General features: G+C 43.4%; 55 protein-coding genes, 6 tRNA genes and 1 other RNA gene (2 of these 62 running past the window's edge). 36 read left to right on the forward strand and 26 right to left on the reverse strand.

What is annotated here, in order from left to right; all coding sequences use genetic code 11:
- Positions 1-975, reverse strand: the 5' portion of a protein-coding gene (locus vsple_RS04425) for an anti-phage deoxyguanosine triphosphatase (RefSeq protein ID WP_261882769.1). 369 nt of this gene lie to the left of the window's left edge; the window shows 975 of its 1344 coding nt (coding positions 1-975); the start codon lies at positions 973-975; its stop codon lies off the left edge, out of view.
- 339 nt (positions 976-1314) lie between these two features.
- Between vsple_RS04425 and rimK the strand changes: the two genes are divergently transcribed.
- From rimK to vsple_RS04490, 13 genes are all read left to right on the forward strand, one after another.
- Positions 1315-2220, forward strand: coding sequence for a 30S ribosomal protein S6--L-glutamate ligase (gene rimK / locus vsple_RS04430; protein ID WP_255231121.1), 906 nt, complete (start codon positions 1315-1317; stop codon positions 2218-2220).
- Positions 2220-3242, forward strand: a complete 1023-nt coding sequence (locus vsple_RS04435) for a succinylglutamate desuccinylase/aspartoacylase family protein (RefSeq protein WP_261882770.1) — start codon at positions 2220-2222, stop codon at positions 3240-3242. Before rimK ends, vsple_RS04435 begins: the two co-directional genes overlap by 1 nt.
- A gap of 47 nt (positions 3243-3289) precedes the next feature.
- Positions 3290-3430, forward strand: a complete 141-nt coding sequence (locus vsple_RS04440; RefSeq protein WP_261882771.1) for a hypothetical protein — start codon at positions 3290-3292, stop codon at positions 3428-3430.
- Complete coding sequence (locus tag vsple_RS04445; RefSeq protein ID WP_261882772.1) at positions 3423-4766, forward strand: magnesium transporter; 1344 nt, start codon at positions 3423-3425, stop codon at positions 4764-4766. Before vsple_RS04440 ends, vsple_RS04445 begins: the two co-directional genes overlap by 8 nt.
- Positions 4767-4840: 74 nt before the next feature.
- A complete protein-coding gene (locus tag vsple_RS04450) occupies positions 4841-5776 on the forward strand; it encodes a CorA family divalent cation transporter (RefSeq protein WP_255231117.1) in 936 nt (311 codons plus the stop codon).
- Positions 5776-6339 (forward strand): mechanosensitive ion channel family protein, encoded by a 564-nt coding sequence (locus vsple_RS04455; RefSeq protein WP_261882773.1) that lies wholly within the window; start codon positions 5776-5778, stop codon positions 6337-6339. The genes vsple_RS04450 and vsple_RS04455 overlap by 1 nt, the downstream gene beginning before the upstream one ends.
- 169 nt (positions 6340-6508) lie before the next feature.
- Complete coding sequence (locus vsple_RS04460) at positions 6509-7384, forward strand: universal stress protein (RefSeq protein WP_261882774.1); 876 nt, start codon at positions 6509-6511, stop codon at positions 7382-7384.
- Between the two features lie 466 nt (positions 7385-7850).
- Positions 7851-8108: a hypothetical protein gene (locus tag vsple_RS04465; RefSeq protein ID WP_261882775.1), complete on the forward strand. Its 258-nt coding sequence runs from the start codon at positions 7851-7853 to the stop codon at positions 8106-8108.
- A gap of 31 nt (positions 8109-8139) precedes the next feature.
- Positions 8140-8655, forward strand: coding sequence for a DUF2975 domain-containing protein (locus vsple_RS04470; RefSeq protein ID WP_261882776.1), 516 nt, complete (start codon positions 8140-8142; stop codon positions 8653-8655).
- Between the two features lie 9 nt (positions 8656-8664).
- Positions 8665-8874 (forward strand): helix-turn-helix domain-containing protein, encoded by a 210-nt coding sequence (locus vsple_RS04475; RefSeq protein WP_255231112.1) that lies wholly within the window; start codon positions 8665-8667, stop codon positions 8872-8874.
- Between the two features lie 453 nt (positions 8875-9327).
- A complete protein-coding gene (locus vsple_RS04480; protein ID WP_255231111.1) occupies positions 9328-9618 on the forward strand; it encodes a co-chaperone GroES in 291 nt (96 codons plus the stop codon).
- Between the two features lie 32 nt (positions 9619-9650).
- The gene (gene groL, locus vsple_RS04485) at positions 9651-11255 is read left to right on the forward strand and encodes a chaperonin GroEL (protein ID WP_261882777.1); all 1605 of its coding nucleotides are present in this window, start codon (positions 9651-9653) and stop codon (positions 11253-11255) included.
- Positions 11256-11487: 232 nt separating this feature from the next.
- Positions 11488-11967, forward strand: a complete 480-nt coding sequence (locus tag vsple_RS04490; RefSeq protein WP_261882778.1) for an Hsp20 family protein — start codon at positions 11488-11490, stop codon at positions 11965-11967.
- A gap of 241 nt (positions 11968-12208) precedes the next feature.
- On the opposite strand, the gene yfbR is transcribed toward vsple_RS04490, so the two are convergent.
- Both yfbR and vsple_RS04500 read right to left on the reverse strand, forming a co-directional pair.
- Positions 12209-12805, reverse strand: coding sequence for a 5'-deoxynucleotidase (yfbR, locus tag vsple_RS04495; protein ID WP_255231106.1), 597 nt, complete (start codon positions 12803-12805; stop codon positions 12209-12211).
- A 175-nt stretch (positions 12806-12980) separates the two neighbouring features.
- On the reverse strand, positions 12981-14198 hold the full coding sequence (locus tag vsple_RS04500; protein WP_150871535.1) for a pyridoxal phosphate-dependent aminotransferase: 1218 nt from the start codon (positions 14196-14198) through the stop codon (positions 12981-12983).
- A 291-nt stretch (positions 14199-14489) separates the two neighbouring features.
- Between vsple_RS04500 and vsple_RS04505 the strand changes: the two genes are divergently transcribed.
- The 7 genes from vsple_RS04505 (at position 14490) to vsple_RS04535 (ending at position 22173) form a co-directional block, all read left to right on the forward strand.
- A complete protein-coding gene (locus tag vsple_RS04505; RefSeq protein ID WP_261882779.1) occupies positions 14490-15797 on the forward strand; it encodes an isochorismate synthase in 1308 nt (435 codons plus the stop codon).
- A gap of 11 nt (positions 15798-15808) precedes the next feature.
- Positions 15809-17533, forward strand: coding sequence for a 2-succinyl-5-enolpyruvyl-6-hydroxy-3-cyclohexene-1-carboxylic-acid synthase (gene menD / locus vsple_RS04510; RefSeq protein WP_261883119.1), 1725 nt, complete (start codon positions 15809-15811; stop codon positions 17531-17533).
- A 9-nt stretch (positions 17534-17542) separates the two neighbouring features.
- Entirely contained in the window at positions 17543-18343 is an 801-nt protein-coding gene (menH, locus tag vsple_RS04515; protein WP_261882780.1) for a 2-succinyl-6-hydroxy-2,4-cyclohexadiene-1-carboxylate synthase, read from the forward strand.
- A gap of 130 nt (positions 18344-18473) precedes the next feature.
- Entirely contained in the window at positions 18474-19340 is an 867-nt protein-coding gene (gene menB, locus vsple_RS04520) for a 1,4-dihydroxy-2-naphthoyl-CoA synthase (protein WP_032549592.1), read from the forward strand.
- Positions 19341-19414: 74 nt separating this feature from the next.
- A complete protein-coding gene (gene menC, locus vsple_RS04525; RefSeq protein WP_261882781.1) occupies positions 19415-20422 on the forward strand; it encodes an o-succinylbenzoate synthase in 1008 nt (335 codons plus the stop codon).
- A gap of 74 nt (positions 20423-20496) precedes the next feature.
- Positions 20497-21894 (forward strand): o-succinylbenzoate--CoA ligase, encoded by a 1398-nt coding sequence (gene menE / locus vsple_RS04530; RefSeq protein WP_261882782.1) that lies wholly within the window; start codon positions 20497-20499, stop codon positions 21892-21894.
- Positions 21895-22005: 111 nt separating this feature from the next.
- A complete protein-coding gene (locus vsple_RS04535; protein WP_255231100.1) occupies positions 22006-22173 on the forward strand; it encodes a hypothetical protein in 168 nt (55 codons plus the stop codon).
- A gap of 104 nt (positions 22174-22277) precedes the next feature.
- On the opposite strand, the gene vsple_RS04540 is transcribed toward vsple_RS04535, so the two are convergent.
- The 3 genes from vsple_RS04540 to vsple_RS04550 all read right to left on the reverse strand — a co-directional run bounded on the left by vsple_RS04540 (position 22278) and on the right by vsple_RS04550 (position 25861).
- Positions 22278-23198, reverse strand: a complete 921-nt coding sequence (locus vsple_RS04540) for a YeiH family protein (RefSeq protein ID WP_255231099.1) — start codon at positions 23196-23198, stop codon at positions 22278-22280.
- 148 nt (positions 23199-23346) lie between these two features.
- Positions 23347-25221, reverse strand: a complete 1875-nt coding sequence (locus tag vsple_RS04545; protein WP_261882783.1) for an MFS transporter — start codon at positions 25219-25221, stop codon at positions 23347-23349.
- A 49-nt stretch (positions 25222-25270) separates the two neighbouring features.
- Positions 25271-25861, reverse strand: a complete 591-nt coding sequence (locus vsple_RS04550) for a TetR/AcrR family transcriptional regulator (protein WP_255231097.1) — start codon at positions 25859-25861, stop codon at positions 25271-25273.
- Positions 25862-26070: 209 nt separating this feature from the next.
- Between vsple_RS04550 and vsple_RS04555 the strand changes: the two genes are divergently transcribed.
- The gene (locus vsple_RS04555; RefSeq protein WP_261882784.1) at positions 26071-26979 is read left to right on the forward strand and encodes a Tim44 domain-containing protein; all 909 of its coding nucleotides are present in this window, start codon (positions 26071-26073) and stop codon (positions 26977-26979) included.
- Positions 26980-27302: 323 nt separating this feature from the next.
- Here vsple_RS04555 and vsple_RS04560 read toward each other — a convergent pair.
- The 6 genes from vsple_RS04560 to vsple_RS04585 form a co-directional block, all read right to left on the reverse strand.
- Positions 27303-27387: transfer RNA gene (locus tag vsple_RS04560), tRNA-Tyr, on the reverse strand.
- Between the two features lie 114 nt (positions 27388-27501).
- Positions 27502-27586, reverse strand: a tRNA-Tyr gene (locus tag vsple_RS04565).
- 114 nt (positions 27587-27700) lie between these two features.
- Positions 27701-27785, reverse strand: a tRNA-Tyr gene (locus vsple_RS04570).
- 89 nt (positions 27786-27874) lie between these two features.
- A tRNA-Tyr gene (locus tag vsple_RS04575) sits at positions 27875-27959 on the reverse strand.
- 90 nt (positions 27960-28049) lie between these two features.
- Positions 28050-28134 (reverse strand) — tRNA-Tyr (locus vsple_RS04580).
- 89 nt (positions 28135-28223) lie between these two features.
- Positions 28224-28308 (reverse strand) — tRNA-Tyr (locus vsple_RS04585).
- 422 nt (positions 28309-28730) lie between these two features.
- Between vsple_RS04585 and vsple_RS04590 the strand changes: the two genes are divergently transcribed.
- The 3 genes from vsple_RS04590 (at position 28731) to vsple_RS04600 (ending at position 33345) form a co-directional block, all read left to right on the forward strand.
- On the forward strand, positions 28731-29798 hold the full coding sequence (locus vsple_RS04590; RefSeq protein ID WP_255231095.1) for an efflux RND transporter periplasmic adaptor subunit: 1068 nt from the start codon (positions 28731-28733) through the stop codon (positions 29796-29798).
- Positions 29798-32911, forward strand: a complete 3114-nt coding sequence (gene vexH / locus vsple_RS04595; protein ID WP_261882785.1) for a vibriobactin export RND transporter permease subunit VexH — start codon at positions 29798-29800, stop codon at positions 32909-32911. Before vsple_RS04590 ends, vexH begins: the two co-directional genes overlap by 1 nt.
- Before the next feature lie 113 nt (positions 32912-33024).
- Positions 33025-33345 (forward strand): DUF1244 domain-containing protein, encoded by a 321-nt coding sequence (locus tag vsple_RS04600; protein WP_032549579.1) that lies wholly within the window; start codon positions 33025-33027, stop codon positions 33343-33345.
- Positions 33346-33433: 88 nt separating this feature from the next.
- Here vsple_RS04600 and vsple_RS04605 read toward each other — a convergent pair whose 3' ends face one another.
- Entirely contained in the window at positions 33434-34498 is a 1065-nt protein-coding gene (locus tag vsple_RS04605; RefSeq protein WP_261882786.1) for a PLP-dependent cysteine synthase family protein, read from the reverse strand.
- 147 nt (positions 34499-34645) lie between these two features.
- On the opposite strand from vsple_RS04605, the gene vsple_RS04610 reads away from it, so the two are divergent.
- Complete coding sequence (locus vsple_RS04610) at positions 34646-35101, forward strand: Lrp/AsnC family transcriptional regulator (protein ID WP_261882787.1); 456 nt, start codon at positions 34646-34648, stop codon at positions 35099-35101.
- A gap of 116 nt (positions 35102-35217) precedes the next feature.
- On the opposite strand, the gene tesB is transcribed toward vsple_RS04610, so the two are convergent.
- A complete protein-coding gene (gene tesB / locus vsple_RS04615) occupies positions 35218-36078 on the reverse strand; it encodes an acyl-CoA thioesterase II (RefSeq protein WP_255231091.1) in 861 nt (286 codons plus the stop codon).
- Between the two features lie 167 nt (positions 36079-36245).
- On the opposite strand from tesB, the gene vsple_RS04620 reads away from it, so the two are divergent.
- On the forward strand, positions 36246-36686 hold the full coding sequence (locus vsple_RS04620) for a YbaY family lipoprotein (RefSeq protein WP_261882788.1): 441 nt from the start codon (positions 36246-36248) through the stop codon (positions 36684-36686).
- Positions 36687-36729: 43 nt separating this feature from the next.
- On the opposite strand, the gene vsple_RS04625 is transcribed toward vsple_RS04620, so the two are convergent.
- Entirely contained in the window at positions 36730-37032 is a 303-nt protein-coding gene (locus tag vsple_RS04625; RefSeq protein WP_261882789.1) for an MGMT family protein, read from the reverse strand.
- Positions 37033-37083: 51 nt separating this feature from the next.
- On the opposite strand from vsple_RS04625, the gene vsple_RS04630 reads away from it, so the two are divergent.
- The 5 genes from vsple_RS04630 (at position 37084) to vsple_RS04650 (ending at position 41790) form a co-directional block, all read left to right on the forward strand.
- Positions 37084-37827 carry a VP0952 family biofilm-associated protein gene (locus tag vsple_RS04630; protein ID WP_261882790.1) on the forward strand — a complete coding sequence of 248 codons (744 nt, stop codon included), beginning with the start codon at positions 37084-37086 and terminating at the stop codon, positions 37825-37827.
- 214 nt (positions 37828-38041) lie between these two features.
- Positions 38042-38138, forward strand: an RNA gene (gene ffs / locus vsple_RS04635) — signal recognition particle sRNA small type.
- 121 nt (positions 38139-38259) lie between these two features.
- Positions 38260-38886, forward strand: a complete 627-nt coding sequence (locus tag vsple_RS04640; RefSeq protein WP_239842463.1) for a TnsA endonuclease N-terminal domain-containing protein — start codon at positions 38260-38262, stop codon at positions 38884-38886.
- A gap of 1 nt (position 38887) precedes the next feature.
- Positions 38888-40804 carry an integrase catalytic domain-containing protein gene (locus vsple_RS04645; protein WP_261882791.1) on the forward strand — a complete coding sequence of 639 codons (1917 nt, stop codon included), beginning with the start codon at positions 38888-38890 and terminating at the stop codon, positions 40802-40804.
- Entirely contained in the window at positions 40774-41790 is a 1017-nt protein-coding gene (locus vsple_RS04650; RefSeq protein WP_261882792.1) for a TniB family NTP-binding protein, read from the forward strand. Before vsple_RS04645 ends, vsple_RS04650 begins: the two co-directional genes overlap by 31 nt.
- A 19-nt stretch (positions 41791-41809) precedes the next feature.
- Here vsple_RS04650 and vsple_RS04655 read toward each other — a convergent pair whose 3' ends face one another.
- A complete protein-coding gene (locus vsple_RS04655; RefSeq protein WP_252011408.1) occupies positions 41810-42118 on the reverse strand; it encodes a helix-turn-helix domain-containing protein in 309 nt (102 codons plus the stop codon).
- A 101-nt stretch (positions 42119-42219) separates the two neighbouring features.
- On the opposite strand from vsple_RS04655, the gene vsple_RS04660 reads away from it, so the two are divergent.
- Complete coding sequence (locus vsple_RS04660; protein ID WP_261882793.1) at positions 42220-42765, forward strand: hypothetical protein; 546 nt, start codon at positions 42220-42222, stop codon at positions 42763-42765.
- Positions 42759-44141 carry a DEAD/DEAH box helicase gene (locus vsple_RS04665; RefSeq protein WP_261882794.1) on the forward strand — a complete coding sequence of 461 codons (1383 nt, stop codon included), beginning with the start codon at positions 42759-42761 and terminating at the stop codon, positions 44139-44141. The genes vsple_RS04660 and vsple_RS04665 overlap by 7 nt, the downstream gene beginning before the upstream one ends.
- Positions 44142-44456: 315 nt before the next feature.
- Here the strand turns inward: vsple_RS04665 and vsple_RS04670 are convergent, their stop codons facing one another.
- The 5 genes from vsple_RS04670 to vsple_RS04690 all read right to left on the reverse strand — a co-directional run bounded on the left by vsple_RS04670 (position 44457) and on the right by vsple_RS04690 (position 49217).
- Complete coding sequence (locus tag vsple_RS04670; protein ID WP_261882795.1) at positions 44457-45215, reverse strand: sensor histidine kinase; 759 nt, start codon at positions 45213-45215, stop codon at positions 44457-44459.
- Complete coding sequence (locus vsple_RS04675) at positions 45215-45859, reverse strand: hypothetical protein (RefSeq protein WP_261882796.1); 645 nt, start codon at positions 45857-45859, stop codon at positions 45215-45217. Before vsple_RS04675 ends, vsple_RS04670 begins: the two co-directional genes overlap by 1 nt.
- Before the next feature lie 625 nt (positions 45860-46484).
- Positions 46485-47414, reverse strand: coding sequence for an SDR family NAD(P)-dependent oxidoreductase (locus vsple_RS04680; protein ID WP_261882797.1), 930 nt, complete (start codon positions 47412-47414; stop codon positions 46485-46487).
- A gap of 76 nt (positions 47415-47490) precedes the next feature.
- Positions 47491-48189: a fibrobacter succinogenes major paralogous domain-containing protein gene (locus vsple_RS04685; protein WP_261882798.1), complete on the reverse strand. Its 699-nt coding sequence runs from the start codon at positions 48187-48189 to the stop codon at positions 47491-47493.
- Between the two features lie 137 nt (positions 48190-48326).
- On the reverse strand, positions 48327-49217 hold the full coding sequence (locus vsple_RS04690; protein ID WP_261882799.1) for an AraC family transcriptional regulator: 891 nt from the start codon (positions 49215-49217) through the stop codon (positions 48327-48329).
- 169 nt (positions 49218-49386) lie between these two features.
- On the opposite strand from vsple_RS04690, the gene vsple_RS04695 reads away from it, so the two are divergent.
- Entirely contained in the window at positions 49387-50286 is a 900-nt protein-coding gene (locus vsple_RS04695; RefSeq protein ID WP_261882800.1) for a patatin-like phospholipase family protein, read from the forward strand.
- A 125-nt stretch (positions 50287-50411) separates the two neighbouring features.
- Here vsple_RS04695 and vsple_RS04700 read toward each other — a convergent pair whose 3' ends face one another.
- From vsple_RS04700 to vsple_RS04715, 4 genes are all read right to left on the reverse strand, one after another.
- A complete protein-coding gene (locus vsple_RS04700) occupies positions 50412-51239 on the reverse strand; it encodes an MBL fold metallo-hydrolase (protein ID WP_261882801.1) in 828 nt (275 codons plus the stop codon).
- A 981-nt stretch (positions 51240-52220) separates the two neighbouring features.
- On the reverse strand, positions 52221-52367 hold the full coding sequence (locus vsple_RS04705; RefSeq protein ID WP_261882802.1) for a hypothetical protein: 147 nt from the start codon (positions 52365-52367) through the stop codon (positions 52221-52223).
- A gap of 377 nt (positions 52368-52744) precedes the next feature.
- Positions 52745-53992: an HAD family hydrolase gene (locus tag vsple_RS04710; protein WP_261882803.1), complete on the reverse strand. Its 1248-nt coding sequence runs from the start codon at positions 53990-53992 to the stop codon at positions 52745-52747.
- A 10-nt stretch (positions 53993-54002) separates the two neighbouring features.
- The gene (locus vsple_RS04715) at positions 54003-55019 is read right to left on the reverse strand and encodes a DNA-processing protein DprA (protein WP_261882804.1); all 1017 of its coding nucleotides are present in this window, start codon (positions 55017-55019) and stop codon (positions 54003-54005) included.
- 273 nt (positions 55020-55292) lie between these two features.
- On the opposite strand from vsple_RS04715, the gene vsple_RS04720 reads away from it, so the two are divergent.
- Complete coding sequence (locus vsple_RS04720; RefSeq protein WP_261882805.1) at positions 55293-55952, forward strand: DASH complex subunit DAD2; 660 nt, start codon at positions 55293-55295, stop codon at positions 55950-55952.
- 561 nt (positions 55953-56513) lie between these two features.
- On the opposite strand, the gene vsple_RS04725 is transcribed toward vsple_RS04720, so the two are convergent.
- Entirely contained in the window at positions 56514-57467 is a 954-nt protein-coding gene (locus tag vsple_RS04725; protein WP_261881584.1) for a LysR family transcriptional regulator, read from the reverse strand.
- A 144-nt stretch (positions 57468-57611) separates the two neighbouring features.
- Between vsple_RS04725 and vsple_RS04730 the strand changes: the two genes are divergently transcribed.
- Positions 57612-57671, forward strand: the 5' end (the start) of a protein-coding gene (locus vsple_RS04730) for a DUF4437 domain-containing protein (protein ID WP_261881585.1). The gene runs 762 nt beyond the window's last position; the window shows 60 of its 822 coding nt (coding positions 1-60); it begins with the start codon at positions 57612-57614; its stop codon lies beyond the right edge, outside the window.

Below are 57671 nucleotides of genomic sequence, written 5' to 3' on the forward strand. Positions count from 1 at the left end.
TAATGCGTTAACAATGCCACCAATGGCATCTTTGCGACGGTATTGTTCTCCTGAGAACAACATTTCAGTAATTGAATCGAGGTGACCTACGATCCAAGGATCGTTAGCTTCCAACAATTGCGGGTAAGCTGATTCCATCCACTGCGCTTTGGTCACTGAGCCAAGCACAATCGCATCTTCCAAATCATGTACACCATAGGCGATGTCATCTGCCAACTCCATGATGGAGCAGTCGAGTGATTTGAACTTGGTTTTATTGTGTTCAAATGGCTCGACGTGCGCTTTTCTTGGTTGTTGAAAAAGAGCTTGGTCGTGTTCAGATAAGGGTGAAAGTACCCACTCAAACAGCGCTTTATCGTGGTCGTAGATCCCTTTAGCGGGCATCCAGTCTCGGGCTCGCAGTTGCCTTTGATGTTTTACTGGTTTTGGCATTGATGCCGCTCTGATTTTGCTGATTGGCGACGGGTACTTGATCAAACCAAGGAGAGTGCGTCTTGATAGGTTCATGCCGTGGTGCTCTGTATAAGGCTCCAGCTGAGTCACAATGCGAAACGTTTGGGCATTGCCCTCAAAGCCTCCATGATCTCGCATCATATAGTTCAGTGCGACTTCACCGCCGTGGCCATAGGGTGGATGACCGATATCGTGGGCAAGACAAAGAGAGTCAATTAAGCTGTCTGATGGCAGCAGTTCTCGGAACTCAGGTTGCTTCTTTTTCAGCTGAGCAACGATCCCAGTTCCCAGTTGTGCGGCTTCTAGAGAGTGAGTCAGACGTGTCCGGTGGAAGTCGTTGATTGCGGTTCCATGAACTTGGGTCTTGGCTTGTAATCGTCTAAATGCCGCAGAGTGAAGTACGCGAGCACGATCGCGTTGAAACGGACTTCTGTGGTCATCACGGCGAATTTTGTGTTCATCGTCGTTACGAGCTTTCCATTGCTCGGCAAGCAATAGATTAGGTGAGTTTGAAAGCGTCAAATGAGCACCTACATTGGTTGAAAGTAAATATCACAACTTATACCCGGCTAACTGATTTCGTCTAGCAATAATTTGAAGCTTCGGGAGAAAGTTGTTAAAAAACAGTTCATTTCTAGCCTGACGCTCTGAGAACGAGATAGTTTAAATGGCGTTTGGCCGCTGCAAATTCGTGATTTCTTGTCCTCGCTTGAAAAATAACCAACCCAACCGTCGGTAGATGTCTGTCCTTTCAATGATTGCAAGTGGATAGTGCTCTATATTTATCTAAAGAGACAGATCGCAATCAAATATCGACCATTACTGAGCTTTAACGCCTAAGTCATGATTGGAGGAGGTACTATGCGTATCGCAATTTTATCTAGAAATGAAAACCTGTACTCGACCCGACGTCTAAAAGAAGCTGGTGAGATGAAAGGCCATGAGGTAGATATCATCGACACTCTACACTGCTACATGGATATTACTAGCAGTCACCCTAAAGTAAGATATCAAGGCCGAGATTTACCTTTGTATGACGCTGTTATCCCAAGAATTGGTTCGTCAATTACTTTCTATGGAACTGCAGTCGTTAGACAGTTTGAGATGATGGGAACCTTTTGTGTCAATGAATCCATTGCTATCAGCCGTTCGCGGGATAAGTTACGCTCGTTACAGCTACTGTCGCGCAAAGGTGTTGGGCTTCCGAGAACTGGATTTGCTAGTAAACCCGATAAAATCCAAGATCTGATTAAGAATGTCGGTGGTGCCCCGCTCGTTATTAAGCTCCTTGAAGGCACACAAGGTATTGGTGTTGTCCTAGCAGAGACAAACAAAGCGGCTGAGAGCGTATTAGAGGCTTTTATGGGCCTAAAAGCTAACATTCTTGTTCAGGAGTTTATTAAAGAAGCGGGTGGGGCTGATATACGCTGTTTTGTTGTGGGCGGCAAAGTGATCGCCGCGATGAAGCGTCAAGCTGAAGAGGGCGAATTTCGCTCTAACTTACACCGTGGAGGAACCGCTCAACTGGTGAGACTCTCTAAGGAAGAACGCTTAACTGCCGTCAACGCTGCCAAAGTTATGGGGTTAAATTTATGTGGCGTTGACATACTGCAATCAAACAACGGACCTGTGGTGATGGAGGTTAACTCTTCTCCCGGTTTAGAAGGTATTGAAAATGCTACAGGTAAAGATGTAGCAGGGATGATTTTCGACTTTATTGAGAAAAACGCAAAACCTAATGCAACTAAAACGCGTGGGAAAGGCTAATGACAGACGATACCATCCTCATAGCGGGTCAAACTATTGTTAGAGGGCAAAGTTGCCAAATTAATATTCCAGTCGCAAAGCTTTATACTGACACAGAACTCTTCATTCCTGTTCATATCCAAAGAGCTAATAAAGCTGGGCCTACGGTTTTTGTCAGTGCTGCAATTCATGGTGATGAACTCAATGGGGTCGAAATAATTCGCCGCCTTATCGCATCAAAGCTCAATATCATAAAAGGAACCCTGGTTTTGGTGCCTATGGTTAACGTTTATGGTGTTTTGAACCAAAGTCGCTATTTGCCGGATCGACGGGACTTGAATCGCTGTTTTCCCGGCTCAGTGAAAGGCTCTTTGGCCTCTCGACTCGCCCATACTTTTATGACCAATATCGTTCAACACTGTGATTATGGTATCGACTTACATACTGGTGCCATTCATCGTTCCAACTTGCCTCAAATCAGAGCTAATCTAGCTGATGAAGAAACCTTGTCTTTGGCGAAAGCGTTCGGCGTTCCTGTTTTGATAAATGCCAATCTGCGTGATGGATCACTAAGAGAAGCGGCGACCTCCAATAACACGCGAATTTTACTCTATGAAGCCGGAGAAGCGCTGCGCTTTGACCCTCTATCCATACAGGCGGGTGTAAAAGGGGTTAAGAATGTACTAATGAGCTTAGGGTTGTTAAGAAAGTCTCGACGTAAAAAGCACCCTATTGAGCCTTTTGTATCGAACAAGAGTGAATGGATTCGAGCCGCGGGTAGTGGGTTTGTCAATGAAGCGGTCAAGTTAGGAGAAAGAGTAGAAAAAGGTCAGGTTCTCGCGGAAATCAACTCACCTTTAGGTGCGCCAATACAGAAAGTAACCTCAACACGATCAGGAATCATTATTGGCAAACAAAATATCCCACTGGTTCAAGAAGGTGATGCCATGTTTCACGTTGCTTATTTTGGCAAAGATGAAGATGATGTAGCAGAGCACATCGAGTTATTGCATGACTTAGTAGAGAGTGATCGAGGTGTGTGAAATGGACAGATTGGTTATCGGTAAGCATACTTAACCAATGAATAACAATGACTAACCGTATGGAGACGAGTCATATGATGCTGCTTGGCCGTGAGGGAATGGGCGAACGTATCTACATAGAACCTAGCCGTTTATTTATCGTTAAAGGTGACCCAGTACAAAATGATAAGGGGTCAGGAAATGACTGAACTACAACAACCCCAGTCTATAGAGACGCCGCCAAATTTACTTGCGGATCTCATTAAAGCGATCGATGCCGGTGATGACTTAAGTGGGCTGATAAATCAATCTAAGTCAGACATTGCGAACGTTTTGGAGTCCGTCAACCCACCAAAACGTAAAGCCATAATTGATGTCGTCCCTGCGGAGAAATACTGGCCAATATTACACCTGCTAAAGTATGAAACGGCTCAACATGTACATTCATTATTGAATGAAGCAATGTTGAGTGAACGCCTAGCTCATATCTCCGAGAACGATGTCATCAATTTTGCCGACTTTCTACCTGTGGCATTTGTTGATGAATTTCTCTTACAGCAGAGTGATGCAAGCGCAGCATACATTCAACAGGCGCTCTCCTATAAAGATGATACGGTAGGGCGTTACATGGAGTCCTGCTATATCACGGCCAATAAGCGGAACACGATCGGTAGGATTAAAGGTGAAATGCAGCGCCGCTCAAATAGCCCTGTACGTTTAATTGTTGTACGTGATGGCACCGAAATCGTCGGGTGCGTTTCTCCAGAAGCCTTGTTGATCACATCCGACAGTGAGGTGCTGTCTTCAATATTGACGCCAACTCCGATTCTCGAGGACACTCAAAATATCTACGATGTGGGCAAATTAGTCTCTATTGATGGTAAGAGTCATTGGTTTCCTGTTTTGTCAGGGGGGAAGGTCGTTGGTGTCTTGCCCATGAGTGCTTTAGCGATCGCTTTAAGGGAGTTAGGATTACAGGCGGTGGTCCCTGAAAACGTAAAGAGCGAGGAAGACCTTTTTATGCCTTTGGGGGTTGCAGCTCGACTTAGAGGGGTATGGCTTGTCATTAACCTCATTACGGCATTTGCGGCCTCAGCAATCATTGGCGTGTTTGATACTGTTGTTGAACAAGTTGTCGCCCTTGCTATTTTAATGCCTGTTGTTGCCAGTATGGGGGGGATTGCGGGTAGTCAGACCTTGGCCGTCTCTTTACGTGGCATCGCGCTCAATCACTTACATCAAAGCAACCTAAAGCTACTTGTCAATAAAGAACTCAAGATCGCTGCTGTCAATGGCTTGGTGATGGGGGCCGTCATTGGTGGGATCGTTTACTGGGTGTTTGATTCAGTAGGCTTGGGTATCATCATTTGTTGTGCAATCAGTGTGAATAGCCTTGCAGCTGCATTGTCAGGTACGCTTATTCCCTTTACACTCAAAAAACTTAACATAGACCCTGCTGTAGCGGGCTCTGTTGTCTTAACGACGGTCACTGATGTGGTCGGGTTTTTAGTATTTCTTGGACTAGGAGCTCTTTTCTTAGTTTAAACATGAATAAACGTATTCTTTTTTAATCAATATACTCACCATTTTTTGTTCGCTAACTCGACTTGGAGATACATATGAGCGAATTTCTAATTTCCTGTTGGGATTTTACTTCTGGGCAGGCGACTTCTGTCGTAGACCGGGGCAGTAGCATTAAAGAAAATCATTGGTATCACTGCCAGAGGGATGCTGATGGTTTGAAGGAGTGGTTAGAGTCACACCCTTTACCTGAAGCGTTAATTAATTCGCTTCTTGCTGATGATACGAGACCGCGCTTTGAACAGTATGGTTCTGATTGCTTCCTATTGATTTTAAGAGGTATAAATTTAAACGAGGGCGCTGAACCTGATGATATGTTGAGCTTACGCATGATGTGGTATAAGGGGGCATTAGTCTCGACACGTAAAGTGCCTTCAAAGGCCATCTCTTGCTTGTCTCAACAACTCCAGGCAGGTAAAGGTCCCGACAACATTCCTTCTTTGCTTGTTGCTATTTCCAGTGGTATCAGCGAGCTGATATCGAATTTTCTTTCCCCTATTGATGAGCAACTTAATAATATGGAAGCGCCGACCGTTGATGATCTCACTTCACTCAATGCTCTTCACGCTCGTTTACTTCGTTTGCGTCGCTATTTGAAGCCGCAAAAATACGCTTTTGAAGATTTACTTGAGTCGGGCATACCTCTTATTGAGTCGCAGAAACAGCACTTTAAAAACTGCCTAGACACCATTACGCGTATCAATGAGTCTATTGAGTTCTATCTGGACCAAATTAATCATTTACTTGCCCATATTGCACAAGAACAAGCTCAAATCATGAATCGAAATACCTACTTATTTTCTGTCATTGCAGGTATTTTTCTTCCAGCAGGTTTCTTTACTGGTCTACTCGGTGTGAACATTGGTGGTATTCCTGGCGTCGACAATCCGCTCGCATTTTTATTGTTTAGTATTGGACTTGTGGTCATAATTGCGCTGGAAGTTGTTTTACTGAAAAGGTTGAAGTTTATTTAATGAGCGAGATATTGTTTAAGTCACAATTGTTACATCAACTCATGCTTGGAGCTGTGTTGGTTGTAATGTACGTGCTATTGAGACGAGTCGGTGAGAAGACTTTGTTATCATTGGCTCATAAAAAGCAGGTCTCTAGTCAAAGAAAAGTCTTTGTGGTTAAGGCGTTCAATGTATCGACCTTTTTTGTCTTTATTACCTTACTTACTCTATTACTGGATCTAGGGTACGGTGATATTTCGTTATTCCTCTCCTCGATTTTTGCTGTTCTTGGTGTCGCACTGTTTGCTCAGTGGTCGATCTTAAGTAACGTTTCGGCAAGCGTGTTGATTTTCTTCGCGTTCCCATATCGAATTGGTGACAAGATTAAGGTTTGCGATAAAGACGAAGATATCAGCGGTACTATTAGTGATATCACCATGTTTCACGTTATTATTCGCCACGAAAATGGCAACATGATCACCTATCCCAATAGCCTTATGCTGCAAAAGGGTGTCATAAAAATAACTGGAAATACAGTCAAGCCACTTACTTCGGACTCTACCGAACAAGTTGTTGACCAATAAGAGCAATGAAAGGCGGGATAAAACTTGTTGGGAACTTTAATTTGTCACATACTTTAAATTGAAAGTGATAGGAAGCTAAGGTTATTGTTAGTTTTTTTCCCTCGACCAGTTTTTCAAGTTAAACGCCATTTATTAACGCAGCATTACTCAACAGATGTGGAGTACACAGATGAACGCTATTTGTTTGTTAACCCGAGTCTCTACCACGCCATCAAAGCGCGTCTTGAAGAAGGCTTTATTGCTTGCGCATTCTTTCAATCAACCATTGAAGCTTTATGCCGAAGATTATCGACGAAGTGAAGATCATACCTTTTTAGATTTTTTACTCCAGGGTGAGGGAAACTCGGTTCGATATAATGATTACTACGTTCAGTGGTGTAGCTCGATTCTTGAATTGATTGAAGATATTAATTCAGAACTCGAATTACTCCCTGTCGAGGTCGATTTTGTTCATTTGCCTGGGTCACAATGGCTCAAAGGGTTAACGGACGAGTCGACAGGTGCTTCTAAGTTACTTTGTATCGACTATGCTTCTGGCGTAATGTCACCTCAAGTTCTTAGAGAGCTGACGCGCCACAGGTTTGACGTTCTGTTAATGACAGGGCAGAGTTGGAAAAGTGACTTGCGAATTGCCGTCGCTATTGACCCTCTGCATAGACAAGACAAAGAGGCAGACGTTGACCAATTACTTGTAAAACGTAGCCAAGCATTAAAAGAAGCATTAGATGCGGAAATGTCTTTGGTTTACTGCCAGTACGTAGCCCCATACCTGTATAAATACACCAAAGAGATTCTGGATAACCAGAAGTTTGCGATACAAGAATTTCTCGTTGAGAAGAAGTTGCATCAAGTTGGTTTGACCTTTGTTAAAGGTAACCCTGAGCAAGGGTTACCAAAAGCGGTGAATGTTCTGAAAGCATCAATTTTAGTAATGGGGGCGTGCAAACGGGGCGCTCTCTCCCGTTATTGGGCTGGTAGTACAGTAGATGTTTTATTAAAAGAGCCACCTTGTGACTTACTACTAGTCGGAAGTCATATAGATTAGTCTCCCGTTGACCGATTTACACCTCCTAACCCAACCTTAATTTAGTAGATGAATAAGTAAGGCTAAAGTTGTTGTATACAACTTTAGCCTTGTCTGATTTTTATCTACGCCATCTCTGATTATTTCGCTGCCTCAACCTTTACTTATTACTTATTACTTATTACTGAGTAATCAAACCTCTACGGCAAGACTGTCTGCGTGCAACCTTGGTCATCAAGCGACTCTGAGCGACGAGAGTAACGCTTGTTTTTCAGGCCCTAGCTGGATCTCTTCACATCCCTTTAGTGACGAAATGAAGCTAACTATGCCTAATATTCCTAGGCTTTCTCATTAAAAACTAAATGAAAAACAATCATAAATTATCGTTTTACGATAATTTATGATTGACATGCGTTTCTGTTATCCTTACGATAGACACACATGAGGACACCAAGCTAACCAATAAAATGACTGTATAGGCATTCACATGAGTTTAGGAATTGCGCTTTCTGTAGCACTACAGGCACCAATAAGTGTTGAACCTATTGTGGTATCTGAGTCTCGATTTAAGACTCACAGTGAGAATGTCATTGTGGTTGATAGTTACTACGATGATGTATTTATTGATGACTATTATGAAAGCATCATTCTCGAACAAGGGAGCTTTTTATATGATGAATTAACAGATGAATTTATTATATTTAGCATTGATGGTAGAGAAAGAATCTACCGAGATTATTTCTAATTTAAAAAATACAATTTGTGAGATATAAAGTATGTCAAGTTTAAATTCAGTTGCGTCTTTAAGTAATAAAGTTTTGATTTCCCTTTGGCTTATAATATTTTTAAACCCTATAAGTCATGCGTTCTTATGGTTTTATGGCGCATTCGGTGGTAATGATGGAGTGATATTAACCGTTAATGGGGAGCAGGATTATTTTAGTAGTGAAGGCTATATTTACGGTTACTTCATTTCCAATATCACAATGGTGGCTGCAACCTTAATTACATGGCAATTGATAAAATTATTCAAACTGTATAAAAATGGGGTTGTTTTCACTAAGAAAAATGCAGATCAATATACCAAAATATCTTATTGTATTCTTATCTATGTTTTATTAAGATTCATCGAAAGTATGGTATTTAGTGGGTTCTATTCACCTAACGGTTTTACGTTTAGTATTGAAGATATTGATGTTGCATTAATCGTAATGAGTGTAATTGTTAGACTTGTGGCAAAAGTGATGCATGAAGCAAATGAGCTTTATGAAGAACAATCGATGACTATTTAGGTGGTTGGGATGTCTATTGTTATTAATTTAGATGTAATGTTAGCTAAGAGGAAAATGCGATCAAATGAGCTCGCATCTTTGATTGGCATAACTGAACAGAACCTTTCGGTTTTGAAAAATGGTCGAGCAAAAGCGATAAAACTAACGACTTTAAATGCGATCTGCAAACACTTAGAGTGTCAGCCGGGCGATATTTTAGAGTATGTTGAAGAAGATTAGCTATTGAGCCATTCATAAGATATTTAAGCCTCCTTACTGGGTTAGGTTGCTCCCTGTTCAGATAGTGAGAGCGTCAAGGTATTTTCCAGATGCGGCAGCACTTACCAAAGAAGTTGTTGCCGCTCTTTTGTAATCAGATCTGTGACTAGGGGGCTTTTGAGTTAAAGATACTCTTCTTTCGCCATAACCAGACTTTCGACTGATAAATCTAACCACAATTCGCACTTAATACACTGATTGTAAATGCTTATCGAGGCGATTCCCTAAGAATTGAAATATAACCAAATTGAATATTAAAGTTATAAATTGATTTCAAATCGAATATAAATTTTTAAAAACTCCTCTTGAAGTCACTTTTTGTTGTCCCTATTTTCCTAATCGGAAGGGCACTACATCGGTTCTATCCATCACTATTATGTCTTTTATGTTTAACAATTGTAGGAGGCTAACCTCATGAATATTCGTCCTTTAAATGACCGGCTGATCGTTGAGAGACTTGAAGCAGAACGCTTGTCGGAAGGAGGAATTGTACTTACGTCTCAGTCAGTTCATAAATCCAATCGAGGGAAGGTTGTTGCCGTTGGCTTGGGCAAGCGACTGGAAAATGGAGAGCGGGTCTCAATGGACGTTAAAGTCGATGATATCGTCATTTTTAATGACGGCTATAGTGTCAAATCAGAAAAAATCGATGGTTCAGAGTACCTAATTCTTTCTGAATCTGATGTGTTGGCAATTGTTGAGTAATTTAGTTTTCACTGTTTTTTGAGGAGATAATCATGACTGCAAAAGAAGTTATATTTGCTGATGAATCGCGTCAAAAGATGCTTAAAGGGGTAAACCTGTTAGCAGACGCTGTTAAGGTTACTTTAGGTCCGAAAGGTAGAAATGTTGTACTTGATAAGTCATATGGGGCACCAACCATTACAAAAGATGGGGTCTCTGTCGCCAAAGAAATCGAGCTTGAAGATAAGTTTGAAAACATTGGCGCACAAATGGTAAAGCAAGTCGCATCGAAAGCTAATGATGAAGCAGGTGATGGAACAACAACAGCAACCGTATTGGCGCAATCATTGATTAATGAAGGGTTGAAGGCGGTTGCGTCTGGTATGAATCCGATGGATTTAAAGCGCGGTATAGACAAAGCAACCGAAGCGGCTGTCGAAAAACTTCGTGACATGTCTGAACCTTGTAGTGACAAAGAGTCGATCACGCAAGTTGCTAGTATTTCAGCCAATAGTGACAGATCGATTGGTGACATCATAGCGGAGGCGATGGACAAGGTAGGGCGTAATGGTGTCATTACGGTTGAAGAAGGTCAGGGCTTGGACAATGAACTTGCGGTTGTTGAGGGTATGCAGTTTGATCGTGGGTATCTTTCCCCGTATTTCATCACTAATCAGGAGAGCGGCGTTGTAGAGCTGGATAACCCTTACGTACTGCTTGTTGATAAAAAGGTAAGCAATATTCGAGAGTTATTACCTGTACTTGAAGAAGTTACCAAACAGTCTAGACCGCTACTTATTTTGGCCGAAGATATTGAAGGTGAAGCGTTAGCAACACTCGTCGTCAACAATATGCGTGGTATTGTTCGGGCTGCAGCTGTTAAAGCTCCTGGGTTTGGTGATAGTCGCAAAGCGATGATGGAAGATATTGCGGTTCTGACCGATGGTACTTTGATTTGTGAAGATCTAGGTCATGAACTAGAAAAAACGACGCTAGAGCAATTGGGTAGTGCCAAGAAAGTAACAGTAACAAAGGATACGACCACTATTGTTGGCGGTGTAGCGAATGAGCAGATCATTAAAGATCGAGTTAAATCGATAGAAAGTCAGATTGAGCTATCGACTTCTCAATACGATAGAGAAAAACTTCAACAACGAATAGCGAAACTCTCTGGAGGTGTTGCAGTTATTAAGATTGGTGCTGCGACAGAAGTTGAGATGAAGGAGAAGAAAGATCGTGTTGATGATGCGTTGCATGCCACAAGAGCGGCAGTTGAAGAAGGTATTGTTTCCGGAGGAGGTGTCGCGCTTGCTAAAATAAGTCAAGAGTTGGCTGACCTTACTGGTGATAACGAAGATCAAAATGTTGGTATTCGTGTTGCTTTGAGAGCGATGGAGGAACCACTTCGTCAAATCGCTACTAATGCAGGTGATGAAGCGTCTGTCGTCGCAAATAATGTTAAAGCTGGTGATGTGAACCACGGTTTTAACGCTGCCACAGGTGAATACGGTAATATGTTTGAAATGGGTATTCTAGATCCTACAAAAGTGACGCGTTCAGCGCTGCAATACGCGGCGTCTGTAGCTGGATTAATGATTACTACTGAAGCTATGATTTCCGAGAAAGTGGCGGACAAGCAATCAATGGAACATATTTAATAAAACTAAGGCACGTAATGAGGCTCACTTAATCATCACTTATAGAAGATTTAAGCTAAGATGATCTTTATTATTAAATAATATTTTACACGTATTTTTATAAGTGAATATTATGAGAATAGACTTGAAAACGTATTTGTAAAATACTATAAAGTGATTGTAAAAGTTGTCTAAGTAGAAGCTTTTATATTCGTTGTTTTTATTTTGTATTGCTTCTTATGGAGGATATATTATGAACTCAATCGACCTAACTCCACTATATCGAAATAGTGTAGGATTTGACCGTCTAGCGTCACTGTTAGATCATGCGTTAACCAGTGAAACAACTGTTGGTGGTTACCCACCGTATAATATTGAAGTTCTCAGTGACAACCGTTACGCCATAACATTAGCTGTAGCGGGGTTTGTTCAAGAGGAACTCGATATTCAAGTCGAGAAAGGCGTACTGACCGTGCGTGGTAATAAGAGCTCTGAGTCAGAAAGTAAATATCTATATCAGGGTATCGCTAATCGCGCATTTGAGCGTAAATTTAACTTAGCGGATTATGTTGAAGTTACCGACGCTGATCTCTCGCATGGGTTACTGACAATAACTTTAGTTAAAGAAATTCCTGAAGAAATGAAGCCTAAATCCATTGCTATTAACCAGGGTGGTAATGTTCTAGAGCATAAATCCGAAGGAATTAGTAACACTAAATCCAATAAAAAATAGATAATTAGAGGGTGCGTAATGCACCCTCTATATTATTCATGGATGTTATCCATATTTTAGTGTGTTTTGAACATTGAACAGTGAGCTATTGAAGTTGAACTCCAGCTTATCATCTAACAGCATGTTGAAATACGTGGCTCTTGGCTTGGTTAGAGTTGACAGTAGCTCTGGTGATAGATTGAAAAATCTCGTTTCCGACTTGAAAACCGCAGAGAGTGATACAGCGATCTACTAGGTTATTTTAAGCAATCTTATCCAATGTGGTCGTACAGCTGCCCATAAAGATATCGATGAAATCTCGAACTTCGGGCATTGAGTCGGCGAGATCCTTTATACGCTCATCGAGACCATCTTTAACATGAAGAAACTCTTCGTTTTGGAACCTCAGCTCGTTCATGGCTTTTATGTAAGCTTGCAGAATGTCAGCGGCCTTAACGATCACCTTATATTCCGGCTCCACTTTTTCCTGTACTAGCAAGTTTTCAAATTCATCTTGTAAGTCATCTGGAAGAGTCTTCAAACACTTCTTTTCTGCCAAGTCCTCAAGATATTTTACTGCTTTGGTTATTTCTGGATTGCTGTATTTCGTCTTATGGTTGATGTCCTGTACGAGCGTCTCAGAAACTTCGTGATAGATGGCAACAGTCGCCGCTCTTTCGGGGATAAGGTTGCCGCCGTAGCGTTTATTTTTTATTACCGCAAGCAGATGTGCGATAGCGGCGACTTGGTGGCTGTGCTCTGAAATGTTCTCAGCCTGAAACGTGTGCATGAGTGCCCATCTTTGAATGAAGGACATACGTGTAATCCATGCTAGGAATGTGCTCTCTTCGTGCTTCACTATGCTCCCTTATTGTTATTTATCTTACAAAGTAACTATTCGTCAGATTCGAGCTTAAGTCAAATAAGGAGGGTATAGCTTATGAATGCTCATCATCTTCCTCTTTTAAATGACAAAGGCTCCTAGTGGATAGGAGCCTTTGAGGGTATCTAATTTAAAGCCTTGTAGTCTAAGATTATTCTTGGCTGTAGGTCGACAAGAAGCGTTCGAGTCTACCAATAGCCGTTTCCAAGTCTTCGATATGCGGCAGTGTCACGATACGGAAGTGGTCCGGTTTCGGCCAGTTGAAACCAGTACCTTGTACTAGCAGTACCTTCTCTTGCTTAAGGAAATCGAGCACGAATTTTTGGTCATCTTTGATGTTGTACATCTCCGTGTCGATTTTCGGGAACAGGTACATTGCGCCTTTTGGTTTCACACAAGAGACACCCGGGATCTTGTTGATCAGCTCCCAAGCTCGGTCACGCTGCTCAAGTAAGCGACCGCCCGGCAAGATAAGCTCATTGATACTCTGATAGCCGCCTAGTGCTGTTTGAATCGCATGCTGCATGGGTACGTTGGCACACAAACGCATCGAGGCAAGCATTTCGAGGCCTTCAACATAGCCTTTAGCTAAATGTTTAGGACCCGTTAAGAACATCCAGCCACCACGGAAACCACAGACACGATATGCCTTCGAGAGGCCGTTAAAGGTCACCATCAGCACATCTTCTGCTAGGGTTGCAATAGACGTGTGTACGGCACCGTCGTAAAGCACTTTATCGTAGATCTCATCGGCGAAGATCATCAGTTTATGTTCACGGGCAATTTCGACCACTTTTAGCAAAAAGTCACGGCTGTAAACTGCACCGGTCGGGTTGTTCGGGTTGATAAGAACAATACCGCGAGTCTTCGGTGTGATCTTAGCGACCATGTCATCTAGGTTTGGATACCAGTCGTTCTCTTCATCACACATGTAGTGAACGGCTTTACCACCAGAGAGTGCAACCGAAGCTGTCCACAACGGGTAGTCAGGAGCGGGAACTAAGATTTCATCGCCATTATTTAGCAGAGCTTGCATCGACATTACGATAAGCTCAGAAGCACCGTTGCCAATGTAAACATCTTCGACATCTAGGTTGCGCAGACCTTTCTTTTGATAGTGCTGCACGACAGCTTTACGGGCAGAGTAGATCCCTTTTGAATCACAGTAACCTTGAGATGTCGGCAGGTTACGAATTACGTCAACTAGGATTTCATCTGGGGCGTCAAAACCAAACGGGGCGGGGTTACCAATATTTAGCTTTAGGATTTTATGTCCTTCTTCTTCCATGCGCTTAGCATGTTTTAGTACTGGTCCTCTGATTTCATAGCATACACTGTTGAGTTTTGACGACATCCCGATATTTTGCATTGCCGATTTCCTGAAAATTATTTAAATACTTTATTAAAGTACCTTAAATTGACGTTTTTTAGAATAAAAATCTGAACAATCAGCGAATTCCGAATAACCTTTAACCAAAGGCTGTTCAGTCACGGTCGTGAGGGATTTCGTAAACTCGGATTGTGCTTAGATAAACTGAGGGGTGAAACGTGCAAAATCACAGGAATACTGAAAAGATTTTAGACATTCTTGATCTAAGTAGGTGCTACCCATAAAGTATCAAACTAATATAATAATAAATTAGATGTGAACGAGGTCGATTTGTCACATTTCCAACAAACCATCTCCACTTTGATTGAGCGAGTTCAAAATGCGCAAGCTGGCGAAGTTCGTTGTGTTGAAGTTCTTAAGCAGAAACCACCGTTTGCATTTATTGAATGGCTTCATGCTCAACCGCTGTTTCCGAAGTTCTATTGGCAATCTCGAGACACCCGAGAAGAAGTCGTTGCGTTAGGGCAGATCCACACTTTTTCGGATCCTGCACCGGCGTATACGATTCTTGGCGAAGACCAACGTATCTGGGGTGGGCGCTCTTTCGATGGTCACACTGAAAAAAATCGACGCTGTATGGAGTCTTTTTTCTTCCTTCCACAGGTAGAGCTGATTCGATTTGATGACAAATGGTCTTTAGCCATCAACTTGACGCCAGATCGCGTCGCTTCAATCAATGCGCTTAAGAAGTTGTCAGTTGATGCCGCAATACTTGCCCCAATCAGTGCGCATATTGAAGAGATTAGCCATCTTCCAGAGCAACCAGAGTGGAACGCTTTAGTAGAGAAAGTGCTGACTGGCATCGATAACGACGATTTCAAAAAAGTGGTGCTTGCGCGTAAAACGACAGTGCAGTTGGATGAACCGATCTGTGCTGCTCAGCTATTAAAAGCCAGCTATCAAAAAAACCACAACAGTTTCCATTTCATGTTGGTGCTGGACTCCAAGCACAGCTTTATTGGCTCGACACCAGAAAGGCTCTACAGTCGCCACGGCAAGGAACTCGATACAGAGGCTCTCGCTGGCACCATTGGGCGCGGCAAGAATGCATCGTCTGATATGGAACTTGCCAACTGGTTGACTCAAGACCAGAAGAACCTCAATGAAAATCAATACGTTGTCGACGATATTGTTGATCGCTTAACAGCGTATTCTCATGCTGTGAACGTCGAGAAAGAGGCACGTTTGGTTCGTCTTCGTAAGGTTCAACATTTAAAACGCCATATTCATGCGCAGTTGCACGCAGGGGGCAACGGAGTGCAACTACTCGGTACACTGCAACCGACCGCAGCAGTCGCTGGTTTGCCTCGCAAAGAGTCAATGGAATTTATTTTAAAACACGAGCCTTTTGCACGAGGCTGGTATGCAGGATCGGTTGGTTTCATTAGTCACCAACGTGCTGAATTTTGCGTAGCGATTCGCAGTGCTTTGATCGTTGGCGATCAAGTTCAGTTGTTCGCAGGAGCGGGGATCGTTCCAGGATCGGTTGCTGAGCATGAGTGGCAAGAGCTGAATAAGAAAATGTCGACTTTGCTAAGCCTTATCTCTGAGCACCCACCATTGGGTGTAGCATCATGAATTCACCGTTATTGAAGCATGACCAAGCGGTGTTAAATCGAGTTTGGTCATCGACGCTGCTTGAGGAGTTGGCGCGCACCGGTGTTGAGCATGTTTGTATCGCTCCGGGCTCACGTTCAACGCCTTTGACTCTTGAGGCAGAAGCGAACAAAAAATTCACCATTCACACGCATTTTGATGAGCGTGGCTTGGGCTTTTTTGCTTTAGGCTTAGCTAAAGCAACCAAGAGCAAAGTCGCGGTGATCGTGACTTCTGGAACCGCGGTGGCGAATCTTTTGCCTGCAGTGGCTGAGGCGGGACTTACTCGCGAGTCATTGATTCTTTTGACCTCAGACAGACCCGTTGAATTAGTTAACTGTGGCGCAAACCAGGCTATACAACAGCTGGGAATTTTCTCTCAACATGTTGAAGGTGCGTTGAATTTACCGAGCCCAAATACCCAAGTGTCACTCAACTGGTTACTGTGTTCGTTGGATGATCTGTTAGCGCAGCAGACTGCGAAGGGCGGGGCTATTCACATTAATTGCCCTTACCCAGAGCCGCTTTATTCCAACGAGAGTTCAGATATTTATCATCAGTACATCTCTTCGATTACTGCATGGAAGGTAAGCGACCAGCCATATACTTCCAAGTCGTACCATTTAAGCACAGCTCGCCCTTGCACCTCATCGAGTGATTACTATCAGCGTCGTGGGGTGGTTGTGATTGGCTCTTTGGAACTAGAAGAAGCAAAGGCAGCAAAACAGTTTGCCCAGTCGTTAGGTTGGCCTGTGTTTTGTGATGCCCAATCTGGCGTCGCGAGCGATTGGCAGCACTACGACCTTTGGCTTCAGGTGCCTGAAACCGCTGAGCAATTGAGTGATTGCGACTGTATCGTGCAGTTTGGTGAGCGCATTGTCTCTAAGCGTTTAAATCACTGGATCAAGCAACAAGCGATTCATTTTTCGCCGCAGCAGTATCTCGTAATATCACCCGATACGCACTGTATCAATCAAGACCACCTGCCTCAGACTCATATCGTTGCTCAGCCTAGATCGTGGTTGGCTGGTCAATCGTTACCAAGCCTGCATGCGCAGAGTGCAGGTTGGGCAGATGGTCTTAAGTTAGCCTCACAAAATATCGCTCAACTGTCTCGCGCACAGTTGATGAATGATGATCAACTCACCGAGCTCAGTATTGCGGTCGATTTGTCGACTAGACTTAAAGAGCGATCGCTGTTTGTCGGAAACAGCCTAATGGTGAGACTGGTCGATATGTTGTCAGCAGTTCCTAATAGCCCAGTTTATAGTAATCGAGGCGCGTCAGGCATTGATGGGCTGGTAGCTACTGCAGCGGGGGTACTCAAAGCCCATCAGCACCCTATGATGATGTTAATTGGTGACACGTCGCTTCTATACGATCTCAATTCATTGGCACTGCTTAGCGACTCAAAAACACCAATGGTAATCGTGGTGACGAATAACGACGGCGGTGCGATTTTTGACTTGCTCCCCGTACCGCAACAGCAGAAACAATCCCTCTATCAAATGCCTCACGGATACAGTTTTGCCCATGCTGCTGCTCAATTCAGATTGCAGTATGCTGCCCCTGAAACTCGAACACAGTATCAAGATGCTATTGACTCACACTTTGAACAGGGTGAGGGAACACTGTTAGTTGAAGTAAAAACACCGCCAGAACAAGCCTCTCACTTGTTGAAGCAGTTCAATTCAATGTTAAAAGAGGCGCAAGCCTAAGGAGTCGACATGCTTTTCTCCACGTACTATCCCGCTGAGCAAACCTCGTTAGAGAAACCTTTGCTTGTGTTCCTGCATGGTCTTTTGGGAAGCGGAGAAGATTGGAGTGCATGTCACTCATATCTGTCTGAATATCCGCGTTTGTGCATTGACCTACCGGGTCACGGCAAGAGCTGTTTTGTCGATCCGATTGGTTTTGATCATTGCTGCGATAAAATCGTTCAGAACGTCCAGTTTCAGTGCCAGAGACAACAGCTACCTGATAACTATCCTATTGTTTTAATTGGTTACTCTCTCGGTGGTCGCTTAGCGATGTATGGAGTGACGAGTGGGAAGTTTGCCACGCTTAATTTGGTGAAAGTTATTGTCGAAGGAGGCAACTTCGGACTCGACGGTGATGATGCAAGAGCACAGCGTCTGGTCCATGATACGCAATGGGCAGTTCGCTTTGCACAGCAATCAATTGAAGATGTTTTAGACGATTGGTATCAGCAAAGTGTGTTTTCTTCACTAAATCATGAGCAAAGACAAACTTTAGTCATAAAGCGTAGTGGTAATCTTGGAGTATCCGTAGCAAATATGTTGTTATCTACATCACTTGCCAAGCAACCGGATTTACGTGCCACATTGAAATCTTGCGAGCATCAGCTGCACTATATCTGTGGTAAAAAAGATCGTAAATTCATTGAATTGGCAGAGAGTAGCGGCTTTGAGTGTAGTCAGGTCGATCACGCTGGACACAATGTCCATTTTGAACAGCCTGAACTATTTTCGAATTTGATCATCCAATGCATTAACAAGCACGATTGAACTCGCAGTCAACGCATTACGTAAAAACGCTTGATGTAAACCGATCTCGACATAGAGCACTTGATATAAACAGAGATTGCGACACTGCCGAATAACGGCTGTGATCATGAATATAACAATGGGAATCACCATGGCGAAAACAGTAGGCATCACCGAAGAAGAACTATACGCGGCAGTAAACTGGAGCGATGTAGGCAGTCAATATGAAGATATTCAGTACCATAAGTCAGACGATGGTATTGCAAAGATTACGATTGCTCGCCCTCAAGTTCACAACGCGTTTCGTCCACAAACCGTAAAAGAGATGATTAACGCTCTGGCCGACGCTCGTTATGACGAGAAAGTTGGCGTGATTATTCTTACTGGACTTGGTGAAAAAGCATTCTGCTCTGGTGGCGACCAAAGCATCCGTGGTGACTACGGCGGTTACCAAGATGATTCTGGCACGCACCACCTGAACGTACTGGACTTCCAACGTCAGATCCGTACCTGTCCTAAGCCTGTCATTGCAGCAGTGTCTGGTTGGGCTGTGGGCGGTGGTCATGTACTACATATGATGTGTGATCTGACGATTGCTGCTGAAAACGCTCAGTTTGGTCAAACCGGCCCGAAAGTGGGTTCATTTGACGGCGGTTGGGGCGCTTCTTACATGGCGCGTATTGTCGGTCAGAAGAAAGCGCGCGAAATCTGGTTCCTATGTCGTTTCTACGATGCACAAGAAGCCGTAGATATGGGCCTAGTGAACACAGTTGTCCCTGTCGAGGATTTAGAGAAAGAGACAGTACGTTGGTGTCGTGAGGTTCTACAACACAGCCCGATGGCTCTACGATGCTTGAAAGCCGCGCTGAACGCTGACTGTGATGGTCAGGCAGGTCTGCAAGAACTAGCGGGTAATGCGACCATGATGTTCTACATGACAGAAGAAGGCCAAGAGGGTCGAAACGCATTTAATGAGAAACGTCGCCCAGATTTCGACAAGTTCCCTCGTAACCCATAACCGAATCTACGCTCACACAGAGTCGCACAATGCGGCTCTTTGTGTTTTTGATGCTCTGTTCGCAAGGAAGACTTATGAACACTATGAATTGTTCACGTAGCGCTAAACTTTATCGTTATCAATTACCTATGGATAGCGGCGTGGTGCTACGTGATAACAAGCTGAGTCAACGTATCGGTTACGTTATTGAGCTTGAGTATGACGGTAAGCGAGCGCTAGGTGAGGTTTCCCCTCTACCTGGGTTTAGCGTGGAAGATACCGAGCAAGCCGGTATTCAACTGCAAGAACAGTTGGAGTTATGGAGCCACAACAAACCGTTGGCGCCATACGAAGAGCTGTATCCTTCGGTCGCATTTGGCCTGTCGATGGCAATGATGGAGTTGGAAGGGGAATTGGGAGAGCACGGTAACTATCGCGCTGCTCCTCTGTGTACGGGAGACCCTGATGAACTCATTCCTGTACTCAATGAGATGGAAGGTGAGAAGGTCGCTAAAGTGAAGGTTGGTCTTTACGAAGCGATTCGCGATGGGATGCTGGTTAGCCTTTTCCTAGAGTCCATTCCAGACCTAAGCTTGCGATTGGATGCCAATCGCGCTTGGAAACCGGAAAAAGCCAAGCAGTTCATCAAATACATCTCTCCTTCTCTACGCCAACGTATTAGCTTTATCGAAGAGCCGTGTCAGCAGCCAGAGGATAGTTTAGCGTTTGCGATTGATAACGGTGTTGCGATTGCGTGGGATGAAACCCTGCAAGATGCGGTGAAGCGACCAGGCTTTAACCTTAGCGATCTCACAGGTGCGAAAGCTGTGGTGATCAAGCCAACACTGATTGGTTCAGTAGAACGCTGCGTTGCAATCATTGAGCGAGCGAAGCAGTTAGGCATTAAGCCAGTGCTGAGCTCAAGTATTGAGACAAGTCTTGGTCTGACTCAGATTGCTCGTTTGGCGCATCAATACTTGCCTGAAGAAGTGCCCGGATTGGACACTATTGGTTTGTTCCAATCTCAACTTGAAATTGCTTGGCCAAATTGCGATTTACCGCTAGAGACTTTGGAAAGCCAGCAGTTGATTTGGCAGTCTTAACGGCTTTTTAGTTTTCACATCTGTTCAGCTCATCCTAATGTGGTGGGCTGGCTCTGTCAGCATCAGGTACACTCGTGACCTTCACCAATTCTTTATGGAAGCTGTGGGCAAATGCCTCACCAAACAGCCGCGCGTTAATTACCCCTTCGTATACGCTAAACTGGCGTGAACTTGATGGGCTTGTCGAACGCTATAGCGCCTACTTAAATACACAAGGCTTGTCCAAAGGTGACGTACTGACCATTGTTGGAAAAAACAGTAGCGAGTTAGTGCTCGCTTATCTCGCATCTCTCAACCTTGGTGTGTTGGTAGCGATGGCGATGCCTCAGCCGTCGAAGAAGCTTGAACAAAAACTAGACACCCTTTATCTAGAAGGCAAAATTCGTTTCGTTGCATTTACAGGTGAGCATGGCGAAGCGTTGAGTGCCAAAACAAAGCTTATCTCGCTCCCAAGCATCCAAGAGGCTTCAGGTAGTACACCAAACTCACTGAAACAATCTTTGAGTGAAACGAGTGATCTTGCCTCAATCGTGTTTACATCTGGCTCCACCGGTAACCCAAAGGCGGTGGCGCACACGGTCAAACAGCATATAGCGTCGGCGACAGGGTTATTAAAACACTTCGAGTTTGGTTCTGATGACACTTGGCTGCTCAGCCTACCTATGTACCACGTTTCAGGTTTAGCCATCTTTTATCGCTGGCTGGTGGCGGGCGCGACGCTCAAAGTGGGTAATCAGGGTTTAGAAAAAGACATTGATGGTTGTACCCATGCCTCTCTGGTAACGACTCAGCTTCGCCGTTTGCTTGATAGTGAGTGTCCACTTTCGTTGAGTCATGTTTTGCTTGGTGGCAGCCATATTCCAAATCAATTGGCACAAGAAGCCAACCAGCGTGGCATTACAACTTGGCTTGGTTATGGCATGACAGAAGCCGCATCAACGGTGACGGCGAAACCTGTTGATGAAAGCAATACAACGGGTTTTGTGCTTCCCCAACGGAGAGTTAAAGTCGAAGATGGTCGAATCTATATCTCTGGGGAGACGTTAGCTAGTGGGTACTTCTATCAAGGACAACTGGCGCCTTTGGTTGACGGGGCAGGTTGGTTTGACAGTAAAGATCTCGGTCAATGGGTTGATGATCAGCTGTTGATTATTGGTCGTGCAGATAACCAATTTATCTCGGGTGGAGAGAACATTCACTGTGAAGAGATTGAGCAAGCCTTGAGTAAACTATCAGGTATCAATCAAGCGATTGTCGTACCGGTAGAGGATCGCGAATTTGGTTTTCGTCCTGTCGCCATTGTTGATTGCAACGAGCTACCTACCAAGGACTGGTTCTGCGAAAAGCTGGTGGGGCGTTTAGAAAAATTCAAATTGCCGATCGAATACCATCGAATGCCAGTGTTAGATCAACAGGGTATTAAAGTTTCAAGAGCTGACCTTGCACGCTGGCTTAAGAGAACGCGCTCTTGATGAGGTTAGTTGATTTGGAGATAAAATAGTTCAAAACAGAATTTAGTATCTTTATAACTATCCATCATAATAAAGCCTGATTTAAAGGAACTAGTGAATAAGGCTTCAGATATGAAAATCGCGCTGATCATTGCGGTGCTGCTGCAAATAGGACAAGCAGTGACCTCTCACGGGCTGACTCGATCGTTGGCTGAGTTCACCGCTTTTATTCTGGTGGTTGTACTAGTGATGATGAAAAAGCAAGAGAGTCAGGCTAGTACCTCAGTACAAGAGCAGTAACCAGATACAAAGAACCCTCACCAGTGTGGTCACAATGGTGAGGGTTTTTCGCTTGTGAATGAGGTGTTTTTAAGCTGACGGTTTTTAAGCTAACTGTTTTTAGGTTAAGCGAATAGTAGCCAACTTAACGATCCAACAGAGATCAACACCCACATTGTAATACCAAACATCAACGGCTTTGGCCCTGCAGCTTTGAGCTTCTCGACAGAAATTCCACACCCGATTAGGAATAAACAAACAACCAATGCGCGCTTGGAGATGTCAAAGATCCCTTGGTAAACCATGTCAAATTGCGGTAGCAAGTCGCTGACGGCGATAGCGGCACAGTAGAAGAAAATGAAGTAAGGAATCGTGATTTTCTTCTCTTCACTCTTGAAGATCATCGCGCTGACGAGAGCCACTGGAATGATCCAGAGCGCACGAGCAAGTTTCAGTGTGGTTGCTGTTGTTAGTGCTTCTTCACCATAAGCAGAGGCTGCCCCCACCACCGATGAGGTATCGTGAATTGCGATTGCCGCCCAAGTGCCAAAGGTATGTTGGCTCAGTTCTAACGCATGACCAATCATTGGGAAGATAAACAGCGCAATGGAGTTGAGAACAAAAACCGTCGCTAAAGCTAAACCGATCTGCTCATCATCCGCCTTAATTGCTGGAGCAACGGCAGCAATGGCACTACCACCGCAAATCGCAGTGCCAGAAGAGATAAGGTAGCCTGTTGTGCGATCCAGCCCCATGCGTTTTGCTAAAAACCAACCAATCACTAGCGTACCGATAATGGTGGTCACGATAAGTCCAATACCATCACCGGTAACTGACAGTGCTTGCTCAAATTGGATCCCAAAGCCCAAGCCAACGATGGAGTAGGCGAGCAGCTTTTTAGTGATTTTACCGACTTCAAGGTGAGCGGGAACCCAGCCTAAACTTGCCAGCAAAAAGCCGATAACAAGCGCAGTAGGAGAGCTTACCCAAGGGGTAAGGCAAAAAAGGGCTGCGAGGTAAAAAGGGATACTTTTGTTGAAGCTCATGATGGCGCCAGTATTTATTATTAGGTTACGTTAGAGAGCACTATACGTATAAACAGTCGATAAGTAAGTCTAAATGAATTGAACAAACGTTTAGAAAAACTGAACGTTTGTTCGCAAGCTTTTATATTCTGACTGTTAAGCGTGTTATCTAGCGAAAGTCACCGCGTAGTTCGACGACTTTCTGATGCAGTACATCGCATGAAGCTCGTCTTGGATCGATAGCGTTGCCCGCCTCAATCTCAAGTTTGGTCCAGAATCGAGTGGGTAGACCTTTGCAAGCTCGTCCCTTGTAGCGGCTGAAGTAGCTGCCCCAAAGTCCTTTCAATGCCATAGGGATGACTGGCACAGGAGAGCGCTTGATGATCAGTTCCATGCCTCGCATAAATTCGCCTACTTCACCGTCTGACGTTAAGCGGCCCTCAGGGAAGATACAGACGATGTGACCATCATGCAGAGCTTGTTCGACTTCATTGAAGGCATTGCGAATAGAACGGCGGTTGGTCGCTGAAATCGGAATCACCCCAGCGCGTTTTAGGAATCGACGGAGCAGCGGCAGTTTGGCGTAGTCCTCTTCCATCACAAACCGAATCAAACGAGGGCAAACCGCACTCAGCAGCAACGCATCCATATAGCTCACGTGGTTACAAATAATCAACGCACCGCCTTTCTCAGGCAAGTGGTGCAGATTCTTATGTTTTACACGATACATAGTATGAGTGACGATCCAAGTTAAGAACCTGCACGCGTATATAGGTACTTGATAGACAAGGTATATAACTACGAGCGTATTCATTGCTGCCAGTAAAATGAATAGATCAATAATGTCCATTTCAAGTAGGCTCAGGCAGATGATGCCAAGGGCTGCGCTGCCAACCATAAATAGAGAGTTGTAAATATTTAGCCCTGCAATCACTTGAGCTCGCTCGTTTGGTTCAGCCCTGAACTGCATTAAAGCGTACAGCGGAACAATGAAAATACCGCCGGAAATACCGAGAAGCAGTAGGTATGCGAATAGTGGCCAGAGATCAGAGTGAACAATAAACTGATCAAAGGATTCGAATTGAGGTAAATTCTCTGGGACTGACAAAGCCATCAGCAAACCAAACAAGGAAATACCTAAGCTCCCCATTGGCACGATGCCAATCTCAATACGATGGTTAGAGAGCTTGTCACAAGCTAATGAACCGATAGCAATACCAATAGAGAACATGGCGAGCAAGAAAGCCACAGCACTTTCAGTACCGTTCAAATGAACTTTGGTAAAGTTAGGAAATTGGGTCAAATAAGCTGCGCCTAGGAACCAGAACCAGCTAATAGCCATCAGTGCTTGGAAGGTCGGGCGGTCTTTTTTAGTAATGTTTAAAGTTTGGCGGGTTAGTGCAATTGGTCGCCATTTTATTTTCATATCTGGCGCACTACTCGGTGAATTTGGAATAAAGCAGCTAGCGCCATAGCCCATCACTGCGAACAGAACGATACATACCGAGGCGACGACCTTTGCACTCTCATGAGACGCAATAAGTCCCGCGCCCAAAGTGCCAATAAGAATCGCCAGAAAGGTGCCGGTTTCGACCAAGGCGTTACCAGAAACCAGTTCTTTAGGTTCTAGTTGTTGCGGTAATAACGCGTATTTCACCGGTCCAAAGAAGGCACTCTGTGTTCCCATCAGGAACAATAATAGCAATAGAATACCGTAGCTTTCATAGATAAAACCGATGGCACCTAGTGACATGATGATGATTTCGAGCAGCTTAACCTTACGAATGAACCACGACTTTTCGTATTTATCGGCTAGTGCGCCTGCCAGGGCAGAAAACAGGAAGAACGGCAGTATGAACAGACCAGCCGCTAGGTTAATAAAGAGGTTACTGGAAATTGGCAGTGTATCGACACTCGCGAAAGCGACAAACAGCAGCAACACATTCTTGAAGATATTGTCATTAAAGGCCCCTAGAAACTGGGTGATAAAATAGGGTAGGAACCTTTGTTGTGTTAACAGCGAAGATTGGCTGCTGCTCTTCATGTGCGAACCTTGTTCATGCGAGACCTTATGCATTTGTTATTTTGATGACTTACCAATTGGTTAAGTAATTTGATAATAGGTTATTAATCAGGTCTTTACCATCAATCGGCTCAGAAGCGAAGAACTTGTCATCGACACTTAGTAGCGTAATACCGTGTACACCAGACCATAATACGCGGCTGGCTTTAAGCACTTCTTTTTCAGTGTGATGAGGTGCGATAGCGAGTAATAGCTGCTCAAGCATACCTGTCATTTTTTCGATACGGCTCGATTGCCACTGGGGTAGGTTCTCACCATTCATATTATGTTCAAACACTAATTGCCAACGGTTTGGGTGCTTAAGAGCAAAATCGTGATAACAGTAGGCCAGGTTAAACAGTGCGTCTTGAGGGGAGCTTGATTTTTCTACAGCAACGGTCGCTTCAGCCGACAGTTCATCAAGCGTTTTAGCCACGACGTGCAGAAGAAGTAGGTTGTAGTTGCCGAATACATTAACAAGAGTACTTGGCACATATCCAATCATATTCGCGATTTTTCGAAGGCTCAGCTCATGGTATGAGTGGTCTTCCAAAAATTGAGTCACGGTGTCTAGTGTAAGCTGAACTAATTGCTCGCGCGTGTGATCGTTTCTTCTAGCCATTTTGAATTTCTATTTTGAACTTCTATTAATGAACAATGTTCAATATTTTAGTCGCCCGCTCTAGTAGGCGTCAATGCTTTACTCAATAAGGGTTAAATTAATCTCAGCAATATTATGATACATGTGTAGCGGCTGTGAATATTTCATTGTTCATTGTTAACGAGTATGATTAAAGAGTCGAAAGATAACGAAACCTATAAAGGATAACAATGAAACGATTTTTCTCACTAATCGCGATAATGATGGTATCAGTCGCGGTGACACCAATCGCAGAAGCGAAAAAGTTTGGTGGTGGTAAGTCATTTGGTAAAAGTTTCAAAACGGCTCCCGCTCCTAAGCAACAACAGCAAAATACTAACTCGATTAAGCAAGACCAAGCTGGCAAAACAAATGCGGCAGGCTCTAGTAAAAAAGGCCTTATGGGTGGTCTACTAGGCGGTCTACTGGCTGGTGGTCTGTTAGCGGCATTCTTCGGTGGCGCTTTTGAAGGTATCCAGTTCATGGATATCTTGATCATGGGTCTGATTGCGTTCCTAGCATTTAAATTCCTACGTGGCATGTTGGGTGCTAAGCAGGGTTCAATGAACCAGCAACGCAGTCAACAACCTGCGTTTGGTGGTATGGGTCAGAATAAGTTCGAACAACCACAACAGCAGCCTAATGTACAGAGCTTCGAACAGGCACAACCTCAATCACAGAGTACAGCTGGTGGTTTTGGTTTTGGTGCACAAAGCGATGTTCCTCATAACTACCCACCGGGTTTTGACCAAGCAGCGTTCATCAACGGTTCTCGTGAGCACTACCGCACTCTACAAGGCGCTTGGAACCACAATGAGCTGAACACGATTGAAGAATACGTGTCTCCAAGCTTGTTTGAAGACTTAAAAGCAGAGCGCAGCAAGCTTGAAGGTGAGCAGCACACAGATGTAATGTACGTAGATGCAGAGATCGTTCGTGCTGATCATGATGGTAGCAAGGCGCAATTGAGCCTTCAATTCAGCGGTCGTTACCGTGATTCAGTAGAAGGTATTGAAGAAGATATTACCGATATCTGGCATTTAGAGCGTGACCTTACTGCGCCAAATGCACCTTGGTTGATCGTTGGTATCCAAGGCTAGTTAGTCCAGTTTCGTGATTTATCTAAGAGCCCTTGCTGTTATGGCAAGGGCTCTTTTTATTGGGGTAATTCAAAGCGAGCGTGACTCGGTGGTAATCACAGAAAGTCATGCCAATCACAGTAATACCAATCACAGTAAATAGGTGATCAAAAATAGCGCAGGAAAAAGGCTTGAGCACAAGGCTGATCTTTTTGATTGGTAGAAGCGACTAATGATATTGGGGAATAAGGGAAGTATGAGTTCAATCTATGGTGATTTTGGTGCGACTAGATACAAAAAAACCAACTCAGTGAGTTGGCTTTTTTTAATCTCTTAAGAGAATATGGTGGAGGGGGACGGATTCGAACCATCGAAGGCGGAGCCGGCAGATTTACAGTCTGCTCCCTTTGGCCACTCGGGAACCCCTCCAGGGTGTTTTTCCCAGTCTTTAAAAGCCAAAAGCCATTAAAACATAGGCTCAATTGAAGTTTTCCCAACGATTCAATCGAGGTTTTCTTATCTCTAAAGAGTTAAGAAGGAATATGGTGGAGGGGGACGGATTCGAACCATCGAAGGCGGAGCCGGCAGATTTACAGTCTGCTCCCTTTGGCCACTCGGGAACCCCTCCAGGGTGTTTTCCCAGTCTTTAAAAGCTAAAAGCCATTAAAACATAGGCTCAATTGAAGTTTTCCCAACGATTCAATCGAGGTTTTCTTATCTCTTAAAGAGTTAAGAAGAAATATGGTGGAGGGGGACGGATTCGAACCATCGAAGGCGGAGCCGGCAGATTTACAGTCTGCTCCCTTTGGCCACTCGGGAACCCCTCCAGGGTGTTTCCTATCTAACGTAGGCTCAATTGAAGTTTTCCCAACGATTCAATCGAGGTTTTCTTATCTCAAAAGAGTTAAGAAGAATATGGTGGAGGGGGACGGATTCGAACCATCGAAGGCGGAGCCGGCAGATTTACAGTCTGCTCCCTTTGGCCACTCGGGAACCCCTCCAGGGTGTTTCCTATCTAACATAGGCTCAATTGAAGTTTTCCCAACGATTCAATTGAGGATTTCTTAATCTCTAAAGAGTTAAGAAGAATATGGTGGAGGGGGACGGATTCGAACCATCGAAGGCGGAGCCGGCAGATTTACAGTCTGCTCCCTTTGGCCACTCGGGAACCCCTCCAGGGTGTTTCCTATCTAACATAGGCTCAATTGAAGTTTTCCCAACGATTCAATCGAGGTTTTCTTATCTCAAAAGAGTTAAGAAGAATATGGTGGAGGGGGACGGATTCGAACCATCGAAGGCGGAGCCGGCAGATTTACAGTCTGCTCCCTTTGGCCACTCGGGAACCCCTCCTGGGGTGTTTTCCTATCTCTTAGTGGATAGGCTTAAGAAATGTTTTTCCCAACACATCTCTCAAGTGCGGAGCGCATCATAGCAAACACGTTTAACCTGTAAAGAGTTTTTCTTATGGTTTTGTGTTGAATGCTGCCTTTTTGGGCAAAGATAGCGAAAAGTGCGCGTTTTGCTCGGTAAGTGAACATATGTTCTGGCTGTACCGTATTGCTGTCTTAAGTTATAGAGTACGTAATTATCGAAAATATCGAGAGTAATTGTATTTACTTGGTCAACCACGTTGATTAGATCCACGATATTTTACCGAATGTCAGTATAATTTAACGACATTTACACTTCTTGACGTTATTCGCTGCTATCAATTGTTAGAATACGGTCAATTACTTTATAGAGATCTTGAATCTAACTTACAGACTATCGTTATGACACATAAATCCATTTTATCTCTACTTAGCTTATCTATTCTCTTGGCGTCTCCAGCCGTAGTTGCTAAGCGCATGGGACCAAGCGCAGTGACTGTCGTTACTGAACAGGTCGATATTCATCAAGTGAACCAGTCCCTTTCCCTTGTCGGTAAGCTAGAAGCTGAGCAATCAGTGATCGTCTCGTCTGAGATTTCTGGCAAAGTTGACTCTATTCACGTTAAAGCCAATCAAGAAGTCAAAAAGGGGCAGCTACTGGTTCAACTGGATGACGATAAAGCGAAGGCAGCGGTGGCAGAAGCAAAAGCGTATCTAAAAGACGAGCGTCGTAAACTGGCTGAATTTGAACGCTTGGTAAAAAGAAACGCGATCACACAAACTGAAATTGATGCACAGAAGACCAGTGTTGAGATTGCACTCGCAAGACTGGCGGCAGCCAATGCCAATCTAAAAGACCTTCATATTTCAGCACCATTTTCCGGCACCGTTGGTTTTATCGATTTTAGTCGAGGCAAATTAGTCAGTTCAGGCACTGAATTGGTGACACTCGATGACTTATCTGTCATGCAGTTAGATCTTCAGGTGCCAGAGCGTTATTTATCGAAGCTATCAAAGGGGATGACAGTCACAGCGCGTACAAGTGCGTGGGGTGATACCGAGTTTTCTGGCACTGTGGTGGGTATTGACTCTCGTATTAACACTGAAACACTGAACTTGCGTGTTCGTATTCACTTCGATAACCCGAACGACTACCTCAAACCGGGTATGCTGGTTTCTGCTGAGATGGACTTTCCACCCGTTGAAGCGCCGATTATCCCTGTACAGGCTCTGCAATACTCGGGCACTAAGCGTTACGTTTATGTCGTCGGCGAAGATAACAAAGCGACGCGCACAGAAGTATTCTTAGGTGCTCGTATTGATAATGAAGTGGTTATCGAAAAAGGCATCAACATTGGTGACAAGATTGTGGTTCAAGGCATTGTGAACATGCGCGATGGTGTTCAGGTTCAAGAGCTTGGTGTGACAACATCAGCAAAGCGTCAACCTCAGCAAGAGGAAGCTAACTAATGCTGTTATCTGATGTTTCAGTAAAAAGACCAGTAGCAGCGCTGGTTCTCAGTTTGCTCTTAGTGGTGTTTGGTATCGTTTCGTTCAGCAAACTTGCCGTACGAGAAATGCCAGATATTGAGAGCCCAGTTGTTTCTATTAGTACCCGCTATGAAGGCGCTTCTGCGACCATCATTGAAAGCCAGATCACCTCTAACTTAGAGGACCAGCTTTCCGGAATTAGCGGGATTGATGAAATCGAATCGACGACCCGAAACGGCTCTTCACGTATCACGATTACCTTTGAGCTAGGTTATGACTTAAATACGGGTGTCAGTGATGTTCGTGATGCGGTAGCTCGCGCTCAACGCTCTTTGCCTGATGAAGCGGACGATCCGATTGTTTATAAGAACAATGGTAGTGGTGAAGCGTCGTTATACATCAACCTCAGCTCCACTGAAATGGACCGAACCCAACTGACGGACTACACCGAGCGTGTGCTTATCGATAGGTTCAGTCTGATTTCAGGCGTCAGTTCGGTCGATATCTCGGGCGGTCTGTATAAGGTTATGTACGTCAAACTTAAGCCAGAGTTAATGGCGGGACGCGGTGTGACGGCAACGGACATTACGACTGCACTGCGCAATGAGAACATTGAGAGCCCGGGCGGTGAGGTACGTAACGATGCGATTGTGATGTCGGTTCGCACTGCGCGCTCGTATACCCAAGCGGAAGACTTCGAGTACCTGGTTGTTAAGCGTGCATCGGACAACTCACCGATCTACCTAAAAGATGTCGCTGATGTCTATATTGGCGCAGAGAACGAAAACTCGACCTTTAAGAGTGACGGTGTCGTCAACGTGAGCATGGGTATCGTGCCGCAATCGGATGCGAACCCGCTAGAAGTGGCTGACCTTGTTCATAAAGAAGTGGAGAATATTCAAAAATTCTTGCCGGATGGTACTCGTTTAGCCATTGACTACGACTCAACCGTATTTATCGATCGCTCTATTACAGAGGTGTATAGCACGCTGTTTATCACAGGTGGTTTGGTGATCTTGGTGCTATACGTGTTTATTGGACAAGCACGTGCCACTTTGATTCCTGCGGTAACCGTGCCTGTGTCTCTAATATCTTCATTTATTGCGGCGTACTATTTTGGATTTTCGATTAACCTGATCACCTTGATGGCGCTAATTTTATCGATTGGTCTGGTTGTCGATGACGCTATTGTTGTGGTCGAGAACATTTTCCACCACATCGAACGTGGTGAATCGCCTCTGCTTGCGGCTTACAAAGGCACGCGTGAGGTTGGTTTTGCCGTTATTGCGACCACGCTAGTGCTGGTGATGGTATTCCTACCTATCTCCTTTATGGACGGTATGGTTGGTCTACTGTTCACTGAATTTTCCGTGTTATTGGCAATGTCGGTGATCTTCTCGTCGCTGGTTGCTTTAACTCTGACGCCGGTATTAGGTAGTAAGATCTTAAAAGCTAACGTGAAACCGAATCGCTTTAACCACTTCGTTGAGCGTGTTTTCGGCAAGCTAGAGAAAGTTTACCGCAGTATTTTGCGCCGCGCGCTGGGTTGGCGCTTGGCTGCACCAATCATCATTATCGCGTGTTTGGGTGGTAGCTATGGCTTAATGCAACAAGTGCCTGCACAACTAACACCACAAGAAGACCGAGGTGTGATCTTCGCGTTTGTTCGTGGTGCAGACGCAACCAGTTATAACCGTATGTCTGCTAACATGGATCTGGTTGAAGAGCGTTTGATGCCGCTACTAGGTCAAGGGTTCTTGAAGTCGTTTAGCTTACAATCGCCAGCATTTGGCGGTAACGCAGGTGACCAAACTGGCTTCGTAATCATGATTCTAGAAGACTGGAATGAACGTGAAACGACCGCTCAAGAAGCACTAGGTCAAGTGCGAAAAGCACTGACGGGCATTCCAGATGTGCGTATTTTCCCATTCATGCCGGGTTTCCGTGGCGGTTCAAGCGAGCCTGTTCAGTTTGTACTTGGTGGTTCTGATTATCCTGAACTGCAAAAGTGGGCTGAGATCTTAAAGCAAGCGGCTGAAGATTCGCCAATGATGGAAGGTGCTGACATCGATTACTCAGAGAAGACGCCTGAACTGTTGGTCACTGTCGACAAGCAACGCGCTGCTGAATTAGGCGTTAGTGTTTCTGACATCTCAGACACGCTAGAGATCATGCTCGGCGGTAAGAGTGAAACTACCTTTGTAGAACGCGGGGAAGAGTATGACGTGTATCTGCGTGGCGATGAAAACAGTTTCAACAACGCGAGTGATCTTAGCCAGATATACATGAGAACCCCGTCGGGTGAACTCGTCACCTTGGATACGTTGACTAAAATTGAAGAAGTCGCCTCGTCTATTCGTTTGTCTCACTACAACAAGCAGAAGTCGATCACCATAACGGCAAACTTGATGGATGGCTACACTCTAGGTGAAGCACTTGATTTCCTTGATGAGCAGGCGATTGAGATGCTGCCAGGCGATATTTCAGTGAGCTACTCTGGCGAGTCTAAAGACTTCAAAGAGAACCAATCGAGCATCCTTGTTGTGTTTGCTTTGGCAATGCTGGTTGCTTACCTCGTACTAGCGGCGCAGTTTGAAAGCTTCATCAACCCTTTAGTGGTGATGTTCACCGTACCTATGGGGATTTTCGGTGGCTTCTTAGGTTTGGTGCTAATGAGTCAAGGTTTGAACGTTTACAGTCAGATCGGCATGATCATGTTGATCGGTATGGTAACGAAGAATGGTATCTTGATCGTTGAGTTTGCCAACCAACTGCGTGACCGTGGCATTGAATTTGAGAAGGCGATTGTGGATGCATCTGCACGTCGCTTGCGTCCAATCATGATGACAGCGTTTACCACACTCGCTGGCGCCATTCCGTTGATTACTTCGACCGGAGCGGGTTACGAAAGCCGCGTCGCGGTAGGTACGGTTATCTTCTTTGGTATGGGTTTTGCGACACTGGTGACGCTGTTTGTTATCCCTGCGATGTATCGCTTGATCTCAGGTGCGACACGATCTCCGGGTCACGTAGAGGCTGAATTGAACAAAGCCCTGAGTCACGACACGGTTGGTCGTACTTCACATGGTTGATCGTTAATTTAACTTAGCAATCTATAAAAGCCTGCGTTTGTTCCTAGCGAACAGCAGGCTTTTTTTGTATAACAACAGAGCTCAATACAAATAGAAAAAATAAGGAATGTAAAGTGGCTGAATTCAAATATAAAAATCTGTCTCAAGAAGAACAAGACAAGCTGGATGCGGCGACTTTTCGTCGTCTATTGGCACACCTAGATAATAACAAAGACGTTCAGAACATTGACCTAATGATTCTTGCGGGCTTCTGCCGCAACTGCTTCAGTAAGTGGTACAAAGCCGAGGCAGAGCAACAAGGTCTAGACATCGATATCGATGATGCTCGTGAGCGAGTGTACGGTATGACTTATGACGAGTGGAAACAGAACCACCAACCAAAAGCGACACCAGAGCAGTTAGCCGCGTTCGAAGCGAAGCAAAAGCCAGAGTAAACAATTCGACCTATTAAAAAAGCGGCATGAACCTTTTCATGCCGCTTTTTGTTTTAAGCCTTTTGGTATTGTTTAAACAAACGAGTGTTTACAGCTCGCCAGTTTGGTTAAACACTTTGAGTTTTTCCGCGAATGGCTCAATGTCACCGATGTTTTCACGAACCCACTCGTCATCAAAGTAGGTGTCTAGGTAGCGCTCACCGCTATCACACAATAGGGTAACGATAGAACCTTTCTCACCACGTGCTTTCATCTCGCTCGCTAACTGTAATACACCATACATATTTGTACCTGTTGAAGCGCCGACTTTACGGCCAAGCAGTTCTGACAACCAGTGCGTTGTCGCAATACTTGCTGCATCTGGAATAGTACGCATCTCATCGACGACACCTGTAATGAAGCTTGGCTCAACACGTGGGCGACCAATGCCTTCAATCTTACTGCCTTTGTCGCCAGTAAGATCGACATTACCTGTCTTAAAGAAGTCGTGGAATACCGAGTTTTCTGGGTCTACCACACACAGTTTTGTTTCATGTTGTTGGTAACGGATGAAACGACCAATGGTTGCAGAGGTGCCACCAGTCCCAGGGCTCATCACCACCCATGCTGGAATAGGGTGATCTTCCATTTGCATCTGGTTGAAAATCGAGTTGGCGATGTTGTTGTTACCACGCCAGTCGGTTGCTCGCTCTGCATAGGTGAATTGGTCCATGTAGTGACCATTTAACTCTTTCGCGAGGCGACGAGATTCAGCGTAGATCTGGTCAGAGCGATCAACGAGGTGAGCTTGGCCACCGTAGAACTCAATCTGCTCAATTTTTTTCTTGGCTGTGCACTTTGGCATCACCGCAATAAAAGGCAGACCGAGCAAACGAGCAAAGTACGCTTCTGATACTGCGGTACTGCCAGACGATGACTCAATGATCGTTGTTTCTGGGCCAACCCAACCATTACAAATCGCGTATAGGAAAAGTGAACGCGCTAAGCGGTGTTTTAGAGAACCCGTAGGGTGTGTACTTTCATCTTTTAGGTAGATATCAATGCCCTCGACACTTGGAAGGTCAAGCTTGATAAGGTGAGTATCGGCGGAGCGTTGAAAGTCTGCTTCGATTTTTCGAATGGCGTTATTAATCCATTTATGGTCAGTACACATAGGGAATCTCCACGAATTTGACGTTATTCTTTTTATGTTTGCTATGCCATTAAATTAACGAGATCTGCAGAGAAAAACTTTGCTATATTTACTGTTTATTGATGACTTGATAGAAAAATTTTCTCTTTGAAGGGGTTTTATTGAAAAATGCTTGATGCTACGGACAAAAATATACTGCGTTTGCTTCAGCAAGACAGTACGCTGTCACTTAACGATATTGCGGAAGCTGTGAACCTAACTACGACCCCTTGTTGGAAGCGTCTTAAGCGTTTAGAAGAAAAGGGGGTAATCGAAAAACGGGTCGCGCTGCTCAACCCTGAGAAGCTGGATCTGTCATTTACGGCATTTGTTTTGGTTAAAACCAGCGACCACTCACATGAATGGTACGGACGTTTTGTCAGCACAGTTTCGGAATTCCCGGAAGTGATGGAGTTCTACCGAATGGCGGGTGAATATGACTACATGCTCAAAGTTCAGGTTAGAGACATGAAGTGTTTTGATGAGTTTTATAAGCGACTTGTGAACAGTGTGGATGGCCTCTCTAATGTCACTTCTACATTTGCGATGGAACCTTTGAAGTACACAACCGCACTGCCGTTGTAATAAATAGAGAGATTTTTCGCCGTTTAATTAAGTAGGATAAAGTTGAAAAGGGCTTGAGTAGAACTCAAACCCTTTGTTTTATTGGTTTGTTAATGCAGGCTAAGACTTCACGAGAGTTATTTAGTAAAGCGCATCACACCTTCTTGAACGGCTGTTGCAACCAATTGACCTTGCTGGTTGTAGATCTCTCCTCGTACCAAGCCTCGGGTATTACTCGCTGTAGGACTCTCTATCGCGTAAAGCAGCCACTCATCCATCTTGAATGGACGATGGAACCAGATTGAGTGATCAATCGTGGCTACTTGGAAGTTAGGTGTCATTAAAGAAACTTCGTGAGGGTGAAGTGCCGTCACGAGAAAGCCCCAGTCAGAAGCATAAGCCAGTAAGTATTGGTGGATCAAATGGTTGTCTGGCATCTCGCCATTTGCGCGAACCCAAAGGTACTGCTTTGGTTCTGCTTTCTGAGGTTTGAGTGGATTGACAACCGTAACTGGGCGCATCTCAATTGGCTTCTCGCCACAAAAAGTCTTTCTTAGCTTCTCAGGCAAGAACTCAGCGATATGGCTCGCAAGCTCTGTCTCTGATGCAAAGTTTTCTGGCCCTGGAATGTCAGGCATGGTGTTTTGGTGTTCAAAGCCTTCAGCATCACCATGGTATGAAGCGGTGAGGTAGAAGATAGGGCGACCATTTTGAATCGCTTTAACACGGCGAGTGCTGAAGCTGCGCCCGTCTCTTAAGTTCTCTACATCATAAATAATCGGCTTCTCTGGATCACCCGGATACAGAAAGTAACTGTGGAAAGAGTGGACACTGCGATCTTCCTCTACCGTGTAGCGCGCAGCAGACAAGGCTTGTCCAAGTACTTGTCCACCGTAGACTTGTGGCAGCCCAAGGTTTTCACTTTGTCCTCGGAAGAGACCCTCTTCCAGTTTTTCTAGCTGAAGTAAACGTAGTAATTCTTTTAGTGGTTGACTCATTGCCAGAGTACCTCTTAATAAAATGAGAGCAGGTTAAAGGGTTAACCAGGCTGCTCAGTCAAATATCTGTCAATAAATCATAGGGTTTCAAGACAGAATATGAAAGCTCTCTTATAATTAGCATACAGTTTTGCTAAATCGTGCAAATACATTGAGAGAAATATCTTATGAAAAAGGCTTTATTAATCGCAACGTCTTTAATCTCTTTTGGTTTCCTATCGGGCTGCCAAACTACGGAACAAAGTGAGGCTCCCCAAGAAGTTGTCGCAGAGAACATCAAAATGGTGACGGGTACGGTAAGTTATCGAGAGCGTATTGCACTTCCTGAAAATGCACTGGTAACGGTAACACTGGAAGATATCTCATTGGCTGATGCACCTTCAAAGGTATTGGCAACTCAAGAGTTTACAACCGATGGTAAACAAGTGCCGTTTGCGTTTGAATTAAAGTATGATGCGAGCCAAATTGAGGATAATCATCGCTACAATGTACGCGCAACCATTCATGTTGATGACAAGTTACGCTTTACTACAGACACGATAGCTCCAGTGATCACTGATGCAGCAAATACAGAGTCACTCAATTTGCGTTTGGTTGGCGTGCGTTAGTTCGCTGCACCAGATAATGATTAAATGAAAAGCAATGGCAGCGTTACGGCTGCCATTTGTATTTTTTGAGCTTGATTCTTCCCGCCTCACTCACTTCAATGCCCTCCGCCTCTAAATGACGCTTTTGTCGTTCGAAGTTCTCGCCTTTTAGCGAAATCTCGCCTTTACTATTAATGACCCTAAACCAAGGGAGCTGACTTCCCTCTGGTAAATTGCCCAAAGCTTTGCCTACGTGACGCGCATAACCTGGAAAGCCCGAAAAACGTGCTATGTCTCCATAAGTTGTTACTTTCCCATAGGGAATTTGGTGAATTACAGCAAAGATTTGGGGTAAAAATTGGTCCATACTAACTATTCCTAGTTCATTAATACCACGGATCGGTAGAAGGAGAGAGCTATGGTATTTTCAACGTTTCAGTTCTTAGTGACAACCCTGTTGGCGGTTGTTTGTGCCCGAGCCATTAGCCTAAGTGACGGCGACATTCCAGTGTTAGCTATGGTTATCCCTGCGTTATGGATATTACCTCAAGGAGGAGTCGCTGGCTTAGCTCTACTCGCCTCAATGACCGTCTATGGCCTGACACTTCCAATGCAGCCGATAACCTTATCAGTCAGTGCTTGGGTGTTGTTCCCTCTGCTGATGGTTGTTTTCTCACGCCGCAGTAGCTTGTCAGTACTTGTGGTATCAGGATTAATTGTCACGACTCTACAAGTCGGAATTATGGTGACTCAATCTGCAGGCAAGCTTGATGGTACGCCTTGGGTTACGGTTCTTCAAACCCTATCAATCATAGTTATCTGGTGGGCAGCGAATCACCTCAAACCGGCCAGTCGACACAGCTGGTGGTCACTGTTTCTAATATTGCCACTCTGGATAGCAGACTTACCTTACGCGGCGCTAGTAGCCTTATGCGTAACTGGCATCATGGCGTCAATGGAGGCGATGACCAAGCTTAAAACCTTCCGCTGGAATAAGCTGTTGTGCTGGACACTGCCCACTGCCGGTTTTGCTGCATTAGTGGTCACACCAAGCATTGAAGTACCGAGCCCAGTATTTGTGGTGTGGTTGTGTTTGTTAGGCACGGCATGGATGACCGACTACATCATTCGTACAGAGGATAACGAAGACATCGATATCTAAGCGAGTGACTCGTGCATTTGCTATGACTATTGCTCCACCTTAATCGTAGATAAATGACCAATTTCCCTGCGATTTACTCGTGGTTTGAATAAAGGATAAGCACTTAGACCACAATTGTTTAAAAATAGGGTGGAAGGGCTTGCAATGGTTGCGGGGATGCTTAATAATCCAGTCACTCTTTGAGGCAAGCCTCTTAGAAAACGAATCTATGGGGGCCTGGTCCTCCCGCAACAATAGCTCGTGAACTCGGTCAGGTCCGGAAGGAAGCAGCCGCAGCGAGTGACTTGTGTGCCGGGATGTGGCTGGGTTCCCACCCTTTTAAATGTTGTTAAAAGCATAACCTGTCCCAATAAAACCATAACTTGTCCTTTTAAAACCCTTAAAGTGTCCTAAGCTTATTTTAGTTGTTTTGTTACAACAAAAGGGACGCATATGTATATTCGTAATCTTCGCAAGCCATCGCCTAATAAGAACATCTACAAATTCTCGAGTCTCAAAAACCGAGATGCTGTCATGTGTGAGGGTAGTCTGGAGAGAGACTGCTGCTATCATTTCGAATATGATCCAGATGTAGTTCACTACGAATCTCAGCCAGAGGGTTTCTACTATGACTTCCATGGGAAAAAGCGCCCTTACACTCCTGATTTCCTAGCTACCTATGTTGACGGTACATTCAAGTATGTGGAAGTCAAACCACACTCGAAAACGTTATCTAAGACGTTTAAACAAGAATTTGCTGCTCGTAAAGAGGCTGCCAATCGAAGAGGATTTGGTCTTGTTTTGGTGACTGATAAGCAAATTAGAGATGGGTACTTTCTCAAAAACTCAGAGTTGGTACATCGGTATAGTGGATGTATCGAAGGCGATGAGCTTGCATTCAAAGTGCATTCGTATCTGATTTCACAGGAAACAATGAAAATCAGTGATCTAGCCGTCTCAATTGGAGAGTCCGTCGGTCGGGTGTTCGCTTCTGTTTTAAAACTGATTGCAGTAGGAAAAGCCGGTGTTGATTTAGATATCGCTATGTTGAGTGGAAGTACAACTGTTTCGGTGAGATGAAATGGTTGGTCGATTCCATGACGAGTTCGAGCCCGAGTACAACGAAGATTCTGAAATAGAACATGAGCTTTTGCCTGAAACTCAGACCGAACGTCTTAAATACTCGAGATTACAGTCGACACAGATTATTGAGCGAGACCTCTCTTCATATCCTGAGGAGCAGAAGAGCAAAGCGCTCGAAAGGTATAAATTGCTATCCTTAGTTGCGAATGAACTGAGCGGAGGTTGGACTCCTAAAAACCTCAACCCCCTAATTGAAAAACACTTCTCCAAAACACGTCTTACCAAGAAACCTAGCTATAAATCACTGCAACGTTGGCACAATTCATTTGTTGACTCGAATGGAAGTTTTACTAGCTTGGTCGATAAAAACCACCTTAAAGGTAATCGAGAAGCCAGAGTTATTGGTGATGAAAAATATTATGATGAAGCTCTGAAGATGTTCTTAGACGCAAGGCGACAGTCGATTAGAGCGGCATTCATCTTTTACAGCGACAGGATAACAGTAGCTAACGATAAGATAGTCGCCGGAAAAATACCCAAAGTCTCATATGAAGCGTTTAAGAATCGTATTCGCAAAGAGGAGCCATACAGCGTCGCGCTCGCTCGGCATGGGAAATACTACGCAGATAAGCTCTATAACTATTATCAATCTGTGGATATGCCGACTCGAATTTTGGAACGAGTCGAGATGGATCATACCCCCTTGGATTTGATTCTATTGCATGATGACCTCATGGTGCCGTTGGGTAGAGCACATTTGACACTGCTCGTAGATGTTTTTAGTGGGTGCATAATTGGCTTTCATCTAGGCTTTAAAGCTCCTAGTTATGTGTCGGCATCTAGAGCCGTTATTCATGCGACAAAAAGTAAGAGCTACATTTCTGAAATGCCTATTTCATTCAACAATGAATGGCTTTGCGAGGGGAAAATAGAGAACTTGGTGGTCGACAACGGTGCGGAGTTTTGGTCAAAAAGCTGGGAGGATGCATGCTTGGAGGTTGGGATAAATGTCGTTTATAACAAGGTTCGCAAACCATGGTTAAAGCCATTTGTTGAACGTAAATTTGGTGAAATTGTTCAAGGGATTGTTGGCTGGGTGCCGGGTAAAACATTCTCTAACGTGCTGGAAAAAGAAGACTACAAACCAGAAAAAGATGCAGTCATGCGTTTTAGTACCTTCGTAGAAGAGTTCCACCGTTGGATAGTAGACGTGCACAATGTTAATGCTGATAGTCGTCATAAAAGAATACCAAACCTTTACTGGAAGCAAAGCTATGACGTTTTACCACCATTAAAACTCTTACCCGATCAGGAGCAAGCATTTAGCGTAGTTATGGGAATTCTTCAGCATCGAAAGCTGACTGACAAAGGCATTAAGTTCATGCATATAGACTATGACTGTGTAGCGTTGTCTGATTATAGGAAGACGTACCCCCAAACAAAAGAGTCGTTGAAAAAGAAAATAAAAGTAGACCCAGATGATTTATCCGCTATCTATGTGTACCTCGAGGAGCTTAAAGGATATGTGAAGGTTCCAAGTAAGGATCCAATTGGTTACACCGTTAGATTGAGCGTTTGCGAGCATGAAAAGATTTTGGCGGCTCATCGAACCTATATAAAAGGCGAAATGGATGTACTGTCATTAGCAAAAGCTCGACTAGCTCTGCATGACCGAATTGAGTCAGAACAAGCAGAATTAATGCAGTTAACGCATTCTGAACGCAAACGAAAAGCGAAATCGACTAAGAAAGTTGCAGAGATATCCAGTGTTAACAGCGATACCCCTCACTCCAAGCTGAGTGATAGAGCGTCAAAATCAAGCTTTGGTATCTCAGAGCAGGAAACCAATTCTCAAACAACTCCGCTAGAGAACTTTAGGTCTAAATGGAACGAGCGCAAAAACCGGAGGGAATAGTTGTGACCACAGTGAGAAGGAATTTGGAGCGGGATGAAGTTTTAGCAAACTATCATGACTCTTTTTCAATTTACCCAGAGGTTGAAAAAGTCCTCTCTGGACTCGAGTGGATAATGAGACGCAGGAAGTTTGGCACTTTTGCGCCATCAATGCTTCTGACAGCTGGCACCGGTGCAGGAAAGACAGCCACAATTAATCATTTTATCGAGAAAAACTTATCAAGGAATGAAGTTCTTATTACTCGTGTAAGACCCACGTTACTTGAGACTTTACTATGGATGGCCAAAGAACTTGGAGCTTATAGAAATAGCAGAGCTAAGCCTTCAGAGATCGGGTTAACGGATTGTGTGATTGAAACATCGAAAAGAGTTGGGCTTAAATTATTAGTGATTGAGGAGTGCCAAGAGTTGTTTGAACGAACCAGTCATAACCAGAGGCAGGATATTAGAGACCGTCTCAAAATGATTAGTGATGAGTGTCATTTGCCGATTGTGTTTGTAGGACTTCATAGTGCTGGACTAATTTTAGAAGACTCTCAGTGGAATAGGCGAATTATGGTTCGACGCACACTCCCTTACATTAAGATCACAGATGAGCCTGCAATTGACAATTATTTAGATGTTTTAGATGCTCTCGAAAAGGCAGTGCCTTTAAGATTCAAGGTGCCGTTGACAGACGTTGATTTCGCAATGAGATTGTTATCGGCAAGCAAAGGTGTACTTGGTGAGATTAAAGAGTTAATTGCAGCCGCACTAGAGGTCGCTTTGGAGAAAAAGAAGGATTGTATTGACGAGGAGGACTTTGCTGCTGTTTACGAGAAAATTAACGATCCCAATGATACAAATCCTTTCACTGTGCAGATAGATGCTCTAACTATAGAGCAAATAGCTTCTTATGAAAATTATGTCGCCGATGCCGAGACTGGTGAACTTTGTTTTGTAAAGCAGGTGTTTAGCAAATTATCGATACAGCAACTTGTTGGTTAGTGAGCCATCTTGCTTAGAGTTAACTAGGTTGTGTCAGTTTTTCTAATAGGGTCGCCTTCTCTTCATCACTCAGCTTATCAATCGCACACGCCAACTCAGCACTCAACTCATTCCTACAGAAAAAGTAATTCAGCGGCACATCTAACTCTTCAGCCATACGTTCGAGTGTACCAATATCTGGTACGTGTCTACCTTTCTCATAATGGTTCATTCGCCCACTAGCAGAACTTGGTTCCATGCCGATTTTCACCCCTAAATCTTTTTGGGTGATCTTGGCTTTTTTACGCGCAGCTTTGAGCCTCGCTGGGATTGGGTTGTCTTTCTGCACTTACACATTTCTTTTCAACCTTTAGATAACTTAGATTGTCTAAGTTTTACTGATTTTTGTATACTTAGTAATCCTAAGTTTTTATTGCGTGCAAGAGTCACATGAAGAAAGTAACCAGAATTAACCCTCACATGTTTAACCTATTGATTGAAAAAGGGATGGATGATTTCTCTGTTATAGAAGCTAGGGATGCGTTGTTAAATAGTACTTCAACCTTTACGAGCAGTGACGAGGCTCGAAAGTATGTTTATAAGCAACTTCTATCACTTGAGGAGAAAGGCTGGCTTTCTGTCATTGGGGCTCGCAGAGACAAACGTTACCATCAAACTAATGAATTCAAAGCGCTCACAATTGAGCCTCGAGCAGCTAGAAATAAGAAAGCAAACGTTGATTCAACAACTGTTCAAACTTCGGAGTGCTCTCTAAATGCACTAGAGCAAGAGAAGAAACATCATGAAGGCGAGTTGGCGATTACTCTAGGCGAGATTGAGGAATACCAATCGTTGTTAATGCGTTTCCCAAACAACAAGCAAGATATGCAGCCACTATTTAATGCAGCAAGAGAACGCTCAGCCAAGCTATTAGGCAGAATTAATGCACTAACCAACTGGATGCAAGTAGCCCAAAGCAAGGCTTCCCAATGTTAAGAACATGGCAAGCTGAATGTGCAGCTCAAGTTATCGAGAAATTCATTTCAAATAAGTATTCACACTTCTTCTGCCAAGCGACTCCTGGAGCTGGTAAAACCGTTATGGCCGCCGAGGTGGCGAGTCGGTTATTTAAAAAAGGCATGATCGATTTAGTGCTGTGTTTCTCTCCCTCTCTGACTGTTGCAGAAGGGATGCAAAAGACCTTTTCATGGAAACTGGAATGTTCCTTTAATGGAGGCTTGGGCTCTTTAGGTGGGTCTTATACCTATCAATCCATCCGTTTTTTGGAAGAAAACTTCTGGAACACCGTCAGTAAATATCGGGTACTAGTCGTATTTGATGAGATCCACCATTGCTCGTTTGATGATGAGGGTAGATCAAATTCATGGGGGTTAGAAATCGTCAGTAAGATCCAAGGTTTTGCCCGTTACACATTAGCGCTGTCGGGTACTCCTTGGCGCTCTGATCGGTTACCGATAGTTATGGCCGAGTATTCCGACCCTGATGGTATGCTCATTTGTGATTATCAATATGGCTTGCAACAGGCAGTTGTTGATAAGGTATGTCGCCGCCCTAAAATCGTTCTAATCGATAATGAACACCTGAGTGTTAATGCTGGCAGGGACAATCAACACTTCACTTCTATTCTTGATTGCCTCAAACAATCCGATGTCTCATATCACAGTGTCATTCACAATGAAGACGCTATGAACTACATATTAAGTAGTGGTTGCCAAAAGCTAGCCCAAATAAGGCAAAAGTCCCCAAATGCTGGAGGCTTAGTGGTTGCATCTTCTATTAAGCACGCTAAAGACATTCAAAAGCGACTGATTGAGCACTTTAATCAATCAGCATGCATAGTGACTTATCATCATGACAATCCTTTGAATGAAATTGAGTCTTTTCGTCATTCGAATGTTCAGTGGATAGTCAGTGTTGGAATGATAAGTGAAGGCACGGATATTCCAAGGCTGCAGGTTTGCTGCCATATGAGTTCGGCAAAAACGGAACTCTACTTCAGGCAAGTACTCGGGCGAATTTTAAGAATCAATGATTCACCCAACCAAGAAGCTTGGTTGTATACCTTTGCTGAAGAAAATTTGATTGGGTTTGCTGAAAGAATTGAGCAGGATATTCCTGATAGCTGCATGTACATTAAACAAGATAACAACGTACCGAGTGGTGTTGATGAAATGCGCCTGCAGTCAAGCACTGTATCGGAAAGCGTTCAATCTAATCGACCCCAACCAAGCTTACTTAGTTGGGGAGAAGGCTCGGATATGATGAATTCAAATAATGCAGGGTTCACTTTAGCATTTGATGAACTGAGGTTGGGCCAATTTAAACAGCGAGTGATCGCTGCATTTATCTAAATAGATTCCGCTTCAATCTCTTTCAGTGTTTTGCCTGTAGCACTTCTCCAGTAATCGGGTCCGCTGCAAGGGTAACCAAGTAGTACTGCGGCGGCTTGAGATGCTCTCGGCTCCAATAATTTGTGCCCTAGATAATCAATAACATTACCGCTCGGTGATCACAGACATAGTAGACACGTTTGCAACAAACTTTTGGAAAAAAATCATTTTCAGGACATCGAGCATTAGCAATTCATGAATAACTTTTTATAAGGCAAACTCAATAGCCATATTGGCTTCAATGAATAATGGTAACTGGGCTCACTAGAGCTCAGTTTATTCGTTCCAAGGAATATTTAACGTAATATTAAAGCTGGAATAAGGTATTCCATCGATGCGCATCGCTTCTGGCTCTGATGCGATATTGAGAGTCATTCCGTGCAACTCGCAAATATACGAAACAAAGTAAAGACCTAAGCCTCGACCTACGCATGTGTCTATCAACTGAGCATTTTCACCACGATAATGTTTTAGCTTAAGTTTATCTATTTCATCTGGAGTTACGGTAGGACCAAAAGAAGAGATTTTAACTTCTGTTGAATGGTCATAGTATGTGAATGCCACATCGACTTCCATTCGTTCTGGTGAATATTTGACAGCATTGTCTAAAAGCAAATACGGAAGAATATCGATAATAGTGTAGGCATCGAACATCCGTCGAACGTTGAAATCCCCCTCTAAACAAACTTTGACCTTCTTCTCTCTTGATACAGCATTGAGCATACGCCTAGCTTTATCAAATTTTCCATATATGTTTACGGTCTCTACATCCATTTGCTCAATCGCGTGCGGATTCAACTCGACATCTATAAAGTCCATTCTCGTAGTGAATAATTGAGACAGACTAAGTATGCCTTCAGTTACAGTCCTTAACTGGTCAGCACGTTCGGACTTCAACGAGATAGGAGTGTCTTGATCAATTTTGTCTGTTCTTACTATTTTTGACGCTTCTTCAGATAGATTTTTCAAACGTTGGTTGAAGTATCTCAATTCGTGCATAGCATCAAGAACTAACGATTCGTATTTATTGTCCACTAGAAGATGATCCCAGAAATGAAGTTCACTAATAAGCCTTTAAGCATATCGCCACTATGCTGTGTAATTTTACTGTTCTCAAAAAACTTTCTATTATTATTTTGCACAGACCTGATGAACTCCTGTTCTAGAAGCCAAACATCGTATAAATCCATTTGATGTTCTTTTAGCAAGTGATCGCGCATTCTAAGCCAACGTAACTTCTTAGAGTTCATTGTCTTAACGCCTTGCTCAATTTCTTCAAGTATTTTATCCGGAGAAGAATCGCGCTTTATTTTTGCATCGGCAGTACTGATATAGCTCTGTATAGGTAGTGCAAAAAGATTACTAGACATAGCAATAATGTATTTATCAGGATAAATCTTTCTAAGCTGTTGGATTATAAACGCGCCTTCACGATTGCTTAGTTTTTTTCCAACATCCCTAATGTCACAAACAATAACGGAATACGAACTCAACATTTCGAAATTATCGATATCTCTGTAATGGTATACATTGGTATAACCACAGTTCCTTAAGTTCTCCAGATAAGGAACATCAAGATCATCAATAATGGCTATTCGAACACTAGACCGATCAATACTCAAGTTAGTGACTTGACTATTGAGAGAATCCAGATGAAGTCGTTTCTTTTTGAAAATCATGTGCTTGCCAAGTTATTACAGTTCAGTAGATTATGCACTAAGACTCTCATTTGTAAACGTTTCTTTTAGTTAGATTAGACTTTCACCCCGTATTACACCTCGGGGATTAACAGCCAACAACACGGGAAGAATCGATAACTTTTAGTATTTCAAAACGCTATGAACAGGATATGAATGAGTAAAAGGTCTAACCAATAATGGGGCAGAAGCTTCTTAGAAGAGCGTTGTGCTCACCTAAAACCGCTGGGGACAATGGGGGGTGTTTTGGATAAGAAAAGGGGCTCAACTTAGGATTCTACCGAAAGGGACGGGCTAGAAAAAATGATTCCTGGCCCTTGGTAGTTTCTGTGTCGCAGGTTGGTTTTTCTATTTAAGCGGCATTAACTAAATTATCACTCAGCTCGAGTCGTGTTCTAATTCGCCAGATATCTTCCAATCTAAATGGTTTCTTCACTCATGTTTTCTTACTCTCCATATTCATATCCCAACTTTAATTCCTTCAAAGAAAATGAAGAATAGATTTTCAAGTTGCAAAAAGCCGAACAGGCTTAAGCAAAACTTGACTCCCTTCAGTTAATCGTCGGAAAAAAGAAGAAGTGTTGCTAATTTTTACCTGTCATTTCTTCTACTTTATAAACTTATGAATAACGGTATTTGCATTGTCTTGGACTGACTCCTTGCCAATAATCTCTGGCCAGTGTGTTACTTGGTCGGCTAAATTTCCTGTTAGTCCTTTTTCACTGCCCCACCAAATACCAGTCTCAAAATCTTCTGTATTTAGCATCACGTCGACATAACGTTTAGCACCCACTTCAACAGAATGTGCTCTCCTCAGGAACTGCATAACTCGCATTATGGCATTGGTTGCCCACTTTTGATACCAAGGAAAAGCATCTGCCCCTGACGTACCCGCTGCCATTCCTGGATCAACAGTGACGAACCTAAAGTTTGTATGTTTGCGTGCCATACTCATTGTCCATAGGGCGCCCATCAGTTTTACGGAACCATAGTGGTCAGTATACGCCTTGTTTTTGGCAAATTTCTCTCCATTTATAACTGATATCCACTCTTCTATTGAGCCTTCTGTAATCGGTGGTTTCGCTGCGCCAATTTCGGGCGCTCCTCTTGCTGCAAAGCTGGCAACATACACGACCGACCCACTAGCGTTTAACTTCCCATTGTTCATTAAATGTTCAGCTAAATGGATATTTCCTAACACATTAACTGCGAAGGTAAAAATGACACCATCTTTTGTGAGCTTTGTAGGCTCTGAACCGCCTGCACCACCCGCATTCAATATAATGCCATCGACTTTAGTATCAAGATTATCAGCCGCTTTTCGACAGGACTCTAAACTACTTACATCTACAATCAATGTTTCAAAAATATTCTTGCCTGTGAGCTCTTCCAACCTCAGAAGCGCCCTTTCCGCTCGATCTTCACTTCGGCATGCCAAAATAATTTTCGAAATACCGTCTTTTTGGGCAAACTGTTTAGCAGCCTCAAACCCAAGTCCAGAGTTTGCGCCGGTAATTAAAATTGAAGAATAAGTCATATCGAATACCTAGTAGGAGTAGAAGAACTGTAATGGAAGAACTATTGATATAATTAAGAAAGTTGCTGGACAAAATTTAAATTTTCACGCAGCGAACACTGAACATATAATCCTTTGAGCTGGTAGCACGACGAATTTCGCCTTTGTGCGCATTCCACCAAGAGTAAGCCAGTGTTCGAATAATAGCTTTCGTGTCAGATGCACTATCTGCCGTCCAAAATTCGGTATAAGCGCCCTCTGTGATGTAAAAACCGTTCCACTTTACGCCTGCAGGTCTTGCAAAGAAATTCTGTTTGTTGACTAAAGACTGATCCACTTTTTGAAATGGTCCATCAGCTTGTGCCTCTTTTAGTTGTAAACCAATCTGTTGGTCACTGCCTCGCCAGCCCTCTTGATGAATTTCGTCTTCATGCATACCAATGCTCCGCTCAAGCGTCTTCCAGTCCTCATCTGTCGCGACTCTCCAGCCCTCTGGGCATAAGTTTCTTTCATCAGCGACGTCATGCCAGTTGTACAGTCGACCATATTTTAACAAGTTCGCTTTATCATCTTTTGGAATGACGCCAGAGCTGACAGCAGAACCATCTTGGAACTTGGTACTTCTCAACCCTTCAGCTAACCAAACCTGCTCACCGATGGTTACAGTTCGATAGACATTACCTTCCATGTCCTCAACAGTATCTTCTAGCTGATAAAGATCGTCATTGATATCATTCGCAGAGGTGGTAGCAACAAGAACCATACTGACTCCTATAGATAGAATAATTTTGTTCACGACAAGTCACCTTTCATTGATGCTGTGCAATTACTATACCTATCACCCTATAGCTAAACTAGGCAAAATAGTCTCTAAAAAGTGCCTATTTGTATCATTTGTGTGTGTTTTAGTTATATCGTTGTATGGTTGGTTAACTAAGCAATATTCTCAAGCATGTCTTTTTCTCGACTCCACTGTTTAGGTGATTGACCATACATTCGTTTAAACTCACGACTAAATTGAGAAGAACTCACATAACCTACCGACATCGCAGCCTCGTTAACGTTCATTCCTGCTGCTATCTTCATAGCGGCTTTGTTTAAGCGCATCGACTTCATAAATTGGATAGGGGACATACAAGTTGCTTGTTTGAATTTACGATGGAAAACTGCACGACTCATACAAACGATAGAAGCGAGTTCATCAATAGTAACGTTCTTACTAAGGTTAAGTGATAGGTACTCGATCGACTTCGCGATTTCGTTTCCAATTCCAAAAGCTCTTCTAGCAGAAACACCAGCATCGCCTTTCAGCACTGCGTAGTAAAATTCGCGCAGACGGCCTTCACCCAAGATAGCGATATCGATACTACTTTCGTCAAGTTGAAGTAACCTAAGTAGCGCATCAGAAAAAGTATCATCCCAGTTAGCCAGTGACATGCCCGGTGGTTGCGAACTACCTTTTGGTCGTTTTATCGTACTGGCGGCACTCTCCATTTCAATCACCAGTTCAGTCATAACCTTGGTATCTAGAGAAATATAGACGCCTAGCAGAGGCTCTTCTGGAGAGGCTTCAGGTGTCCCCGCTTCGACGGGTAGAGAGACTGTACAGCACATATATTGACTGTTGTCATATATGTAATGATTGCCGTCGAGAATCGCTTCTTTCTTACCACTCAAAATGACAATCACCGTCGGTTCATATACCGCAGGTGCACAAGGTATCGAGTGTGTCACTCGGAACAAACTAACACCTTTGATGCCCGTTTCGACCATACCGTCTTCAGCTATACGGCTTTCTACTATTTGTTTAATCCTCTGTTTCATTTTGTTCCTCAGTAGCCATAGTGATACAAATAGGCATGTCTTAAAGAGTATTTGACCTATTTAAGCAAACCATTTGAGAGATATAGTTAGCTATTATTGACGATACTCGCTCCGATAGCTGCTTGCAAATAGGAGTAACTAGCTCAACAAGATGACAGAGGTTCATACAATGACGATTCAACGATTTAGGCAAAAATTGATGCTAAAGAGCCTAATGCTTTCCGTCATAACAGCCAGTTTAGTAGCCTGCTCTTCTCCCAATGTTTACGAAGACCTTAACGCAGTGACGACTCCCGTACTTGATAAACATGAGTTAGGCATTGCTTTTGGCGGTGGTGGTGTTCGGGGGTTTATGCATCTTGGGGTTCTTAAAGCGCTCGAAGAAGAGGGAATAAAACCTGAAGTGGTGAGCGGCACATCCGCAGGTTCAATAGCGGCGGTCCTCTATGCATCGGGTATGACCTTTGAGGAGATGGAAACGACAATTGAAGAGATTGGTATATTAGATCTGGCCGATTTCGTGGTGTCTTCAAGAGGGTTGGTTAATGGAAAAAAACTCTCTGAATGGATAAATAGCCATGTTTACTATGATGACTTAACTGATATGCCAATACCAGTCGCCGTTACTGCTACCAATCTCACAACGCAAGAAATCGTAATGATTCGATCTGGAAATCCCGGTCATGCAGTGCAAACCTCTTCAACAATCCCTGGGGCATTTGTACCGGTAGAGAACCAAGGAGATATTCTCGTTGATGGTGGTGTTCTGAGCGTGATACCTGTTTATACAGCAAGAGAGTTAGGCGCACAAAAGATCATTGCAGTCGATATATATTGCCACAATCAACCGACTCCTGACGTATTGGCAAGCAAGATCACCCTTTCTACTTTTCGCATGCAGAGCTGTCGGTTATCTCAGCAAGAGCTAAATAGTGCAGACATCATCATTGCACCAAAGTTTGAGCCAATCAGTAGCGGTGCATTTGATGAAAAAGAGCGAGCGATTGAAGCGGGATACCTTGCGGCAAAAGAGGTGATGCCTGATATCAAAACAATGCTCATCCACTAGCTTTCTGGCACGTATTGGGGCAGAAACTTGTCAGTGGTTTTGCCAATTTAGCATTTACCGAATTGTCTTCGGTATCGCTAAACTTTTAACCCAGTAGAGAAGACTACACGTTATCTGCAGAACTATTACAGGTCTTTTATTTTATTCTTAGCTAAGTTCTCTTGTTGCTTAAGGAACATGAAGAAGTTTGCCTCACTAATAAATGGATTCTCATTTGCACCTAGCTTCTCCCTATTCTCAAATAGGTAATTTTTATGTGGATGGTTCGAAAGGTTAACGCTCACAACAGGCGATTGGAGTGAAATCTTTCTAATTTTTTCCATACTACTCAAGAACTGGTCAATCATTTTTGGGTCGTTGCCACTTACGCTATGGCCACCAACGATAAAAGCACGATGTTCATTATCTTTATCCTTTACCGTAAAATCTAGGGAAAAATCACCTTCGGTGTGACCCGGTGTGAGATAGAACTTAAACTCATGATCACCAATAATCATAGAGGTATCGCCTTTTATCCTTATGTCCAAGGTTGGAGGAAGGAATTTATTCTCACCCTTGCTTTTGTTGGATTGTTGTATCGATAGTTCATGAGCGCTTTTAGTCATAACAACTTTAGAACCATACGTCTCTTGAAGTAACTGAGCGCCCCCAACATGGTCAGAGTGGCCATGAGTGACCAATAGGTGAGTCACTGGTTCTTTATCTAACCCTAGTTTCTCAAGGTTGATAGGAATCCATTTCGAATAAGGGAAATCGAGAGTATCAATTATCACGAGTCCATCATCTGTGACAACTGCATATGATGAAACCCATTTGTCCCCAACATAGTAAACATTATCAAACATCTGAAACGGTTCTACATAACCGTTCTTATCATTCATCGTTGGAACATCTTTGCCTGAAGAAGCAAAGACCGATGCACTGAAAAGAGCACCTAGTATAACTTTTTTCACGAAATCACCTGAAAACACTTACTGCTTAGTTTGGATTCTGACTTACCAAGACACTCATTGAGCGCTGAGTTAGTCCAAAAGGGAGTTACGACCTTAAGAGCAAGTTGTTGCATAATCAAGGAAAAAGATACTCTGTTTACTTTATGACCTATTGATAGAACTACATCAGTTGGATAGCGAAACCAATCTTTTTAGAAATGAGAGTTTTTGAATTGACTATGTTGACTGAATTAATCTAATGAAATTTTGGGGATATCTAAACAAACTTTGGGGCACTTCTGTGTTACGAAATGCCAACTGTAAGGGTTCTGGACATTTTCTTTTTAGATAATGCGTATGGGACTGTGATGGAAAGAAGCGTGTGCTCGTGATTACGCTATACTACTTAAATCAGATTAGACAATTGCTTTGTATCTTATAAATAATCGTTTGTCCTAGCAGCAGTAGCTTAGTTAAATGAAGATATTTTTACATTCGATATGTTAATTTTGTGGTTACTCTCAAATTCTTTTGAGTTCTTGAACGATTCACGTAATGCCGAAATTAGCTCTCTGTGTGATACTGACGCAGTATCTAAAGGACGAGGTTCAATGAACGATTTTATATAGCTATCGGTAAAACATTTAACTTCAGATGAAAAGGGGCTAACTGGCAAGTCAAAAACATAAGTTGAGCTTCCTGTAAGGAGATTTTGAGGGCGACCAGTTTTATGTAATTCAAGGCTGAAAGTTACTTCTCGTATAGCCGAAATCGTATTATTTTGAACCGTTACAAGTATAGGGGAATACAGTGGGCATTTATTATCATTACTATCTCGTTTAACAGTGGCTGTGACTGACACACCATAAAAAGAACTAGTACAAAGTAGTATCAAGGCTATAAAGATGCATAACTGAAACTTTCTTTTCATAATGCCTACTATTTTAAGGAAGGAGGTATACTAACAGTGAAATATTCCTAATGCTGTTATGGATATATTGCTCAGTCCGATGTCGACTTCATCTTTTGTTTACGCTCTTTCTTAGAGTCTTCCTCTCTCATACGTAAGTATTTAATCGTCAGGTATCCACCAAGACTTATCGATAGGATTAGGAATGCTCCTAGTACTGTTGCAACGTTTGAACCCATCTAGTTAGTCCCCTTGTTCTTCAATTATTACAATAATGAAACCTACTTTAATAGTATAGTTGCATATTGGGTTGAGAGGGTGCTTGTTTTTGACATGAATTCTATGACACATCATAACAAGTTACTACTATCAGCCATACTTGAGAGGTGAATCCGAATTGAGGAATGTTCAAGAATAAATTGTGAATGCATAGAAAATATAATACGAGCTGAATCAAAAATACGCCAACTCATTTTGGGTCAAAATGTTGTAGCTTACCTTCCCCCGCCTGCTAGATACTGCCAAAAAACGATCAATCTTTATTGTAAATGATCAGACTTTATTGGAATCGACAAACTAGTTGTCTTCCGACAGCCTCCCTTTTAGTATCTGGTGGTTATACAGGCCAATCCCAGTTTAAGTATTGTTCTAATTGGTCACCTAATTCTTCTGATGCATTTGTATCAACATGATACTGATGATACCCATAGCTCTTTCCTGAAGGCACTCCATTGAATGTATTCTCGGTGTATGGATTAAAGTTGCCCATGTCACCAATAGAGCGATAGTCAGTATTAATGGTCTTTAGCCATGTCACTAAGATTGTTTTAGCGCCTGTTCTTTCTATGTACTTGCGACCTGCATCTAGTGACCATCCAGCAGTACAAATGTCATCCACCAGCAGGACAGTTTTACCCTTCTTGAGAGGTAGGTTCTTGTATACGGTATTGTAGTTCTTAGTTGGTAATCTATTCAGTTTGATAGTGTTTATTTGGTTGTGATGGTCAATAGGGATTTTGTTGATACGAGCTGTTTGTGATTTGGTGGCGGTTGTGTGACGCTCCACTAGGTTATGAAGGTAACCTTTATTGAAGCACTTACCGAAAGTCATTAAGTCATCACACATCTTGTCGTTATCAACACCTTCACCATGACCGGGATAGGCGGATACAAAGTCGATACGTTTATGGATACCTGTAAAGTACATGCTGGTAACTAGAGCACCTAACCAGAAGTCGACATCACCTTGACCGAACTTAGCAGCAGCACGTGCATTGTGTGAGTACTTTGCAAAGGTTGGTTTGTATTGGCTTGTGCTAAATGGAGCTAGGGCGTAATACTCAAAATCACCATCTACGATTTCGTGACTCCAGAAGTGTTCACGCAAGCAAAGAGTATCAATGAATCGAGCTACCTCTTTTGGTTCACTAAATTCAAAGCCGTAATCGGTATTATCTGAGTACCAAGTAGCACGAAGGAATAGGATTCCACCATTCACGGCAGTAATCATGTCATCCTTGTCACTACCTATGTACACGACCTCATTAGATTCCCAGCCCATTTCATTAAGGACGTATTCCGTAGCAGCTTTACGAGGCTTTGGGGGCACTTTAGGGTCACGTAGGCGAGTGAATACAGCAAGGTCGTCAAAGCGTTCTTCTAGCACTTCATAGAGGTCTCGACGAACGCCTCCTTGAGCGTGCCAACGTTGCTGATTGGCAAGAAGTACAGGTTTAATCCCTCGCTTCTTGAAGTAAGCCATTAGCTTCTCAACTTCCTCGAAGACATCTTGTTTAACATCACCCATGTTCACCAACGTATCTTCAACGCTTAGTATCACGCCTTTTAATTGCTTTGCTGCCATTCTGACATCCTTATAAACCTAGGGAAAACTGTCGTTCACCATCATTCGAATCTGAATCTGGTGATTGATTTGGTTGTTCTGATTCTTGTATTTGTTGATTCTTCAAGAAGCTAATTAGTTCTTCTGTTTGTGCTGGTACGTTAAACACAGCACCATGCTTGTATGATGTGATAGCTTTTAACTCATCACTCTCAGGGTTTGCATTAGGTAGGTAGGGCATTACCAATGAACGATTAAAATCTTTGCTGAAGTTCACTGTGTGGGCTGTACCACTTTTAATCTTCCACTCTACAGGTACTACACACGTAGCTAACCCTGCTTGAATTCGGTTTCTCTGAACAAAGTTGTGACCACTGTAGCTTTGACCTATTAGGTATTCAGTCACGATTGTTCCACCAGCAGCTAGGATTTGTTCACGGACAATCTCAGAGCCTTTCGGGTAGTTGCTATCAATGCCTGTACCTAGGACTGCTACTGTAGGGACGTTAAATCGTAGTGATTCAATGTGTGCTTTCTGGTCAATACCATCAGCAAGACCACTAACAGAGACAAGTTGGTTGTTAGCCATTGCTGCAACGATGAACTTAGTTAGCCAGTAACCGTCTTCTGACGCTTTACGACTGCCAACAATAGCTACAGATTTGGAGTGTAGGTTGGCTAAAGCACCTTGAACAAATAGCCACATTGGAGGCTCATTGATGCTTCTTAGTTGTTTGGGGAAAGCATCTTGACCATAGAACACTACCTTGATGTCCTTGCTGGCGTTACTACGGGCTATAGAAGTGCCTTTAGACCATAGCTCCTTCTTAAACTCATCCCAACTTGATTCTGATTCAAGTACAGATGTAGGGAGTTTGATTCGAAGGGTTTTACCAAAATGCTTAGGGTCTTCAGATTTGATTAGCTCCCTAAAAGTAATCTTTTGAGCAGCAATCTTGTAAAGGGTTCTGAAGCCTACACCGTGAAGCGACTGAAGCGCATAAAACGCTACAGTTTCGGCTCTCCAGTATTCGTGTTCTTCTGTCATGGCAAACGTGTTCTAAAGTTAATCTTCTTTGGTGATTCAGTATACCATAACCATAAAAACTGTAATTATCTTAGGGGGATAGTTGTGATTAAAAGAGAGAAAAAGCAACCTCAAAAAGAGAAAAGTATCAGTTAAGAGTGGTGCTCAGTTTGAAAGATAAAAGGTGAAAGAGGTCTTTTACTTGATAAAGCAATGTTAGTGCTTATGTGTACGAGTTTTGATGTTTAGTATGCTATTGTGTGCTTACTTATTGATTTGAATTAGGAAAGTAGTGTGCATAAGGAAGTAGGTAAAGCGATTAGTAATACGGTAGTTGAACGTCTAAAAACCCCTCTAATAGCAACGTTTGTCTTCTCTTGGATAGTTGTGAATAACTCTGTTGTACTTCAATTCACCTTTGAAACCTTACCTAACAAGGTAGATTTAGCAAAGAACCTAAAAATAGATTGGTGGTTTGGTCTAGTTCTACCTGCTCTGGTATCTCTTGGTTACATAACTCTTATCCCTGCTTTACAGCTTAGTTTAGATTGGTTAGTCCTCAAGACTCTTGGTGAATCTCGTAAGAATCATGACATCAAAGTTGCTAGGAATGCTGCTTTATCTACTCAAGAGTATCAGAGCAAGTTGCTTGATAAACAGATGGATGGTTGGGAGCAGGAGAAAGAAGATTTGCTTAATCAGATTGATGAACTAGAGAAACAAATGGGTGAACTAATCGAACAATTGCAAACTAGGGAAAATAGCAGGAATGCTCTAGCGTTGGACAATGATGATCTTTTGCAGGCCATTAATGAAGCATTAGTTTCTCTTGAGCAACCTAAGATGAACTCTGGCTCGGACTATGAAGATAAGAGAACACGTGAAGAAGTCTGTGATGACGTCATCGAGATACTTGAACGAGTTGTAGAAAGAGATAATGACATTCCTTTCTAGGTTTAATTACTTTCCCAATTAGGGTCTAGTTTGTTCGCCTCTGCTATCCAGTCGATTTCTTCGTAAGTTGATACCTTCTTGACATTTGACCCATCCTTGTCAGGAGGAATTCAGCCATCATTACGTAGTTTTTATAGAAAACCAGAGATTCGGTGATTAAAAATCGGTGCCAGCACAGTCAACGGCCTCGACCGCTGTGTCTTTCATTAATATTTGATATTTGGGCATGAAGGCTCCCCTGTAAGTTTGATGGCAATCTATGAAAACGGTCACGCTCGATGAAACTGATTTTTTCAAAGGTGTATGTGATGTGAATCGACATTACTTTTGTATACACCTGACTAGTATTACAAAAAATAAGTCAAACAGCCTTTTGTGAAGTTAGCGCTGCAATCCGATCAAACTCACAAAGGGGCAAAGACGTGCTTGCAGAGATCGGCGTCAGCGCGTCTTTGGACATTTCTGAGTTAGCACTTTTGCTAAATTAGGGAAAGACGAATTAACTGAAGTATGGCAAACGTTAGTTTAACTTGTCCCCAGAACCATTATTAGCGATCACGGCTAGTTATCCAGCGGCCATTCATGTGTTTCTATCAACCCTTTTGCAAGCAATTCATGACGAAGTTGATGAATCTTGGCTTTGAGTTCATCACGTATCAATCGAATCGCTGGAGAGATTAGCTGACGACTTGGCAAGACGAGCCACATTTCGGTCAGTGGTATCTCACAATCGGCCAATATCCTTTCTAATCGGCCCGCGAGTAGGTCCTTTCCAACATCAATAACTGATTTCTTCGCTATCCCTGCTCCATCAATGCACCACCTACGCACGATATCACCATCATTCACCGCTCTATCGCTGTTCATTTTGATTCTGTATTTTTGATCATCGTGATAAAGCTCCCAACCGTCGTGTAAGACCTCATAGAGCTTGTAGAGTAGGGCATTGTGTTGATACAAATCGCCAGGAACCATAGGTCGACCATGATTTTCAATATAATCAGGAGAAGCACATAAAACGTGCGGGATATTGCAGATCTTAAATCCATACAAGTTGGATTCCTGCGCCGCCCCTTTGGTCATTGCTCGCAACGCTACATCAACTCCATCTCGGTAAAAATCGATTCGGCTATCACTTACGTGAAGCCTCAGAGATACGTATGGATGTTTATCCATCACACCATTTAGCAAAACGCGCATCAGGTTGCGCCCCATCTCAGAAGACACCGCGATACGAACTTCCCCACTGATGGATTGCTGCTCTTCCTTGACCAACACCTGTCCTTGTTGCAATAAATCCAATGCTTGTTGGCACAAAGGCAAGTAGCGTTCACCTTCTGGAGTTATGCGCATCTTTCGGGTCGTTCGAACAAATAATTCGGCGCCTAATACTTGCTCTATTCGTTTTAATGACACGCTTGCCGCAGACGAGCTAATATCCAGTTGATTCGCCGCTGCTGTAATAGATTGAAGCTCGGCAACTTTCAGCAATACCTGTAAATCAGAAATTTTCATAACCATCCTTCTTCATCACCCACTCGCAATGGTTCAATCTTTATTATCCACGATTTAAGGAAAGTTTATTAAAGATTAGTACGTTTATCGAATGAATAACTTTGAATATTATTCATCTCAAGCAAACACAGCAGAGACATTTCTATGAAATCACTAATTAAAGCATCGACATTAGCACTTGCGACAGCTCTACTTACTACTCCT

The sequence above is a fragment of the Vibrio pelagius genome (assembly GCF_024347575.1).
Classification (GTDB): domain Bacteria; phylum Pseudomonadota; class Gammaproteobacteria; order Enterobacterales; family Vibrionaceae; genus Vibrio; species Vibrio pelagius.

Excerpts from the sequence above, each read along its gene's own strand:
- rimK (WP_255231121.1), top strand. The coding sequence starts at position 1,315 with ATGCGTATCGCAATTTTATCTAGAAATGAAAACCTGTACTCGACCCGA.
- vsple_RS04435 (WP_261882770.1), top strand. The coding sequence starts at position 2,220 with ATGACAGACGATACCATCCTCATAGCGGGTCAAACTATTGTTAGAGGG.
- vsple_RS04440 (WP_261882771.1), top strand. The coding sequence starts at position 3,290 with ATGACTAACCGTATGGAGACGAGTCATATGATGCTGCTTGGCCGTGAG.
- vsple_RS04445 (WP_261882772.1), top strand. The coding sequence starts at position 3,423 with ATGACTGAACTACAACAACCCCAGTCTATAGAGACGCCGCCAAATTTA.
- vsple_RS04450 (WP_255231117.1), top strand. The coding sequence starts at position 4,841 with ATGAGCGAATTTCTAATTTCCTGTTGGGATTTTACTTCTGGGCAGGCG.
- vsple_RS04455 (WP_261882773.1), top strand. The coding sequence starts at position 5,776 with ATGAGCGAGATATTGTTTAAGTCACAATTGTTACATCAACTCATGCTT.
- vsple_RS04460 (WP_261882774.1), top strand. The coding sequence starts at position 6,509 with ATGAACGCTATTTGTTTGTTAACCCGAGTCTCTACCACGCCATCAAAG.
- vsple_RS04465 (WP_261882775.1), top strand. The coding sequence starts at position 7,851 with ATGAGTTTAGGAATTGCGCTTTCTGTAGCACTACAGGCACCAATAAGT.
- vsple_RS04470 (WP_261882776.1), top strand. The coding sequence starts at position 8,140 with ATGTCAAGTTTAAATTCAGTTGCGTCTTTAAGTAATAAAGTTTTGATT.
- vsple_RS04475 (WP_255231112.1), top strand. The coding sequence starts at position 8,665 with ATGTCTATTGTTATTAATTTAGATGTAATGTTAGCTAAGAGGAAAATG.
- vsple_RS04480 (WP_255231111.1), top strand. The coding sequence starts at position 9,328 with ATGAATATTCGTCCTTTAAATGACCGGCTGATCGTTGAGAGACTTGAA.
- groL (WP_261882777.1), top strand. The coding sequence starts at position 9,651 with ATGACTGCAAAAGAAGTTATATTTGCTGATGAATCGCGTCAAAAGATG.
- vsple_RS04490 (WP_261882778.1), top strand. The coding sequence starts at position 11,488 with ATGAACTCAATCGACCTAACTCCACTATATCGAAATAGTGTAGGATTT.
- vsple_RS04500 (WP_150871535.1), bottom strand. The coding sequence starts at position 14,198 with ATGCAAAATATCGGGATGTCGTCAAAACTCAACAGTGTATGCTATGAA.
- menH (WP_261882780.1), top strand. The coding sequence starts at position 17,543 with ATGCTTTTCTCCACGTACTATCCCGCTGAGCAAACCTCGTTAGAGAAA.
- menB (WP_032549592.1), top strand. The coding sequence starts at position 18,474 with ATGGCGAAAACAGTAGGCATCACCGAAGAAGAACTATACGCGGCAGTA.
- menC (WP_261882781.1), top strand. The coding sequence starts at position 19,415 with ATGAACACTATGAATTGTTCACGTAGCGCTAAACTTTATCGTTATCAA.
- vsple_RS04535 (WP_255231100.1), top strand. The coding sequence starts at position 22,006 with ATGAAAATCGCGCTGATCATTGCGGTGCTGCTGCAAATAGGACAAGCA.
- vsple_RS04540 (WP_255231099.1), bottom strand. The coding sequence starts at position 23,198 with ATGAGCTTCAACAAAAGTATCCCTTTTTACCTCGCAGCCCTTTTTTGC.
- vsple_RS04545 (WP_261882783.1), bottom strand. The coding sequence starts at position 25,221 with ATGAAGAGCAGCAGCCAATCTTCGCTGTTAACACAACAAAGGTTCCTA.
- vsple_RS04550 (WP_255231097.1), bottom strand. The coding sequence starts at position 25,861 with ATGGCTAGAAGAAACGATCACACGCGCGAGCAATTAGTTCAGCTTACA.
- vsple_RS04555 (WP_261882784.1), top strand. The coding sequence starts at position 26,071 with ATGAAACGATTTTTCTCACTAATCGCGATAATGATGGTATCAGTCGCG.
- vsple_RS04590 (WP_255231095.1), top strand. The coding sequence starts at position 28,731 with ATGACACATAAATCCATTTTATCTCTACTTAGCTTATCTATTCTCTTG.
- vexH (WP_261882785.1), top strand. The coding sequence starts at position 29,798 with ATGCTGTTATCTGATGTTTCAGTAAAAAGACCAGTAGCAGCGCTGGTT.
- vsple_RS04605 (WP_261882786.1), bottom strand. The coding sequence starts at position 34,498 with ATGTGTACTGACCATAAATGGATTAATAACGCCATTCGAAAAATCGAA.
- vsple_RS04610 (WP_261882787.1), top strand. The coding sequence starts at position 34,646 with ATGCTTGATGCTACGGACAAAAATATACTGCGTTTGCTTCAGCAAGAC.
- tesB (WP_255231091.1), bottom strand. The coding sequence starts at position 36,078 with ATGAGTCAACCACTAAAAGAATTACTACGTTTACTTCAGCTAGAAAAA.
- vsple_RS04620 (WP_261882788.1), top strand. The coding sequence starts at position 36,246 with ATGAAAAAGGCTTTATTAATCGCAACGTCTTTAATCTCTTTTGGTTTC.
- vsple_RS04625 (WP_261882789.1), bottom strand. The coding sequence starts at position 37,032 with ATGGACCAATTTTTACCCCAAATCTTTGCTGTAATTCACCAAATTCCC.
- vsple_RS04630 (WP_261882790.1), top strand. The coding sequence starts at position 37,084 with ATGGTATTTTCAACGTTTCAGTTCTTAGTGACAACCCTGTTGGCGGTT.
- vsple_RS04640 (WP_239842463.1), top strand. The coding sequence starts at position 38,260 with ATGTATATTCGTAATCTTCGCAAGCCATCGCCTAATAAGAACATCTAC.
- vsple_RS04645 (WP_261882791.1), top strand. The coding sequence starts at position 38,888 with ATGGTTGGTCGATTCCATGACGAGTTCGAGCCCGAGTACAACGAAGAT.
- vsple_RS04650 (WP_261882792.1), top strand. The coding sequence starts at position 40,774 with ATGGAACGAGCGCAAAAACCGGAGGGAATAGTTGTGACCACAGTGAGA.
- vsple_RS04660 (WP_261882793.1), top strand. The coding sequence starts at position 42,220 with ATGAAGAAAGTAACCAGAATTAACCCTCACATGTTTAACCTATTGATT.
- vsple_RS04665 (WP_261882794.1), top strand. The coding sequence starts at position 42,759 with ATGTTAAGAACATGGCAAGCTGAATGTGCAGCTCAAGTTATCGAGAAA.
- vsple_RS04675 (WP_261882796.1), bottom strand. The coding sequence starts at position 45,859 with ATGATTTTCAAAAAGAAACGACTTCATCTGGATTCTCTCAATAGTCAA.
- vsple_RS04680 (WP_261882797.1), bottom strand. The coding sequence starts at position 47,414 with ATGACTTATTCTTCAATTTTAATTACCGGCGCAAACTCTGGACTTGGG.
- vsple_RS04690 (WP_261882799.1), bottom strand. The coding sequence starts at position 49,217 with ATGAAACAGAGGATTAAACAAATAGTAGAAAGCCGTATAGCTGAAGAC.
- vsple_RS04695 (WP_261882800.1), top strand. The coding sequence starts at position 49,387 with ATGACGATTCAACGATTTAGGCAAAAATTGATGCTAAAGAGCCTAATG.
- vsple_RS04705 (WP_261882802.1), bottom strand. The coding sequence starts at position 52,367 with ATGGGTTCAAACGTTGCAACAGTACTAGGAGCATTCCTAATCCTATCG.
- vsple_RS04710 (WP_261882803.1), bottom strand. The coding sequence starts at position 53,992 with ATGGCAGCAAAGCAATTAAAAGGCGTGATACTAAGCGTTGAAGATACG.
- vsple_RS04715 (WP_261882804.1), bottom strand. The coding sequence starts at position 55,019 with ATGACAGAAGAACACGAATACTGGAGAGCCGAAACTGTAGCGTTTTAT.
- vsple_RS04725 (WP_261881584.1), bottom strand. The coding sequence starts at position 57,467 with ATGAAAATTTCTGATTTACAGGTATTGCTGAAAGTTGCCGAGCTTCAA.